The 56,871-nt window shown below is 59.2% G+C and carries 54 protein-coding genes and 3 pseudogenes (1 of these 57 only partly in view); 37 read left to right on the forward strand and 20 right to left on the reverse strand.

What is annotated here, in order from left to right; genetic code table 11:
* From ACQE3L_RS08715 to ACQE3L_RS08775, 13 genes and pseudogenes are all read left to right on the forward strand, one after another.
* Window positions 1–103, forward strand: a pseudogene (locus tag ACQE3L_RS08715) (RNA-guided endonuclease InsQ/TnpB family protein); the annotation flags it as partial.
* 95 nt (window positions 104–198) lie between these two features.
* A complete protein-coding gene (locus ACQE3L_RS08720; protein ID WP_426963393.1) occupies window positions 199–645 on the forward strand; it encodes an exodeoxyribonuclease VII large subunit in 447 nt (148 codons plus the stop codon).
* Window positions 646–995: 350 nt separating this feature from the next.
* Complete coding sequence (locus ACQE3L_RS08725; RefSeq protein ID WP_426963394.1) at window positions 996–1,274, forward strand: hypothetical protein; 279 nt, start codon at window positions 996–998, stop codon at window positions 1,272–1,274.
* Between the two features lie 6 nt (window positions 1,275–1,280).
* On the forward strand, window positions 1,281–1,700 hold the full coding sequence (locus tag ACQE3L_RS08730) for a DUF7985 family protein (protein ID WP_426963395.1): 420 nt from the start codon (window positions 1,281–1,283) through the stop codon (window positions 1,698–1,700).
* Between the two features lie 26 nt (window positions 1,701–1,726).
* Window positions 1,727–3,439 carry a DUF8186 domain-containing protein gene (locus tag ACQE3L_RS08735; protein ID WP_426963396.1) on the forward strand — a complete coding sequence of 571 codons (1,713 nt, stop codon included), beginning with the start codon at window positions 1,727–1,729 and terminating at the stop codon, window positions 3,437–3,439.
* 5 nt (window positions 3,440–3,444) lie between these two features.
* Complete coding sequence (locus tag ACQE3L_RS08740; protein WP_426963397.1) at window positions 3,445–4,278, forward strand: hypothetical protein; 834 nt, start codon at window positions 3,445–3,447, stop codon at window positions 4,276–4,278.
* Between the two features lie 2 nt (window positions 4,279–4,280).
* Window positions 4,281–5,399 carry a TrbL/VirB6 family protein gene (locus ACQE3L_RS08745; protein WP_426963398.1) on the forward strand — a complete coding sequence of 373 codons (1,119 nt, stop codon included), beginning with the start codon at window positions 4,281–4,283 and terminating at the stop codon, window positions 5,397–5,399.
* Entirely contained in the window at window positions 5,347–6,468 is a 1,122-nt protein-coding gene (locus tag ACQE3L_RS08750; protein ID WP_426963488.1) for a TraC-like domain-containing protein, read from the forward strand. The genes ACQE3L_RS08745 and ACQE3L_RS08750 overlap by 53 nt, the downstream gene beginning before the upstream one ends.
* A complete protein-coding gene (locus ACQE3L_RS08755; RefSeq protein ID WP_426963399.1) occupies window positions 6,461–8,683 on the forward strand; it encodes a VirB4 family type IV secretion system protein in 2,223 nt (740 codons plus the stop codon). The genes ACQE3L_RS08750 and ACQE3L_RS08755 overlap by 8 nt, the downstream gene beginning before the upstream one ends.
* Window positions 8,676–12,500 carry an ATP-binding protein gene (locus tag ACQE3L_RS08760; protein WP_426963400.1) on the forward strand — a complete coding sequence of 1,275 codons (3,825 nt, stop codon included), beginning with the start codon at window positions 8,676–8,678 and terminating at the stop codon, window positions 12,498–12,500. The genes ACQE3L_RS08755 and ACQE3L_RS08760 overlap by 8 nt, the downstream gene beginning before the upstream one ends.
* Window positions 12,497–13,381, forward strand: coding sequence for a bifunctional DNA primase/polymerase (locus ACQE3L_RS08765; RefSeq protein ID WP_426963401.1), 885 nt, complete (start codon window positions 12,497–12,499; stop codon window positions 13,379–13,381). The genes ACQE3L_RS08760 and ACQE3L_RS08765 overlap by 4 nt, the downstream gene beginning before the upstream one ends.
* Window positions 13,378–14,904 (forward strand): primase-associated protein, encoded by a 1,527-nt coding sequence (locus ACQE3L_RS08770; protein ID WP_426963402.1) that lies wholly within the window; start codon window positions 13,378–13,380, stop codon window positions 14,902–14,904. Before ACQE3L_RS08765 ends, ACQE3L_RS08770 begins: the two co-directional genes overlap by 4 nt.
* A 117-nt stretch (window positions 14,905–15,021) precedes the next feature.
* On the forward strand, window positions 15,022–16,230 hold the full coding sequence (locus tag ACQE3L_RS08775; protein ID WP_426963403.1) for a PD-(D/E)XK nuclease family protein: 1,209 nt from the start codon (window positions 15,022–15,024) through the stop codon (window positions 16,228–16,230).
* Between the two features lie 71 nt (window positions 16,231–16,301).
* Here ACQE3L_RS08775 and ACQE3L_RS08780 read toward each other — a convergent pair whose 3' ends face one another.
* The 10 genes from ACQE3L_RS08780 to ACQE3L_RS08825 form a co-directional block, all read right to left on the reverse strand.
* On the reverse strand, window positions 16,302–16,829 hold the full coding sequence (locus ACQE3L_RS08780) for an AsnC family transcriptional regulator (RefSeq protein WP_426963489.1): 528 nt from the start codon (window positions 16,827–16,829) through the stop codon (window positions 16,302–16,304).
* A gap of 108 nt (window positions 16,830–16,937) precedes the next feature.
* On the reverse strand, window positions 16,938–18,068 hold the full coding sequence (locus tag ACQE3L_RS08785) for an S-methyl thiohydantoin desulfurase family protein (RefSeq protein ID WP_426963404.1): 1,131 nt from the start codon (window positions 18,066–18,068) through the stop codon (window positions 16,938–16,940).
* A 4-nt stretch (window positions 18,069–18,072) separates the two neighbouring features.
* Window positions 18,073–19,149, reverse strand: coding sequence for an S-methyl thiohydantoin desulfurase family protein (locus ACQE3L_RS08790; RefSeq protein WP_426963405.1), 1,077 nt, complete (start codon window positions 19,147–19,149; stop codon window positions 18,073–18,075).
* Window positions 19,149–20,699, reverse strand: a complete 1,551-nt coding sequence (locus tag ACQE3L_RS08795) for a hydantoinase/oxoprolinase N-terminal domain-containing protein (RefSeq protein ID WP_426963406.1) — start codon at window positions 20,697–20,699, stop codon at window positions 19,149–19,151. Before ACQE3L_RS08795 ends, ACQE3L_RS08790 begins: the two co-directional genes overlap by 1 nt.
* Window positions 20,696–21,796 (reverse strand): S-methyl thiohydantoin desulfurase family protein, encoded by a 1,101-nt coding sequence (locus ACQE3L_RS08800; RefSeq protein WP_426963407.1) that lies wholly within the window; start codon window positions 21,794–21,796, stop codon window positions 20,696–20,698. Before ACQE3L_RS08800 ends, ACQE3L_RS08795 begins: the two co-directional genes overlap by 4 nt.
* Window positions 21,789–22,838: an ABC transporter ATP-binding protein gene (locus tag ACQE3L_RS08805; protein ID WP_426963408.1), complete on the reverse strand. Its 1,050-nt coding sequence runs from the start codon at window positions 22,836–22,838 to the stop codon at window positions 21,789–21,791. The genes ACQE3L_RS08800 and ACQE3L_RS08805 overlap by 8 nt, the downstream gene beginning before the upstream one ends.
* Window positions 22,835–23,992 carry an ABC transporter ATP-binding protein gene (locus ACQE3L_RS08810; protein WP_426963409.1) on the reverse strand — a complete coding sequence of 386 codons (1,158 nt, stop codon included), beginning with the start codon at window positions 23,990–23,992 and terminating at the stop codon, window positions 22,835–22,837. The genes ACQE3L_RS08805 and ACQE3L_RS08810 overlap by 4 nt, the downstream gene beginning before the upstream one ends.
* Window positions 23,989–24,924 (reverse strand): ABC transporter permease, encoded by a 936-nt coding sequence (locus ACQE3L_RS08815; RefSeq protein WP_426963410.1) that lies wholly within the window; start codon window positions 24,922–24,924, stop codon window positions 23,989–23,991. Before ACQE3L_RS08815 ends, ACQE3L_RS08810 begins: the two co-directional genes overlap by 4 nt.
* Entirely contained in the window at window positions 24,921–25,952 is a 1,032-nt protein-coding gene (locus ACQE3L_RS08820; protein ID WP_426963411.1) for an ABC transporter permease, read from the reverse strand. The genes ACQE3L_RS08815 and ACQE3L_RS08820 overlap by 4 nt, the downstream gene beginning before the upstream one ends.
* A 142-nt stretch (window positions 25,953–26,094) precedes the next feature.
* Window positions 26,095–27,762 carry an ABC transporter substrate-binding protein gene (locus ACQE3L_RS08825; protein ID WP_426963412.1) on the reverse strand — a complete coding sequence of 556 codons (1,668 nt, stop codon included), beginning with the start codon at window positions 27,760–27,762 and terminating at the stop codon, window positions 26,095–26,097.
* 959 nt (window positions 27,763–28,721) lie between these two features.
* On the opposite strand from ACQE3L_RS08825, the gene ACQE3L_RS08830 reads away from it, so the two are divergent.
* From ACQE3L_RS08830 to ACQE3L_RS08850, 5 genes are all read left to right on the forward strand, one after another.
* A complete protein-coding gene (locus ACQE3L_RS08830) occupies window positions 28,722–29,162 on the forward strand; it encodes a DUF8030 family protein (RefSeq protein ID WP_426963413.1) in 441 nt (146 codons plus the stop codon).
* 211 nt (window positions 29,163–29,373) lie between these two features.
* Window positions 29,374–29,664, forward strand: a complete 291-nt coding sequence (locus ACQE3L_RS08835) for a DUF8069 family protein (protein ID WP_426963414.1) — start codon at window positions 29,374–29,376, stop codon at window positions 29,662–29,664.
* Entirely contained in the window at window positions 29,664–29,990 is a 327-nt protein-coding gene (locus ACQE3L_RS08840) for a DUF7558 family protein (RefSeq protein WP_426963415.1), read from the forward strand. Before ACQE3L_RS08835 ends, ACQE3L_RS08840 begins: the two co-directional genes overlap by 1 nt.
* A gap of 272 nt (window positions 29,991–30,262) precedes the next feature.
* The gene (locus ACQE3L_RS08845; protein ID WP_426963416.1) at window positions 30,263–30,631 is read left to right on the forward strand and encodes a hypothetical protein; all 369 of its coding nucleotides are present in this window, start codon (window positions 30,263–30,265) and stop codon (window positions 30,629–30,631) included.
* Window positions 30,628–31,197, forward strand: a complete 570-nt coding sequence (locus ACQE3L_RS08850) for a hypothetical protein (protein WP_426963417.1) — start codon at window positions 30,628–30,630, stop codon at window positions 31,195–31,197. Before ACQE3L_RS08845 ends, ACQE3L_RS08850 begins: the two co-directional genes overlap by 4 nt.
* A 70-nt stretch (window positions 31,198–31,267) precedes the next feature.
* Here ACQE3L_RS08850 and ACQE3L_RS08855 read toward each other — a convergent pair whose 3' ends face one another.
* The gene (locus tag ACQE3L_RS08855; protein WP_426963418.1) at window positions 31,268–32,077 is read right to left on the reverse strand and encodes a transcriptional regulator TbsP domain-containing protein; all 810 of its coding nucleotides are present in this window, start codon (window positions 32,075–32,077) and stop codon (window positions 31,268–31,270) included.
* Between the two features lie 102 nt (window positions 32,078–32,179).
* Between ACQE3L_RS08855 and ACQE3L_RS08860 the strand changes: the two genes are divergently transcribed.
* Entirely contained in the window at window positions 32,180–32,695 is a 516-nt protein-coding gene (locus ACQE3L_RS08860; protein ID WP_426963419.1) for a hypothetical protein, read from the forward strand.
* A 37-nt stretch (window positions 32,696–32,732) separates the two neighbouring features.
* On the opposite strand, the gene ACQE3L_RS08865 is transcribed toward ACQE3L_RS08860, so the two are convergent.
* The gene (locus tag ACQE3L_RS08865) at window positions 32,733–33,041 is read right to left on the reverse strand and encodes a hypothetical protein (RefSeq protein ID WP_426963420.1); all 309 of its coding nucleotides are present in this window, start codon (window positions 33,039–33,041) and stop codon (window positions 32,733–32,735) included.
* 28 nt (window positions 33,042–33,069) lie between these two features.
* Window positions 33,070–33,420 carry an HNH endonuclease gene (locus tag ACQE3L_RS08870; RefSeq protein ID WP_426963421.1) on the reverse strand — a complete coding sequence of 117 codons (351 nt, stop codon included), beginning with the start codon at window positions 33,418–33,420 and terminating at the stop codon, window positions 33,070–33,072.
* Window positions 33,421–34,188: 768 nt separating this feature from the next.
* Between ACQE3L_RS08870 and ACQE3L_RS08875 the strand changes: the two genes are divergently transcribed.
* The 5 genes and pseudogenes from ACQE3L_RS08875 to ACQE3L_RS08895 all read left to right on the forward strand — a co-directional run.
* A complete protein-coding gene (locus tag ACQE3L_RS08875; protein WP_426963422.1) occupies window positions 34,189–35,037 on the forward strand; it encodes a DNA-binding protein in 849 nt (282 codons plus the stop codon).
* A gap of 375 nt (window positions 35,038–35,412) precedes the next feature.
* On the forward strand, window positions 35,413–36,075 hold the full coding sequence (locus ACQE3L_RS08880; RefSeq protein WP_426963423.1) for a hypothetical protein: 663 nt from the start codon (window positions 35,413–35,415) through the stop codon (window positions 36,073–36,075).
* A gap of 133 nt (window positions 36,076–36,208) precedes the next feature.
* A complete protein-coding gene (locus tag ACQE3L_RS08885; protein WP_426963424.1) occupies window positions 36,209–36,736 on the forward strand; it encodes a hypothetical protein in 528 nt (175 codons plus the stop codon).
* Between the two features lie 67 nt (window positions 36,737–36,803).
* A complete protein-coding gene (locus tag ACQE3L_RS08890; RefSeq protein WP_426963425.1) occupies window positions 36,804–37,733 on the forward strand; it encodes a transcription initiation factor IIB in 930 nt (309 codons plus the stop codon).
* A gap of 101 nt (window positions 37,734–37,834) precedes the next feature.
* Window positions 37,835–38,146 (forward strand): annotated as a pseudogene (locus ACQE3L_RS08895) (helix-turn-helix domain-containing protein); the annotation flags it as partial.
* Window positions 38,147–38,186: 40 nt separating this feature from the next.
* Here the strand turns inward: ACQE3L_RS08895 and ACQE3L_RS08900 are convergent.
* Window positions 38,187–39,197, reverse strand: a complete 1,011-nt coding sequence (locus ACQE3L_RS08900; RefSeq protein ID WP_426963426.1) for a restriction endonuclease — start codon at window positions 39,195–39,197, stop codon at window positions 38,187–38,189.
* A 683-nt stretch (window positions 39,198–39,880) separates the two neighbouring features.
* On the opposite strand from ACQE3L_RS08900, the gene ACQE3L_RS08905 reads away from it, so the two are divergent.
* Complete coding sequence (locus ACQE3L_RS08905) at window positions 39,881–40,393, forward strand: winged helix-turn-helix domain-containing protein (protein WP_426963427.1); 513 nt, start codon at window positions 39,881–39,883, stop codon at window positions 40,391–40,393.
* A gap of 96 nt (window positions 40,394–40,489) precedes the next feature.
* Here ACQE3L_RS08905 and ACQE3L_RS08910 read toward each other — a convergent pair whose 3' ends face one another.
* Entirely contained in the window at window positions 40,490–42,202 is a 1,713-nt protein-coding gene (locus ACQE3L_RS08910; protein ID WP_173231007.1) for an L-lactate permease, read from the reverse strand.
* A 167-nt stretch (window positions 42,203–42,369) separates the two neighbouring features.
* Here ACQE3L_RS08910 and ACQE3L_RS08915 point away from each other — a divergent pair, with 167 nt between their 5' ends.
* The 8 genes and pseudogenes from ACQE3L_RS08915 (at window position 42,370) to ACQE3L_RS08950 (ending at window position 48,844) form a co-directional block, all read left to right on the forward strand.
* Window positions 42,370–42,876 carry a LutC/YkgG family protein gene (locus tag ACQE3L_RS08915; protein ID WP_173231006.1) on the forward strand — a complete coding sequence of 169 codons (507 nt, stop codon included), beginning with the start codon at window positions 42,370–42,372 and terminating at the stop codon, window positions 42,874–42,876.
* Complete coding sequence (locus tag ACQE3L_RS08920) at window positions 42,877–45,060, forward strand: LUD domain-containing protein (protein ID WP_173231005.1); 2,184 nt, start codon at window positions 42,877–42,879, stop codon at window positions 45,058–45,060.
* 171 nt (window positions 45,061–45,231) lie between these two features.
* Window positions 45,232–45,590, forward strand: a pseudogene (locus ACQE3L_RS08925) (DUF7558 family protein).
* A gap of 79 nt (window positions 45,591–45,669) precedes the next feature.
* Complete coding sequence (locus ACQE3L_RS08930) at window positions 45,670–46,023, forward strand: DUF8105 family protein (protein WP_426963428.1); 354 nt, start codon at window positions 45,670–45,672, stop codon at window positions 46,021–46,023.
* Window positions 46,024–46,029: 6 nt separating this feature from the next.
* Window positions 46,030–46,359, forward strand: a complete 330-nt coding sequence (locus ACQE3L_RS08935; RefSeq protein ID WP_426963429.1) for a DUF8158 family protein — start codon at window positions 46,030–46,032, stop codon at window positions 46,357–46,359.
* Window positions 46,360–46,452: 93 nt separating this feature from the next.
* Entirely contained in the window at window positions 46,453–46,821 is a 369-nt protein-coding gene (locus tag ACQE3L_RS08940) for a ribbon-helix-helix domain-containing protein (RefSeq protein ID WP_092663537.1), read from the forward strand.
* Window positions 46,818–47,387 (forward strand): hypothetical protein, encoded by a 570-nt coding sequence (locus ACQE3L_RS08945; protein WP_426963430.1) that lies wholly within the window; start codon window positions 46,818–46,820, stop codon window positions 47,385–47,387. The genes ACQE3L_RS08940 and ACQE3L_RS08945 overlap by 4 nt, the downstream gene beginning before the upstream one ends.
* Window positions 47,388–47,983: 596 nt before the next feature.
* Window positions 47,984–48,844, forward strand: coding sequence for a DNA-binding protein (locus tag ACQE3L_RS08950; RefSeq protein ID WP_426963431.1), 861 nt, complete (start codon window positions 47,984–47,986; stop codon window positions 48,842–48,844).
* Window positions 48,845–49,009: 165 nt separating this feature from the next.
* On the opposite strand, the gene ACQE3L_RS08955 is transcribed toward ACQE3L_RS08950, so the two are convergent.
* Genes ACQE3L_RS08955 through ACQE3L_RS08970 form a run of 4 tightly spaced genes read right to left on the reverse strand, consistent with a single transcriptional unit; the run spans window position 49,010 to window position 51,755 of the window.
* Window positions 49,010–49,303, reverse strand: a complete 294-nt coding sequence (locus ACQE3L_RS08955; RefSeq protein ID WP_426963432.1) for a hypothetical protein — start codon at window positions 49,301–49,303, stop codon at window positions 49,010–49,012.
* Entirely contained in the window at window positions 49,300–50,913 is a 1,614-nt protein-coding gene (locus ACQE3L_RS08960) for a HesA/MoeB/ThiF family protein (protein ID WP_426963433.1), read from the reverse strand. The genes ACQE3L_RS08955 and ACQE3L_RS08960 overlap by 4 nt, the downstream gene beginning before the upstream one ends.
* Window positions 50,914–50,915: 2 nt before the next feature.
* Complete coding sequence (locus tag ACQE3L_RS08965) at window positions 50,916–51,452, reverse strand: hypothetical protein (RefSeq protein WP_426963434.1); 537 nt, start codon at window positions 51,450–51,452, stop codon at window positions 50,916–50,918.
* 3 nt (window positions 51,453–51,455) lie between these two features.
* Complete coding sequence (locus ACQE3L_RS08970; RefSeq protein ID WP_426963435.1) at window positions 51,456–51,755, reverse strand: multiubiquitin domain-containing protein; 300 nt, start codon at window positions 51,753–51,755, stop codon at window positions 51,456–51,458.
* A 353-nt stretch (window positions 51,756–52,108) separates the two neighbouring features.
* Between ACQE3L_RS08970 and ACQE3L_RS08975 the strand changes: the two genes are divergently transcribed.
* The 4 genes from ACQE3L_RS08975 (at window position 52,109) to ACQE3L_RS08990 (ending at window position 56,222) form a co-directional block, all read left to right on the forward strand.
* Window positions 52,109–52,663, forward strand: a complete 555-nt coding sequence (locus tag ACQE3L_RS08975) for a winged helix-turn-helix domain-containing protein (RefSeq protein WP_426963436.1) — start codon at window positions 52,109–52,111, stop codon at window positions 52,661–52,663.
* Window positions 52,663–54,066 carry a hypothetical protein gene (locus ACQE3L_RS08980; protein ID WP_426963437.1) on the forward strand — a complete coding sequence of 468 codons (1,404 nt, stop codon included), beginning with the start codon at window positions 52,663–52,665 and terminating at the stop codon, window positions 54,064–54,066. Before ACQE3L_RS08975 ends, ACQE3L_RS08980 begins: the two co-directional genes overlap by 1 nt.
* Window positions 54,067–54,168: 102 nt before the next feature.
* The gene (locus tag ACQE3L_RS08985; protein WP_426963438.1) at window positions 54,169–55,089 is read left to right on the forward strand and encodes a transcription initiation factor IIB; all 921 of its coding nucleotides are present in this window, start codon (window positions 54,169–54,171) and stop codon (window positions 55,087–55,089) included.
* Window positions 55,090–55,352: 263 nt separating this feature from the next.
* Window positions 55,353–56,222 carry a biosurfactant protein 1 gene (locus ACQE3L_RS08990; protein ID WP_426963439.1) on the forward strand — a complete coding sequence of 290 codons (870 nt, stop codon included), beginning with the start codon at window positions 55,353–55,355 and terminating at the stop codon, window positions 56,220–56,222.
* A 250-nt stretch (window positions 56,223–56,472) separates the two neighbouring features.
* On the opposite strand, the gene ACQE3L_RS08995 is transcribed toward ACQE3L_RS08990, so the two are convergent.
* On the reverse strand, window positions 56,473–56,871 hold the 3' portion of the coding sequence (locus tag ACQE3L_RS08995) for a hypothetical protein (RefSeq protein ID WP_426963440.1). Its footprint extends 90 nt past the window's final position; the window shows 399 of its 489 coding nt (coding positions 91–489); the start codon falls outside the window, past its right edge; its stop codon occupies window positions 56,473–56,475.

Consider the following 56,871-nt stretch of genomic DNA (forward strand, 5'->3'; position numbering starts at 1 on the left):
AAGTTCCTCGCCCACGTCGGGGGGCGGAGACGCACCAGTAGACGTGCGTATAAATGGTGGGACGTTGAACGGCGAGAGTCACCAGCCTGTTGCTGGGGACTGATTGCCGGGAGTCCACATCAAAGCCCTACCCTCAAGGACCGAGGCGCAGAGCGCCGAGGGAGTAGGGTAGGGCAGTTTACAAGTTAGGAAACGGAGATGGCGGACGCACCGGATACCGAACGGCAGGCGGTCGAACCCGATGCGAGAGAGGTCCTTAGCGTGTCCCAGCTGAACGACCGGATCGCGTCGGTCGTCCAGGACACGCCTGCCCTCAACGGCGTCCGCTGTATCGGCGAAGTCACCGACCTCCACAAGAACAGCACGGCGCTCTACTTCACGCTCACCGACGGTGAGGCCGAGCTCCCCTGTATGATCTGGGCGAACCGTTACCGGGAGATGGACGCCGACCTCGAGGACGGGACCGAAGTCATCCTCGAGGGCGATATCGACTACTGGGTCGAAGGTGGGAAAATCGACCTCAAACCGTGGGAGGTGATCGTCGTCGGCGACGGCGACCAGGCGGCTACCGTCGAGCGACTGCGAAGCGAACTCGAAGAGCGTGGCTGGTTCGAGGACGAGCAGAAAAGAGTTCCTTGTAAGTGAGATCGAGCTACTGGAGCAACAGCTCGACGCGGACGAGTGCGTCCTCGATGAAGGTACTGCACTCCACGAGGAAGGTGAGGGACTCTTGGCTGAAGTGCGAAATCCTCTACGAGGGAAACGGCGAAGTTGTGGGGATCGAGTAAGCGAGTTGATTCTTAGTCTTAACCAACAGATCCTCACAGAACTCGGTATGTGTTGGTTAATCTTTTTCTACGAGAATAACATGTAATTGAGTTATAATCTATTTAACAAATTTGTAGTTATTATTAGCCAGAAAGTATTTAGGCATCATCCAGCTAACGCGCCAATATGTACCGGGGCTCAGCCGGTGCATACCCATACCCGCATGTATGATCACGAGATCAGTCACCATCGAGGATATCGATGACCTGTACCTGATGTGGAACGACCACATCAACGCCTCCGCCCTCTATCGCCGTGCCCTCCGTGAGGAAATGGAAGTCCGCGGTGTCGACCCCAATGAACTCCGCGACCTCCTCGAACGGGCCCGCGAGCAGGGCTACACGCTCAAAAAGATCGCAGAAGACACTAACCGATTCGACGACCTCCAGTCGCTCGTCGAGGAGCAACAGAACCAGCCAACGGCTGGAGACGCCACTGACGACTAACCCGCTATGGCACAGGACCAGACTCCCTCCGACCCTGAGCGTAGCGTCGAAAATCAGTCACCGCTAATGGGGAAGGTCCCTCGGCAGGCAGCGCTCACCGTCGTCCTCCTGAGCCTGTTCGCTGTCCAGCCGGTCGCCGCCCAGAGTAACGCCGTCTGTAGCGCAGACAACCTCCCGGGCATGATTGAGGGGTTCTTCCAGCTGACCACAGCGCTGGGAATCGTCGGCCTCGCCATCGTCTGGCAGGCTGACTCCCTCATCGAGATGTTCACCCTCAATCCCGAGCAGAAGAAGGGCCTCAAGCGACACAAGCGCTCAGCGATGAAGTCCACGGTCGTCCTCGTGGTTCTTGGCCCACTGTATACGGTTGCTGGGTCGATGATGGGACTTCCGCTGGCACAGTGCGTCGATCTCGTCCCTTGGTAGTCCCACGAAGCTTCCCACATTAGCCCATGCCTCATCGAGAGCTCTCCATCTTCGTGGCCGTGCTGCTCGCGACGAGTTTAGTCACGGGTGTCGTCACGGCCGATCCGCCGCGACCGGGGACGGAGGAGAACGGGCTTTCAGAGAACGAATCGGCAACGCTGTGGTCGCGTGATGCGGACAACTACATGACGCAACAGGAGTACCGCCAACGGTACGGAGAAAATCGCTCCGCGATCCATGAACTCGCGAACGGCACGGACATCACGTTCAAGCGTCCACCGGCGACCGCCGCGACGTGGACGCGTAACGACTTCGACGATCTCGCGGCCGGCGATGCTGATACGTCCGTTCACCCCTCTCACGCGGACCTCGAGGACAGCGTCTTTATCGAGGACGCCCATGCGACAGTCTTTGCTGTCCATCCTTCTACGCGAGGGCATCTCGAAGCTGGCGAAACGCCGTTGTACATCGCTCCGAACGGAACGATGCGCGGCTTCGTCGACTATCGAGTGCGCGTCCCGAACGAGACTTCGTCCAGCAACACCACGGTTGAGTGGTCGCTTACGGAGCACGAGATCGATGAAGTTCGGCTGAAGAAGGGTGAAGAGGTCATCGCCGAGAGTGATGGGTCGCACACGCCAGCACTCGACTACCAGCTGGAGGATGATGGCAATACAACCCTTACACTGGAAGCGGAGATTAGCGTCCGGCTCAAGAAATCCACGCAGATGGGTGGTCGGACGAACGTCACCTACCAAACGGGGTCGCGCAACGTCTCCGACTCGATCGATGTCGAGATCTACGACCTTTCCGCGTCCTCCTACTATTCCGAGTATCCGAATGGTGACGTCGGTGTCGCGATCTTCCAGGCACGGCCGTGGCAGGGGTACACGCTGACGGCGGACGGTGAATCACGAGTTCGTGGCGTCTGGCGGTTCTATACCGCTCGTAACACCAACTGGGATACGCTCATTCGAACGGACCAGACAGGAAGTGCTACCGTCGAGTCCGATGCAATCCCGGTCTACGTCCACGCGTACCCCTCACGCATAGGCCCACGCGCAGAGCCTGTTCGAGATGGCCCGGAAATCATCGAGACGTGGGGGAGTGACCGCCCATCACCAGTCGAGACGCTCGGTGAGAACATCAACATCGACGTCGTCAACCGATCGTACACGACGACGTACGGCGTCGCCGTTCGAGCCGAAAACGTCGAGCGTGAGAACCTCCATGTTGCGGGGATCGTTCGCGGAGTGAATGCCTCGATCACCGAACCAGATGGTGGCTCCGAGCGGAAGCTCCATGGGAGTAATCTTACCGCGGAAATCATCCAGCAGAATCAGTCACAAGCAACTCTCAGAGTTGAGCTTCGCAACAACCAGTCCGGCGCACCAATCCTTCTCGACGAAAGCCGTCAGTATCCGATCGGTGGACCGTCCAGGGACGGATACATCACCGTTGCAGATCAGCGCATCGAGACCAATACATCAGGTGTCGCTACCGTAACGATCGACGAGCCGGGGATCTACACGGTTCGGTACCATCCCGGCTCGTGGATCGAGCACGACCCCGCCTATGTGAGTGACACTGCGACGGTTCGGTGGCATCCACTCAGGACGATTGAGGGCTGGTTTGCGCTGGTGTTTGAAGTTGGCTGGCAGCTCCTGCCGTTCTTCGTGATGTTCTACGCTGGGAAGCAACTCCTGCAGATGCTCAGTCCGGAGGACATCATTCGGTAAAACTCATGACCCGAGACAAATTCCCACTTAGCAGACGGACCGCCCTCCGAACAATCACCGGTACCGCTCTCGTGAGCGTGGCCGGATGTTTGAGTACAGATGGCGATCCCTCGCCTGAGAATACTTCAGCCTCTCCAAGTGGCAAGGATATCATTCACAGAATCGCTGTAGAGGGCACTACCCTCGTGATTGAATATTCATCAGAGGTGGGGTTGGATCGGATTAACCTTATCCAACCGAATGGTGAGTTATTCGCTCAACAAGAGACTGCTGCTGGCTCACAACAGTTATCTTTTGAGCTTGGTACTGCTTATGAGCCCGGTGAGTATACTGTCACGGCACTTAGCGGTGGAGAAACACTAGCTGAGAGCTCCAAACTGATTCGACCTGAACTCCATATTCGGGATGTGGGCCTTTATCGAAACAACCCAAACAAGCCTTGGGATGAGATCTACGGCGATACTGAGACAGATCGTCTGAAGAATGGAGAAGCCTATGTAACGGTCGAAAATACCGGGAGTGGACCGGATGCTATTGTAGAGCTGAGCTTTTCTGGAGATATTCCGAATCCTGTTGAAGACCCTCGCGGCAGTGGAATGTACGAAACTGAGAGGGTGATCCTTCCTCCCGGAGAAGAGACAGATCTGTTCAGTAATTCATTTCCATTCGGTTCTCAATCTGAGAGCGGTATGGGATGTTCTACCGACAGCAATAGTGGTGAATTCACTGTCACAATCCGAACCCAAGTCGGTGGAAACGAGATTTTGAACATCTTCGATGTTCAGTATTCCGGGTCTATGGATATGAGTGATTGTGAAGTTACAATCTCTGAGGACTAACCATGGTCGATCTCATCGATGTCGTACTCGAAGGTGCGAAAAAAGTCGTTGATTGGCTAACTAATGTGTTCTTGGACGGCCTTCGATCGGGATATCAAATGATAACAGAGGGGATGTTTGGGACCCCTGCCCCTCAGACTGATAGCGCGTTCATATTCGGGGAACCGAGTAACGCACCGTGGCTGGCGATCCATGAGGGTCTCATTGGTGGCGAGATTATGCTCATCTCTCTTTTGCTCCTCGTGATGGGAGTTCAAGGTCGCCACGCGATCCGTATATTCAATGTTGGAACTTCCTACGAGGCACGGAAGACCAAGAAAACCGCTTGGATCGGAGCATTTCTGATAGTCATATGGTACTGGATCGGAGCTCTCGCCCTCTACCTTGTTGACGGGTTTACAATCGCTCTGATGCCAGAATTGTCTTCACTCTCGTCTGCAATGTTACAATTTATTACGGAGTCAGTTTCCAACCCTGTCCTTGGTCTACTCTTTGCTTTCATCGGAGGAACCTCGATGTGGGCACTTGAAGCACTATTTTACCTTCGACGAGTGCTTCTCTATGTCTACCTGTATGGAATGCCCCTTGCGTTTGCCGTTGCGTATGGCAATGTCCCCGTCCTTTCTGACATTTCGATGGGGTTTAGCAAGCGTTTCGTTCCATTAGCTCTCTTACCTTTACCTGCTGCGGTAGTCCTCAAGGGATATGACTTACTCTACTCTGGAGGTTCCCTTACGCCAGAAACGACGTTCCTCAAATACCTTGTAGCCTGCTCTCTCCCACTCGTTGCGCTCTATGTCTCGTGGAAAACGTTCCAATACGCGACCCCGCTGACAGCAAAAGTACTCTCCAGCGCTACCCGCGGCGTTGCTCTCATTGGAGGTGTCGCTGCAGGGGCCTACTTCGGCGGAGCCAGCGTCGCAACGACTGCCGCCAGGTGGGGACCGAAAGCCGCTGCAGGCCATGCTGCTGCGCAAAAAGTCGCAGGGCCAGAGACGGGTGAAGACAACCCCGACCGCGAACCATCGTACCGGCGTACTGAGAACAATCCTAGTGGCTACCACAATCATGCCAGCAGATCAAGACGCAGCCGCACGACGAATGATGGAAGAGCTCGGTGAAGAGAGCCGTGTCCCCTACCTCAACATCGAGGAGGGGGATATGGGCGTCCTCATCGCGTTCCCGATTATCGGCCTCTTCGTTGCCGGGCTCACCGGCATCGACTCGCTCGCTCTGCCGTTTGTCGCGGGAGGCTTCGGGCTCGGGATCGCGGTCGTCTACGTCTCGCCGGACCACCTCAGCGCGTGGACGTGGACGAAAGACGTCTATCGATACGTCAAGCGACCGCGGGTTACGTTCAGCGCCCCGGAAGAGGCTGACAGTAGTACCAACGAGACAGCGCGGAATGAGGGTGGGCTCGCGAACTACACGCCGTTCAAACCGGACGAGCGAACGCAGGACCTCACCAACATCGAGCGTGCCTGGCCAGGGGCTGGCGCGATCCAGCGTGATGATGGAACGATGGAAGCGTTCATCGAGATCGATCCCGGGAACATGGACTTCGCAATGTCCGATGACTGGGCTCAACTGCAGGAAGCCGGCGAGGAGTTCGCGAACAAGGAACTGGACTCAAAGCTCAAGCTCCACGCAACAACCCGTTCATTTCCGGTGGAGCAGATCACCGAGAACATCGAAGATCGGCTGAACGATGAGGACGTTACGGAGAACCCGATTTTCCGGGAGCTCCTCGAGGAGTATCGGGAGACGCGACCGAAGGAGATGCGCAAACGGGGTATCCAGCAGGTGCGGTACTACATCGGCGTCGAGGTCACCCCGCTGGAAGTCTACGACCGGTTCCGTGACGAGGGGACGCCGGCCGAGAAGTTGACGCAGTTCCCCGTCATCGGGTTCCTGTTCAACCCGTTCGTGACCCGCCGCGAGAACCTCACTGATGTCGAGCGCCGCGCACAGATGTTCGAGAAGCTGGACAGCCGGGTCAACGACGTGCGGTCGGAGTTCATCCAGCAGGCCTCGGGCTGGTCCGCGCGCCGGATCAGCACGGTCGAACTCTTCGTGTTGAATATGGACTTCTGGAACGGCCGCGAAAACGACTACGACAACGCGGAGCGCGTCGTTCGCGAACAACCGATCGTCGGCCATTCGCGCCGGGAGGAGGCTCACGATGCGTAACCTCGTCCTTCAGACGGGCAGCGGAGCTATCGGCCAGCTCACGGAGTGGCTCACGAATCCGACCTCAGCAGAGGGGGCGACCCTCTACATTCTGCTCGCAGTACTGGTCGGGAGCGGCGGGAAGCTCCTCTGGGACTGGTACAGTGACGAGGAGGAGGAGGTCGAGTTTTCGGATCTCCTCGATGAGGAGACCATCGAACAAGGCGCGGCCGAACGCCAACTCCTCGACGACATCGTGGAGTCGCACAAAACGGTCACGGCACCGTCCGCCATTGAGTGGGAGACACGAGCTGCACGGGTTGGTGAACAGTGGACGACGACGCTGTACATCGCTGATTACCCGGACTACCCCAGTGATGGCTACCTCAGCGACCTCTTCGAGATGACGGACGTGCAGTTCGACCTGACGACCCACATCACGCCGAAGAACCAAGAACGGGCGCGGAACGAGCTACAGGACATCGCGGACGACCTGCAAGTCGACGCCGACCTCGAACAGAGCGCCCGGAGTGCCTACCTGCAGGAACGCGCCAACGAGGCCGCAGCGACGTACAAGGCCGTCGAGAACGGCGCGAACGTCTTCGACCAAGGGATGTTCATCACGGTCAGAGCCGACGAGAAGGACGACCTCCGGGACGCGGTCCAGACGGTCAAGAGTGCGCTCCGTGATGACCCCGCGAACCTCACGCCGAAGACGGCGATCTGTCGGCAGGATCTCGCGCTCCAGTCCGCCGCGCCAATCGGTGACAACGAGTTCGGGCGGACGTCGATCGCGCTCGGCGGCGCCGTCGGCGCGTTGCTCTCCTCGCCGCACAACGCGACGATCCTCGAGGAGGGCGGCGTCGAGTTCGGGATTCACAAGGACAACCAGAGCCCAGTGGTCATCGACCCGTTCGCCCGGGACAACGGCTACGCGATGTTCACCGTCGGCGACACCGGCTCGGGGAAGTCGTTCAGTTCGAAGCAGAACTTCATCCGGTCGATTGAGCAGAGCAAGGACCGTATCGGCATCATCCTTGAGCCGTTGAACAATTGGGCCGGCGTCGCCGAAGCACTCGACGCTAAACGCATCACGGTCGGCGGGACGCTCGGGCTGAATCCCTTGGAGATTCGGGAGACGCCCGAGCACGTCCAGCGGGCGATGGGCGAAGACGCCAGCCCGTTCAACGAGAAACTCGACGACGCGATGAGCTTCCTCTCGAACTTCTTCGCGCTGCGGGGCATCTCGCTGGGTGACCGCCGAACGACGCTCGAACTCGGGCTCAAGCGAGCGTACAAGGGCAACGGCATCACTGACGACATCTCGACGCACGACAACCCGAGCCCGACGATTCAGGATATGATGGACGTCTTCGAGGAGATGGTCAACGACCCCGAGGAGTTTGTCGTCCGGTCCGACGAGGAGGCGGGGAAGATCAAAGAGGACGCGACGTGGCTCCTCGACCAGCTCCGACCCTTCGAGGCGGACGGTCGCCACGCCAACCTCGGCCAAGAGTCCGGCTTCGACATCCGGGACGAGAAGGTCATCTACCTCGACCTCGCCCAGCAAGAGGGCAGCGTCGACAGTAGTACGGCGCTAACGATGCAGCTGCTCATCTCGCTCGTGTACGAGCGGGCGAAAGTCTCGGACAAGGAGGTCGTGTTCTACATCGACGAGGCACGGTACATCATGCAGGATGCCGCAAGCCTGGCGTTCCTCGAGACAGTGACCCGCCACCACCGGCATCACGACCTCTCGATCCGGCTGGTAACCCAGACCGTCGACGAGTTCTTCGAGCACGCCGAATCCGAGGCGATTCTGGATCAGTGTGCGGTCAAGCAGTTCCACCGCCTCGACGGGATGGACGAAGAGTGGGCCGACGAGTTCGGCTTGAACTACGCACAGATGCGGTTCGTTCAGGACGCCGTGCCCGGCAACGAGGACGCCGGCTTTTCGGAGGCACTCGTCGGCGTCGACGGCGAGTGGCGTGGGATCAAGGTCGAGGCGATGCCCAAAGAGAAGCAAGTTCTCGACTTCGACCCGACCGCACAGGTCCGATCCTCGCTTCCCGGCGCCGGCGACGAGAACGTGGATACCGAAATGGCGGAGTTCAGAGAGAAACTCGAGCAGCAGGAAACAGCCAAAACGAATGGAACGAACGAAACGAATGAAGAACCAGAAGTCGTCTCGACCGAACGAGGCGGCGGTTCTACGGAGGAACCCACCGATGGCTGACTACCTGCGCGTCACCCCGACATCCGAGCAACTCGATCCGGAGAGTATCCCCCGGGTTCTCGACAGCCTTCACAAACTGACTACGCCCGGCTCGTCAGATCTCAAGGCGAAGCTGAACCCGCTCCACAGTAAGACGCCACCGCGATTCGAGTTCTTGGCTTTGAGCGAAGGCCCGGATGAGCCGGTGGAGTTCTTCTACGGCGCCGATGCTCATCTCGACACACTCGAGAAACGCCTCCGTTCTATCTACCCGGCTACGTTCGACATCGAGCGCGTCGATATCGATATCGCCGATCGCCTCATTCAGCCGGTCGAGTTGACGCCGGAGCAGTTTGTCAGCCACTACGAGGATGGGCAACTCCAGTACGAGTTTGGGACAGACGAGCGGTACAAGATCACCGAGACGGAAGGAGAGCAAGGAGAAGTAACAGCTGCCGGGTCGGCGACCGGCGGTGGTGTCGCCGCGGATTCCGTCCCCGACCACCACGTAGTCGTCGGTGAGACCGCTCTCGAACTGGCCCCGCCAGCAGCGCTCGCTACGGACGACTCATCGAACGACATCGCGAAGCCAACGATGGACCCCAGCGGGACGATTCGGGCGCGGCCAGCACCCGACGCCGTCTCTCCGCTTGGTGTCCGATGGTGTGGCGCCGCGTCGCGAAAGCAGGACTGGATGACCTCGCTCACGCCGTTCACAACGGAGGACACGAATGACGACCTCTCGTCCGTCGACCAACCGGGCGCGGCCCTGGCGTCGCTGATCGACCACCTGATGGAGGCGACAGCGCCGACTGCGTTCCAGGTCGTCTTCCAGCGGCGTGCCAGGTGGCAGTCCGACGCGGAGGTACGGAAAGAGGATCTCGTTGACGGCCGCGACACGTTCTTCCAGGAGCTCGTCGGGCCGTTACTCGAAGTCGAGGATCAGCGGAGCGATCAGGACGACCGGCAGCTCAGCGAGTCCGTCGAGAAGCGGATCGAGTATATCGACGCGAAGAACGCCAAACGGTCGTTCACGGCCAACATTCGAGCCGTCGGCGTCCCCACTGACGGCACTCGCGACGATCTCGATGCCCGGATGGACTCACTCCTCCCCGTGTTCGACCCGCTTGATGGACCGTTCTACGAGGTTGAGGGGAAACGCCTCCGAGACACCGGTTTCCGGGAGAAAACGAAGGAGAGGAAGGCACGGGCCGCCCTTCAGCGCTTCCTCGACCGCGAGCTCACGACAGGACGGGGGAAAACCCGTCCCGAGCTGATCCTCGGTGGGGCGGAGCTCGCGAACTTCGTCCTCGTTCCCTCCTCCGAACAGTTGACCGTCGAAGGGACGCGTGGAACCAGAGCCGAACAGCAGAGCCGGAACCCGCTCCCGTGGCCAAATCCGGACCTGATTCAGCAGTTTCAGGAAGGGATGGCCATTGGGTATGCCCTCGACGAGAACGGTGAGCCGCGACCCGACCCGATCCGAATCCCGCCGGACCTGTTGCCGACGCATTACGGGCGATTCGCGTCGACAGGCGGCGGGAAGTCGAAGGCCATCATCAACGACGCCCTCTCGCTCCGTGAGACAACGGGTGGCCCCGTCGTCCTCGTCGACCCGAAGGGGGACGGGATGTGTGAGAACTACCTGCGCTGCCACTACGAGCGGTTCGAAGGCTTGGACGACGTCTACCACTTCCGCGTCCCGGAGACCATCCCTGCGTTCTCCTTCTTCGACATCCGCCCCGCGCTCGCGGCCGGCCGCAACCGGGCGGACGCGATTCAGGACAAGGTTGACCATTTCCACGACATCCTGCGAATGATCATGGGCCGCGAGCAGTACGGACAGGCGTTCGTCGCAAACGAGATCCTTAGCTACCTGATCAAGGCGCTGTTCGACGAGGAGTACGGGAGCGACGTGTTCGGGCTGGACGACCTCTTCGCTGCCGCCCTCCAGATGCAGCGCGACCAGACGATCCCTCCAGTCTCAGCGGATAACCAGAACATCGAGGAATCGCTAACACGCCACTTCGCAAAGGATAACCACCAGTTTCAGGTGTCGATGGACGCGGTCGGGAACCGCCTCGACAAGCTCAGGGAGGACGCGCATCTGCGACGGATCTTTAGCCACGTCCCCGAGCAGAATGACGCCGGCGAGTACGTCGACAATCGGTTCGACTTCCGAGACTTCCTCGATGAAGATGCCACCATCATCGTCGACTTGGGCGACCTCCGCCCGGAAGCACAGCGCGCGATCACTCTGCTACTGTTGAGTAACCTCTGGGACGCCGTACAGGTGCGCCGGCGCGACGGGCAGACAGACTACGAGCAGCTCACAAACCTCATCATCGAGGAGGCGGCCCCGGTCGCGTCGACGAAGCTCGTCTCCGAGCAGCTTCTGCCGCAGGGTCGGTCGTTCGGCCTGAGTATGGGGCTCGTGATGCAGTTCCCCGGACAGGTTCGAAACCGAAACGAGCGGGCCTATGACGAGGTGCTGAACAACATCAGGACGAAGCTCATCGGCAATATCTCGATCGAGCGCGACCTCGCGGAGTCGCTCGCGCACGAGGACCTCAGCCCGACCGAACTCCGCAACCGAATCAACACGCTCCCAAGTGGCGAGTGGATCGCCCAACTCCCGAGTCCGTCGTTCGGGGAGACTGGGCCGCCGCCGTTTTCGCTGAAGCCGCTGCCGATTGCGCCGGGGCATCCAGAAAGCGACCAGCCGCTCACAGAGCCTCAGGAAGACCATTTTGAGTCCGTGTCGCGACCGCGAATGGTAAAGCGAACACAGGTAGAGTATGGGCTCTCAGAACCAACTCCTGATGCCGAATCGGACGCAGATACGTGGGGAAGCTCGGCAGCTGAGACAGCGGCTCGACCACAGGATGACGACTCCCAAACGAATCCCACGCAATCCTCGTTTATCGCGGAAGTCACCTCTGAGACTGAGGCCCCCGCCTCGACATCCACCAAGTCAACTGACGAGGGTGGGGTTGCAGGACGATCTGAGGAGACATGCGTATCCATCGGCAGGCCGGACGAAGGTAGCGATGCTACCCCAGATGAAGGGGCCGAGGAACCGGAGATCACAGCGACGCCCATCCGCGAAAGCAAAGTCGCCGTTCCGGATGACGAACTCCACAAACGAGGTCTCTCCCGTGATGATGTCCATTTCCTAAGTCGGGTTCTCGATGTGATGAACAGAGAGGATACCGAGTACACCCTTCTCGACTCAATGCGTCCACTGCGGGATGAGTTCGAGGAGCTCAATCTCCAACGCCTTATCGATCAGAATCTCGTCGAAGATGCCTCGGCCTGTAGTCGCAAATACTACACCGTTCTTCCAGCAGGACGCGAACTCCTCGGCGAAAAGCTGCAGATAGGCCCCGGATTGGGGGATGTTGGAGAGAAAACACCTCACAAGGTTGGTGTTCGACTGCTCGAGCTGTGGCTTCAACAGCAGGACGAGGTCGCCCGCATCGAGCCATACTACGAACACAATGGCGACACCGTGTTCGATGTCGCAGGGTTCGACGAAAACGATGAGCTCGTCTGGGTCGGGGAAGCCGAACTCCCGAGTAACAACATCCACGCACCCAGTGACGATTACGATAAGCTGTGTTCAGTAGACGCAGACGCGATTTGGGCATTCAACAACCGCGAAACGGCCGTCGAAGTTCTGGATAGGCTAGCCGACGCGGACCGGATCGAAGAGAGTGTCAGCGGACGAGACGCACGTTCCTTCTCGACGATTCGAGACGCTATAGCGGACTTCGATGCCGCGGGGATGACCACTGTTCGGGGATTCAAGAATCTCGATCAGGAGGTCAATCAATGACGTGGCGACAGGCTACTCGCGAGGAGATCGTTGCCTACTACGCCGAAGAGTTCCCGGGCTACATCGATGATATCCCCGAGTTCATCACGGCGACCGGCCCGAAACAGTACGCCGTCGCCTTCCGAGATTCCCACCCCGTTCGTAAAGACGACATTCCTGACAAGGACTTCATCCGTCGGGATACGTGGCAGACAGATGCGTCGGGAGAACGAACAACACCCGAATTCGACGACTTCGAGGACGTTGTAGAATTCATACGGCATCCGGCTCGCAACGATCCCCTCAGCCGGAGCACGTTCGCGCTTGCAGACCCGGAAGTACTGAAGCAACCGGGACCGTGCCCCGACGCTGTCTACTATGCGCTGGACCACTGGAAACGCCCGTGGGTCCTCCTCGTCGACATCGACGCGAAAGATATCGCCCGAGACCGAGCGGACGAGATGGTCTTAGCGGATGTCGACGATCGGGACGACGATGTGCTCCTCGACGACGCGGAAATCCTCGACGCCGCTCCCAAAGGATATCCGTACGCTTTCGAAGACCTCGACCGCGCCATCGAGTACGGGTTCGAAGTCCGCGACATCTTAGAGGACGAGTTCAACGCCGAGGAGACGATGGTCGTGTACACCGGGCAGGGTGTCCACGTCTACCTGCTGGATACCGACCCGGCGCACCGATACGACGAGCAGAGTCGCGAGGTGTTGAACGACCTCCTCCTCGAGACGTACGACATCCCGATCGACCCCGTCGTGACGGCCGACCGCCGGCGTGTCGCCCGGCTACCCTACTCACTCCACGCTGATGTCTGCAGCATCGTCCAACCGATCGAGAGCCCGGCGTTCGACGTTCTGTCGGCGACGCCGAAGGTGATCGACGAATGAGTCCGAGCACGCCCACCGACGACGAGGACATGGCGTATCGAGTTGCGGCACTCCCGCTGGAGTACAGTGAGACCCGCATCAACCAGCTGTTTACGCGTGGGTACAACCGATACGTCGTCGACGGCGAGGACCAGCCCAAGGACCTCGTGAACGACGTCGAGCGGTTCGGGACGGCCGCGTTCAAAGAACAGGTTCGTGCCGACGCCGCCGAGGAGCCGTTCGTCGACGAGCCGGGGATACTCGCCGTGCTCGCGACATTGAGTGCGATCTGTGTGAAAGCACACCCGAAGTTCGAGCACGCGTCGCCCCGGAACATCCAGGTACTCTACGACATCCGAGAGTTGTACGTCAACAATCTCGCCTCTCTCATCCGCGCCCACGGCGATGGGTCACTCCAGCAGGACATCGCCGACGTGCTGTACAGCAAGGAGCCCAGTGAGGATGGCCCACATCCTGGGCGGGTCTGTACGGGCATTACAGAAATACCGGAGTTCGGGGAGGGTCTCTACCTCGAAATTCCGATGGCGGCGGCGTCACGCAAGTGTCTCGTTCGAGCGGAGGACAAGTCATCGACGGGGAGTGACGAGGGGAGAGAGATATTGACGCGAGTGAAAGACAACAAGCTGTACGTCCCGGTCGGTGATTTCGACAGCAAGTATCGCGACTACGCTGGGCGGGCGTTCAAGAACCTCCTGCGAGTTCAGGAGGACGGCCTCTCCGACGACCAGCTAACGTGGCTGACTACGAACGAGTCAGCGATCACGGAGCGGATCAACCGGTTCCTCGAGACCGGCCATCACGAGCGGCTCTGGCGGAACTGGGACCGTGGGGAGCGGACGATCCGCGTCCTTCGGCGGGCCCTGAGTGATGCACCTGACGACGGTGCTCAAACGGGTGAGTTCCACACGGCAAAGGAACTCTATCGGGCGGTCGCCGCGTACGACGCCGATGACGACTGGGCATCCTCTGTGACGGACTGGATCTCGAGTCCGAGCAGTCTCGCGAAGACGCTGGCTGACCACGAGTCCCACTCGGCCGTTACGATCGACCGCGACGGGCGCGTCAATACGTACCGAATTGGGCGGGCCGGGACCGGCGCCGAACAGATCGAGGTGCGGGAGATCGAGGGCCTCTTCGAGCTCCCTTGTATGGCGAATATGGAGGAGCGGCTACACGAGAAGAAGCCCGTCCGGAAGGACCTCTACAACTTCGCGCGGATGGTGATGTGGCTCCCGCAGTATCAGGACAGCAGCCTCGACGAGATCGTCGTGGACCTCAAGGACGTCTTCTCCCGGTGGCCGTGGTACGACGAGCAGGAGACCGAATACCAGGTTCGCTACGAATTCTCGAACACGATCGACGGCGACACGCCGTTGCCAATGAACTGCGACAACGACGATCTGCAGCGCTACTGCATCGGCCAGGACCAGTGTCCCTACTCGATCTGGGGGAGTCTCCCATTCCCGGATGGGATGTACGAGCAGGTTGAGGAGGAATCAGCTGGGCCCACTGAGCAATTCTAAACTTCGGGCTTCTTTCTTTTCAGGACAGAGAGGAGAGCCCTTATTGTAACCCTCTGAGAGAGGCACAACCAACTGCAGAAATAGGTATGCGAATCGAAATCCCCGTAGTGTGAAAATGTGGAAGCAGCCAAAGCTACTTCTGATATTACAGATACTGTAGTGCTAGTGGATGAAACAGATCACCGAGCGCAACTAGAGGACCTCCAGCGGGGGCTCGATAACATTGAAAGACCACCCGAAACGACGTTAGAAATTTTGGGCCAATCGAGGGTCGAACAACGGTGGGAAGAACTACTCGTCTATTTCCTTGACCCCACCAACCCACATGGGTTTGACACAGACGCGCTCCGAGCTTTCCTGAGATCCCTCTACTCACACGGTGAAACTTCCATGTCCGGCCCTCCACGGAACTTAGGAGATGTCGAAGTTTCATCGCAGGTGTCTACGGGGAACGGCATATTCGATATCCTTCTTCGACAACCAGACGAATGGTTCGTCTGTATTGAGTTGAAGGTAGATTCGCCAGAGACCAACGCACAAACGAACCGATACGCCGAGGCGACGAGGCTTGGTGATCTCAACACGCGCCAACACAGCGGGACTGACGAGTACGTCTACATTGCTCCCAAAGATGCCCCTACCTCAGTTTCAGAGGACTTCGTCGATATCTCGTGGGAGCATATAGTTGCGGAACTAGAGACTGTTTTGACTAAGGGATTCGGAAAATACCCCTCGAAGAGCAGCGCACAGCTGGCGGATTTCATCGATACGATTCAACTCGAACTGAACATGGGCGACATCAACCAGATTTCCGAGGAGACCGTACTGTACACTGAATACGCCGAGACAATCAATCGAGTGCAAGACGCATTCGAACGTGACAAAGAGCGACTCTACAATTCGCTTGAGGAGACGTTCTTTGCGGATTTCGGCCATGATGAATGGACCTCGAACACCCGACCGAATACGTATATTCAACTCTACAAGCCGGAGTGGCGAGATATCGGGCCCGGAACGAACATCGAATACGAACCGCACCTCTCACTGAATCAGAAACAGCCTACAATCAGGCTCCGGTTGGACATCGAGCATACGGGCAAAGACGAACTCCGGGAGAAACTGTCTTCGAGAGTGACTCAAGAGGCATTCGAGGACGCGGGTTGGGAGTACGTCAACGGTGCATACGCGCTCGTCGCGAAGTCGGTCCTACTCAATATCGAAAATCCACAAGCATCGGTTCACGAAGCGATTGAGGAGCTCCAACAGCTCCATAATCTGGTGGGTGAACCGATTGAAGAGATCGTGACCGAATATACAGAACCGTAGCTCTGATCGACAGGGTCGTGTGACTCTATTAAGATTCTAATATTCTCTACTCCTTTCAGGACGAGAAAATGCTACGAGTCCTGTGTTGGACGGTCCAGTTCCTTGTCCCAAGCTTTCCACGTATGAACCATCGGAATGAGTTCGTACTCCTCGATGACTGCTCTATCTTCAAATAGGTCCCATGTGTAATCCTTCAGGTCATTCAATGTCTCGTGCCAGAGCCGTACGAACAGATCATAGCTACCCATGCATGAATCGAGAGAATAGACCAGCTCTTCATCAATCAGTGACTCAATTAGCGCGTCACGATCCCCTGCAGGTGCAGTTTTGTCGAGTTTGACGAGTACATCCGCGTACGCGAGGTCGAGTTCTTGCAACACGATCACGGCGTGAACGTCGACAGCTCCCCGCTCCAGTAGGTTCTCCCGACGCCGTCGGACTGCGGTTCGTGATAACCCGACTTGTTCGGCGAGTTCTGTGTCCGAAACCCGCCCATCCTCGTTGAGGGCTTTGAAGATATCGTAGTCGTGATCATCGAGATATCCTTCGAGAAGCTCACGATGAAGCGACTCCGACGTTGACTGTTGCTCTTCTTCCATTCTCTCTTCTGGCGGGTTAGCTGGACTTTCGGACATTATTTTCTTGTTTGGAGTTCTTTCTGAATTTGTTTAATACCCAAGGACAGGCCTTCGCTCGGAACCTGTCCGCTACCGTCCGATGGCCGAGTTTTCAGACAGTTGCTGATACTCGATGTCGTAGCCGAATGCGCCGGGCCCGATCACATCGAGTGCTGCATCGGTTTTCAGGAGCTTTGGTGCTGGGACCCCCATAACCTTGACTCGCTGTCCGTAGCGGAGTGAGCCGGTTGTAATGGGGGCACCAGTATCCTTATCCACAATGCAGATGAGGTCGGGTACCGATGCGAGCACAGCGTCATCTTCCCCACGAGCAATGAGGAACTCGTTTTGGAACTCGATCGTCAAGGAGGCATCTCCATCGAGTGCGGCAAGTGACACCTCCCCGAATGCGAACCCTTCTCGATTCCTTCGGAAGACATCGACAATCTTCCCTGTGAAGAGTGCGTTCGCGTCGAGAGTCTCCTCAATCGCCGTAATCGGATTTCCACCACCGTCACGTCCCTCATGAACGCGGCGTCCAAGTTCACGTGCAAGCGAGACGGTATCAGCGATCGCATACTCGCTGACGAATGACCCCTCCATAAGCGGGAACGCATACCCGGATCGGCCACCCATATCCACCGTGATCGAGCGGGCGAATTTCTCAAGCTGCGCGGCAGACTGGATATCCTGGTAGACAACTTGATTTCCGTGCTCGTCCGTGTTTGCAGCAAAGTTGACGGGCGCCCCGTAGATGAAGAACGTATCCATCTGCAGTTCGGGAAACGCTCGCCCCATGCCGTCACCGTCGATGACAGGGAGACCAGTGAGTGCAGCGACACACAGCGGCGCCATACTGTTTGCACCCCCGATCTCACCGGGGATGATGGCGTCCACCTTGTCCCCGGATGCCGTTTCAATCGCCCGGAGTGATTTCAGATCCTCATCCCCTTTCGGGAACTTCTCACGGCTGATCGTCGGCGCACCCATACCACCAACACTTGCGACCGTCGCGTCGGGACTGAGTTCCTCAGGACTAATGATTTCGACATGGTTTGGGTAGTCCTCATTCTCGAAGATGGTCTCGAGACGGAGCCGGCCCAATCGTGGGTCGCCACCGCCGCCGGTTCCAAGGATTCCGGCCCCAGTTGCGAGCCAGTCGAGGTCTTCTGTGCGAATTTCTGAGACGGTTTCAACCGTCCTGTTTTGGATTGATGACATGCTCTTACGGGGAAATCGGACTGTAGTCGGTTTCGAGGCCAAACGTTCGCGGCCCCCAGACGTCAAGCGCAGCATCGGATCGCATGATCGGTGGCGTCGGAATCGCAAGCACACGGGCACGAGCTCCATACCGGAGTTTTTCAGTCGGGATCGGGTCCCCGGATTCACGGTCAAGGACGGTGATCAGATCCGGAACGGTTGCTACGTACTCGCCATCGAGCGTAGCCCCGAGATTCTCGTTTTGGAACTCGATATGCATTGTCGATCCATGGTCCGGCCCGAGACCGTCGAGTTCGACGTGGCCGAGGACGAATCCGCCCTCGTTCCGTCGTTTGACATCGACGATCTTCCCTTCAAACAGCGAGACCGCTTCGCCATAGATCGATTCCGAGGTGACCTCACGGATCGCCTCAACTACGTTTTCACCGGCTGATCGAACCGCCGCTCCAAGCTCTGCTGCAAGCGACATCGTGCCGGGGATCGCCGTTTCTGTGACTTCCTCACCGGACATCGGGTAATCCGCAATATACCCGACACCGCCCATGCGTACGGTAATGCCACGAGCGATCCACTCCAACTCTTCATTGCTATCTGTCTCCAGGAGGCAGGTGTTCCCCCGTTCGTCACTCACCACGGCTGGCGTGCCGTCCACACCGTAAATGTTGAACGTCTCGTGTTGTAGCTCCGGGAAGGCCCGGCCCATCCCGTCAGCATCGACGAGCGGGATGTCCTTGCGGGCAGCGACCGCGAACGGGAATGTGGAGTTAATCCCGCCACACTCGATCGGCATCGTCGCCGTCGCTTCCCGACCAAGCTCTTTTTCGAGTCGCTCGAGAGAGGCCGTCGGTTCCCCGCCCCCCGGCACTTTTTCGACCGCAACCGTGGGCGCGCCCATCTGGGCTGTCGGGATGACGAGTGCGTCATCGTCGAGATCATCTGGCGGGATTACCTCCACTGGACCGTGGTCTCGAATCGCCTGCTTGGCGACGAGCTTCCCGACGTGGGGATCGCCCCCACCACCTGTACCGAGGACAGTCGCCCCGAGGGCAATATCCTCAATATCGTGTTCGTCGACCTGCATTATTCCTCGCCGAGTGTCCCGGCGGCCTTGACCTTGATTCGCACCGCGTTGCCCGGGAGGTACGAAAGCGGAACTTCCTCGATATCGACGATGTCGACTGTTTCCTCAGCCGCACCGGCACCGACCGCGTTCTCGATAGCCTCGTATTTTGCCGTTTCGAGGGCCTCATCACGAGTCTGGTCATCCAGGCTGAAGATGCGGTCAACCTGCCCTGAGACTTGTGCGATGGCCACACCGACCGCGTTGGCCACTTCATAGTGGTCGGGCATGTGAACTTCACTTGCACCCGATAGGTCGGACGGCACGAGAATACTCCCTCCACCGACCACGACTACTGGGACGGGTTCGGGGCTCGTCTTCATCCGGTCGATCGCCTGTTCAACGCGGTCGCGGATATACTGTCGTGCGCCCGCGATTGTGTCCGCGGGTACGTCGGGCGACTCCGGGCCGATATCGACTGAGCCGCTCGCGACTTCGACGTCGGTCGCGGTCAGCCTCTCACCGCCGAAACACAGGCTCTCCTCAGTCAGGCGGTAGCCCACACTTTGCGGTCCAACCGTCACGTCATCCCCATCGACATCGACGTGTGACCCACCGCCGATTCCGATACTGATCAGGTCGGGCATCCGGAAGTTCGTCTTGACGTCGCCGATCTCGACCGCGACACTACTCTCGCGCGGGAAGCCATCAGTGACGGCCCCGACGTCAGTCGTGGTCCCACCGACGTCAACGATGATCCCGTTTTCAACACCCGAGAGGTAGGCGGCACCGCGAACGGAGTTCGACGGTCCACTCGCGACAGTGAAAATCGGGTACTCCAGGGCGTATTCGACACTCATCAGTGTCCCGTCGTTCTGCCCGAAGTACAGCTGGGCGTCGATCCCACGTTCAGCCATCGCGTCGAGGAACGCTGAGGCTGCCTCATCAGCGACACTCGTCAGTGCTGCGTTGAGTGTCGTTGCATTTTCACGCTCAAGGAGGCCGACACTCCCGATTTCGTTCGACAGTGAGACGGGGATATCGTCGCCAAGCTCGTCGTGAATCAACTCCTCGACGAGTTCTTCGTGGTCCTCACGGACGGGAGAGAACACGCTCGTGACCGCGAATGCCTCCGCATCGCTGAATTCGCGGATAGTCTCGCGAACTTGCTCTTCATCAACGTCGTTGAGCGTTCGCCCATCAAACTCGTGACCACCATCGAGGATCGCGGCTTGTTCACCGATCGCCGCTTCGAGATCGTCCGGCCACTCCATCAGCGGTCGGATACTCTCTGTCGCGGGGGCGCCGAGTCGAATCACGCCGACATCGTTCAGCCCCTTGCGTTCAGTGATCGCGTTTGTCGCATGAGTCGTCCCGAGCATGACGTAGTCGAGTTCCGATGCGGTGAACTCCACGTCATCAAGGACGTCATCGAGGGCGTTGACGATCCCTGTGGTGATATCCTCTGTCGTAGGTCGCTTTGTTTGTGCGATCGGGGTATCGTCTTCGTCCAGGATCACTGCGTCCGTGTTTGTGCCACCAACGTCAATGCCGAGTCTGTATCCGTTCATTTGTTGAGTTCCGTGTAGATGTCTTCAATCGGTTCGTAGTCGATGTCGTAGTCGAAGTACTGCGGCCCAACCAGCTCGAGGCCGGCTGGTGTCCGCCACTTTTCGGAGCACTCCATGCCGACAACAGTCACGCGGTGCCCGTAGCGGAGCCCTTCCGTCGTGATGGGATCGCCCGTCTCCGAGTCAAGGACCGTAATGAGGTCTGGGACACTCGCCACGACGCCGTGTTCGCTGTCACGTGCGACGAGATGCTCGTTCTGGAAGTCGAGCGAAAGCGTCCGCCCATCGTACTCTGAGAGGCCATCGATCGTCGCCTCGCCAACAGCGAACCCGCCTTCGGTCCGGCGAGCAACGTCCATGACCTTCCCTTCGAAGAGCTTGAACCCGTCAACGTACTCGACGAGTGCGTCGATCGGATTCGCGGAGTCCTCTTGGGCTTCGCGGATCGTTCGCCCGATGTCGCGTGCGTACGACATCGACCGGAGAATACCGTGTTCGCGAAGTTCGGCCCCTGTGTGCGGGTATGTCGCGATCATGCAGGAGCCGCCCATGTCGATACTGGTCGTTCTCGCGAATTGCTCCGCCTTTTCGTTTGTCTGGGTATTGACGAACACCGAGTTCCCTTTCTCGTCCGCGATGGACATCGGGGTCGCGTCAATACCACCCAGCGTGAGCGTCACCATCTGGACCTCCGGGAACGCACGGCCCATGGCGTCCGCGTCCACGAGCGGAATGTCCAGCGCTGCGGCGACCGCGATTGGGATCGTGCTGTTGAGGCCTCCTGCTTCGATACTCATCGTCGCGAAGGCTTCCTGTCCCATTGAGCGTTCGAGCGTTTCGAACGCTGCGACCGCCTCATCACCGCGAGGAATTTTCTCGACCATGACCGTAGGGGCCCCGAGCATTGCGCTCGGAACGACGAGTTCGTCGTCAGGGACCTCCGACGGGTCAATAAGGTCGACTGGGCCGTGCTCTTCAATCGCCTGTTCGGCCATCAGCTTGCCGATGTAGGGGTCCCCGCCGCCACCGGTTCCAAGCACTGTGGCCCCGGTTGCGAGGTCGTCTAGATCGGCGCGCGTAATTGTGTCGTTACTCATGTGGTGTGCTCCGTACTGCTGCCGCGGTTTTCACGTCTGGAACGTTTTCGAACGCATCCGCATGCTCGGGGTCATAGATATGACACCGTGCTTCGCCATGGTCATCCACGGCATGCAGTGGGACCTGGTCTGTTTCACAGACATCGGTCGCGTACGGACACCGCGTATGGAACCGGCACCCGGTCGGCACGTTTTCCGGGCTCGGAATTTCACCTTCCAGGCGGTCTTGCTGCGGTTTGTACGCTTCTTCGTCATCACTGGTAACCGGGATCGCGGATAGCAATGCCTGCGTGTACGGATGATGCGGCTGTTCGAACAGCTGTTCCGTCTGGGCGCGTTCCTGAATCTGGCCAAGATACATGACCGCCGTCCGCTCGGCAACGTTGCGAACCAGCGATAGGTCATGCGTGATGAACAGGTACGTGAGATCGAATTCCTCCTGAAGATCATCCAGTAGGCGGACGATCTTCGCCTGCACGCTCACGTCGAGTGCACTCGTTGGCTCGTCCAAGATCAGGAGTTCCGGCTCGATCGAGATCGCCCGGGCAATGTTGATCCGCTGCTTCTGGCCACCGCTGAGCTCGTGCGGGTAGCGGTGCCGGTGTTCCGGATTCAGCTCCACCCGCTCGAGTAGATCGACGATTCTCGATACCCGCTCTCCGCGCGGTACGCCACGGGCTTTCAACGGAACCTCGAGCGTTTGCTCGACCGTTCGACGTGGGTTCAAGCTGGATGTCGGATCCTGGAACACCATTTGGACTTTCGTCCGTAGGTCTTCGAGCTCCGATTCCGAGAGGTCCGTAATGTCCTCTCCGTCGAACGTGATCGATCCACCAGTCGCACTCTTGAGACCGATAATGGTCTCTGCGATCGTGCTTTTTCCACTGCCAGACTCGCCGATCAGAGCGAGCGTTTCGCCCCGGTTGATGTCGAACGACACGCCGTCGACTGCTTTGACATGGCCAGTCGTCCGCTGGAAAAGCCCCGACTTAATCGGGAAGTACTTTTCCAGGTTACGGACCTCGAGAAGTGACTCGCTCATTCGAGATCACCCACGGACTGTTCGACGGCCGCGTCTCCGGTGGCTGACGGGGCTGGTTCTGCCGGCTTGTCACGCATCTGTTCGCGCGTCTCGTCCAGCGTCGGTGGGTCATACGGAGCCGGCTCTACGTCGTCATAGAGGAAGCACGCGACTCCCTGCTCCTCTGCATCGTACTGGAGCTCTGGCCGCTCCGTCTCACACCGCTCGTGTGCGTACGGACACCGGCTTGCGAATCGACAGCCTTCCGGGGGGTCGATATATTCGGGAATCGACCCATCGATCCCGTCGGCCATCTCTTCGCCGGTCAACTTCGGAATCGAGGCAATCAGCCCCTGCGTGTACGGGTGCTGAGGATTCCGGAAGATCTCTTCAGTCGGTGCGGTCTCGACGATCCGACCGGCGTACATGATGTACACGCGGTCGCTAAGCTGTCGCGCCACCCCCAGGTTGTGGGTGATCATCAGTAACGACAGGTTGCGCTCATCGATCAGTTCGTTGAGTAGCTCCAACACCTGGTCGTGGATGGTCACGTCGAGGGCTGTTCCGATCTCGTCGGCGATGAGCAGATCTGGCTCGTTTAGCAGCGCCTGCGCGATCAGAACCCGCTGCGACATGCCGCCCGACAGTTGGGACGGATAGTTGTCCAGAATACGCTCTGCGTCCGGCATCTGGACCTCTTCAAGCAGGTCGATGACTCGCTGCCGGGCTGCCTCGCGGTCGCCATCAAGATGCTTCCGGCGGAAATACTCGAGGACACCGACGTCCTGATTCCCGCCGAATTGGGCAGTATCGGTGAGTTGTTCTCCCACCGTGAACACCGGATTGAGCGACGACATGGGATCTTGGAAGATCATCCCGATGTCGCGGCCCTTGATCCGGTCAACCTCCGACCGCGACGCATCGAGAAGATTCTGACCCCGGAACCTGATCTCCCCTGTCGGGATTCGGGCTGGTGGTTGCTGTAGCGTGCCGAGGATCGACCGCATGGTAACGGACTTGCCACAGCCAGTTTCACCGACGACCGCGACAACTTCACCCTCGTTGACGGTGAGGTCAATCCCGTCGATTACCTCTGCAGTGCCGTCGAACGAGTCGAAGTGCACTCGGAGGTCCTCGACATCGAGGATCGGCTCCGAATCATTCGCGCTTGTCATTGCTGTACCTCCACGTCGAACAGGTCACGGAGTCCGTCACCGATCATGTTGAATCCCATCACGACTACCAGAATCGCGAGTCCGGGGAAGATGCTCACCCACCAGCCGTCTGGGAGGTAAGTTGTCCCGTCGCTCACCATCGTCCCCAGCCCTGGCTGGGGCGGCTGCACGCCGACTCCGATGAACGACAGCCCCGCACCGATCAGGATGACGAACCCGGCGTCGAGGGTAACCTTCACCAGGATCGGGGAGAGGCAATTTGGCAGTATCTCACGGAACAGAATGTGCGGCGTAGATGCCCCCGCGAGTTCTGCGGCGGCGACATACTCTTCGTTCCGTTCGCTCGCGACGAGGTTCTGAACGAGGCGTGCGTACCACGTCCACCAGAGCGAGGCAATCGCCAGCATCGCGTTCGTAATCGTCGGCTCCAGAGCGGAGGTAATCGCGAGCGCCATCACGAGGGGTGGCAGTGCGAGGAACGCGTCCGTTGCCCGCATGATGACGGTCTCGGTAGTGCCTCCGTAGTACCCAGCCACGAGGCCAAAGAGGACTCCGGACGGAACACCGATCCCGAGAACCACTGCGACCATGATGAGCGAGAGTCTGTAGCCGAATAGAACACGACTGAAGACGTCGCGCCCACTCTGATCGGTCCCAAAGGGATGCTCAAGACTCGGTGGCTGCATTGAGTTCGCGAAGTCCGTAAACGCGCCCGCATGTTCTGGGTGAGGCGCAACGACGGGTGCGAAAGCAGCCATGAAGATGACGATCCCGACGATCGCGAGTCCGACTGCACTAATCGGTCGGCTTAGGAACCGTCTCGCAGCTCGGGCCAGCGACTCCCGGCGTGACGGCGGGAACCGCTTTTCTAACCAACTTAGGCTGTCCCCCTCGTGAGATTGGGTGTCTGACTGTGCCGTTTCACCGCTCATGTTGCTTCCTCCATCGAGATCCGAATCCGCGGATCAACACGACCTAGCAGCAGGTCGATCACCAGATTGGAAAGCACGAAGGCAAGTCCAATCGTCATCGTCACGCCGACGATCGCGTTGAAGTCGTTCGTCAAGACCGCATTGACGCCGTACGAGGCTATCCCAGGGAAGTTGAATACGAGTTCAATCAGGAACGCGTTCCCTAGAAGCGATGCGTAGAGCAGTCCGAGGATCGTCAGGGTGGGAATGAAGGCATTCTTGAGCGTGTACTTGTAGACGACCAACCAATCTGGAAGACCAAGGCCGCGTTCAGCCTCGATGTAGTCCTTCCGCTGGACGTCGATCATACTCGATCGGGTTATCCGCATGATCTGTCCGATTCCGGCCATCGAGAGAGCGAACGCTGGGAGGATGAGGTGCATCCAGGCGTCAACGTGCGCTGCCCAATGCCCGCTTAGCAGCGTATCGATGAGCATGAACCCTGTTTGGCGTGTCACCTCTTCTTCAAACCCGCGTGAGATGCGGCCCGTGATCGGGAACCATTGCAGGAGGTAACCAAACACGAGTTGCAGGATGATGCCGATGAAGAATCCCGGCACACTCACTCCAACGAAGGAGATGAGCCGTGAGGCGTTGTCGATGTATCCATCCTTGTTGTTTGCGGCGACAACTCCCAGGAAGATCCCGATGATAATCGTGAACACCATCGCGAGTGTGATCAACTCTAACGTTGCTGGGAGGTACCACAGGATGTCATTGGCGACGGGACTGCGAGTCTGCAGACTCATCCCCAAATCACCAACTAAGAGTCCTTGTATGTAATCGAGGTACTGAATCGGTAGAGGCTGATTCAGTCCTAGCTCTGCAGCAAACTCCTCGACTTGCTCTTCGGAGGCAGTTGGCCCCAGTGCCATCCGGGCTGGGTTTCCAGGCAGGACTCGCGACACCGTGAAAATGATGACCGAAAGGCCGGCCAAACTCACGATCATCCCGGTAAACCGGCGGATGAGGTATTGGTAGTACTTCATACCAATCTCCGTATCCGGAAGGCGAGCCTCCAGTCGTTCACGCAGGTGATGATCTGGTTGTAGGCTTCGCGACAGAGGTCCGAGATGGCGAATCCTCTCGCCGGGGTCGGCTGATCAGGACAGTGCCGATCAGACGTCGTACTCATTCTTGCGTGAGGTCACGGAACCAGTAGTCGAAGCTCATCGACGGACGGTACGTGTAGCCCTGCACCTCTTCGTTCATTGCGTGTTTCTTGGTGTCGACAAACACGAACACGTCCGTGTACTGCTCCGCGATCCGTTGTTGAGCCTCTCTGTACAGATCTGCCCGTGCCTCTGGATCGACGGTGGACCGCGACTCCTCAATTATCGAGTCCAACTCGTCATCCTCGAGATGCGACATGCTCATCCATGTCGATGCCGACTCCGAGTAGTACTCGTTGACAAGGTAGGCGTCGACCGACGGGTACACTGGCCCATAGAACACGTTGTTCGAATGTGATGTCTGCTCGGGATCAGTCGCCATGTCGGTCATCGTTCCCCACGTCTGGGGATTCAGCTCGACTTCAATCCCAACTTCGTTGAGATTCTGTTGGTAGAGGAGTGCAAGCTGTTCTTGGAGGTCTGTCTCACGCACGAAGGTGTGCTCAATCTGGATGTCACCCTCACTGTATCCAGCATTCTCGAGAATTTCACGTGCACGTTCCGGGTCGTACGTTGGTTGCGGAACATCCGAGTTATGTGCACCAAACACCGGTGCAACAGGTCCAACAGCTTTCTCTGAGCCCGGTGCGACTTCGGTTCGCGCGGTCTCGTAGTCGAACGCGTGCGCGATTGCCTTCCGAACCTCGACATCGTCCGTTGGTGCCCGCTGCGTGTTGAGTTTAAAGTGAAGCAGCGTGGCCGTCGGAGTACTGTTCACCCGGATATGATCCTCCTCAGCCAGGGTGCTGTACGTTTCTTCACTCTGGTACTGACTCGTCATGTGCAGCTCCTCGTTCCGCATGAGGGTTCGAACCGTCGAGTCAGTCTCAATGATGTCTACGTAGACCCGTTCGTAGGCATTCTCGGGAATATCGGCCCAGTAGTCCTCGAAGAGATTGAACGAGATCCCGGAGCCCCGTTCAAAGTCGTTCAGCGAGTAGGGACCGGAGCCTGCATCGTCGTTGTTGAGGTACTCCATTCCATAGTCGCCGTTATCACCGAAGTCTCCGTCTGCAGCATTTTCTTGTGCCAGCTGACTGTCGACAATAAACAGCAGCACCAAGACGTCCATGAACGGCGCATGGACCTCGGTAAGGGGAATCTCGATTTCGTACTCGCCGGTGACAGCAACATTATCGATATCGACGACAGAGAACTGCGATGCGTATCCCTCGTTTATCGCGAGTAGTCGTTCCAGCGAGTACTGTACGTCTTCTGCGGTGAGCTGGTTCCCGCTGTGGAACTGGATATCATCGCGGAGCGTGAAGGTGTACGTCTGATTATCGTCAGAGACTGACCAGTCTTCAGCGACGTGCGGCTCTATTTCCCCATCCTCGTTCGGGAACACCAGGGGATCGTACAGGTTGACCATCGCCATGACCTGCGTATAGTCGGTACCGCGAGCAGGGTCGATAGTCCCGAACCGCTGGACTGCGTTCATCGCGAGATCCCGCCGGTCCTCACTACCATCGTCACTACCTCCGTCACTACTGCCCCCACCGCCGTCATTTGACGTTCCGCCACCTGACGACTCTGGGTCTTCCGCACTACAGCCCGCTAGCCCGGCGACACCAGCGGTTCCAATCCCCTGCAGAACCCGGCGCCGTGTCTTCTCATTCTCGAACATCTCTGAAACAGTGCCATTTGGTTGGTCACTGTTTTGTGAGTGGTTTCCACGCATGTCATTCGGTAGCAACACATACTGTACAATAAAACTACCTATCCGGAACCTATATCGATTTGGCCAAACAATATGTGGTGTTTAAGGTTCCAATATGTGGTATACGCGAGGGAGAGATTCCTTACGAGTTTCACAAGTACCCAATATTATATCTCATTCAACACTCCACATAGTGAAATTTGGCTGGAATCACACGATGAATCAGCTGTTAGTAGTCTCTCGACTAGTCAAAACTGCTATAGCCGATCTGTCTTTCGGTAATCCAATCTGCTGCTCTGTTGAATCCGCAGGACGAGGCCGAATCGGCAGCCTAGCGTCCAGAAATTCTGTGCAAGAAACGCGTCTGTGATCAACATGTCAGATTGCCTTATTAAACTTGGCTGATTATAAGACCCCATCAAGTAGTGGAACACAGCCCACGGAATCCCCGTCGAGCCTTTTCTAGCGGCCAACACCACCAGAGTCCAGGGAATGAGGGTGCTTCACGGCTCGGACTACTGCACTAGGGACACCTCGAGAGACTCAGATCAGGGAGAACAGTGACGGCAAGAATTCCAGATCCGACCGAGATCGCCTCCGTTACCCCGCCGTCGGACAGCTTTTGAAATTATAGCACAATCTGAGTGGCCCGTCAAAGTACTTTCTACGACCTCAAATCTGCCCGACGAGACTCTACTGTGATTTAAACCGGTCAATTTACTTTGAATATCGCGGGTTTTGTCCAAAGAAAGAGGCAATATGCAGTGTGCGAAGGCCGCCGGCTCTCTCAGGCCGAGGGGCCGGCACAGGGAGAGTGGATTCAAGAACGTATCAAATGTGGCGCATAGGTTGACAGGGTACGTTTCGGTGGTGTCTGTTGCCCCCACAGGGGGTGGCGGGGCACATCACGTGCCCCCCGATAGACGATGGCTTCGGAACGACCCAGCGAAACACGAGCAGCGCATCAAGCAGCAACCACCCCCGACGGTGAGGCACCGTGGGCGGACCTCGATATGACGGTTCCGACCGACCGGGATCACGCGTCGGTCGTCGCCCTCGTGGAGTGTGCTCTCGTCGAGGTTACGCACGAGGCCGTGGGCGCCGTCTTCGTCTCCCGGCAGGTTGGACGGTCGACGCGGACGCAGTACGTCGCGGTCGAGGAAGTCGGCGAGCAGTTTCAGAAACGGCACTTCCACGACCGACTGGGCTGGCACGAGACCACCGTCCCTCGACGAACCGTTCGCAACGAACTCATCACCCAACTCACGCGGTCGACCTCGATGTCGAGGGAGCAGCCAGGTGAAGAAGCAGCCAGCAAGTCTGACACCTTCGTCGTGAAGCCAGTTCGAGAGCTCCGAACGCCGTAGCGGCTAGACTTAACCAACATTCTCGGCCGATACCGGCACAGTGTTGGTTAACGCTGGGGCTGGATACACTTTCGTCCTCACCCACCGCACTGTACCTCGAATGAGTGTATCCTGGCGGCCGGGTGATCCGAGGAAGTACTGAATCTGCACGTCTGGAGTCGTTTATTAGCGCTGCGAGGCGTGCAGCGCGTGATGTGCGGTGTGACTCACCATGTCTCGTCTGGATCTGCACAACGACACGAGTGCCGACTACGAACAGTTTGAGCGAACGCAACTTGCCAAGGACCGCGACACCGCTGGCGGCGACACGGCAGACATCGACGACGCGACGGCTCAACGCTTGGTTAGCGACCTCGCCGACGCGGATGTCGTCACGCCGGTACCGGAGAACCGCGCTCTGGTCCACGAACCGAGCGGCGCCACGTTCGACTCGGTGACGCAGCTGGCCGTCTTCCACCGTGGTTGGACGGCCGGCCGCGACGCCGACAGGGAGGGTGAGTGATGCAGCAAACGCTCATCGGCTGTGCGTTCTGCGACGCGCCGCCCGGTACCGAGACTGGCGAGGCGCACACCTGGGGGCAGGGCGAACGGGTCACCCACCCGATCTGCGTGGACTGCGCGATTCAGACAGAGCCGGATCCCGACGAGCGCGATCACGTCGCCTGTGATGGCTGTGGGCTGGTCGTCGATACGCTCGCAGCGCTGACGCAGTTCCGCGTGGAACTTGGGCATCTGGAAGGCTCGTTGCAGCTGTGCGCCCGCTGTAGTCCAGGCGGGCTCGCGACGTACTGGACGCACGATCTCGAAGAGCATCTCGTCGCGGACTGATCCGGGGAGCGGTTGTCGACACGAGTGGTACAGCGACGGCGGCAGTAGTGTCGCAGCTAGTTGTAGTTGACCACCCTGTAACCTCTGTCGCACTGTTTGTGTTACTGCCCCGTCGCTCCACTATCGGGCTAGCAGCCAGCTGATTCTTCGAAGAGTTGAACGCATAGACCGACGGCAGAGACTGGCGGGGCGGTCCCGTCAGGGCACCGATGTGCAAGATCTGTGCAAACACCGAAACCGTTATGGATCTATGTGCAAAACTTGCACACAGAATGAGCGCAAGCGACGATCCCCGACGGGTACACTTTCAGTCGCCGGAGTATCTCGTCGACCGCTTGGACGCGATCGCGGAGCTCTTCGATACGGATCGGACCGATTTGCTCGTTGAGGCGATGCGTGAGTACATCGAGGAAACAGCCGAGAGTGAGACGTTCCAGGAACTCGTCGCGACGAAGTACTACGACGGGCAGCTTGAGTTCGAGACGGTCAGGCAGTTAGTCGGCGCTGAGACCGCCCAGCGACTCCGCCTCCTCAAGGCGGACCTCGAGGGCGAACCGTTCGATATCGCTGCTCCCGACGATATCGACGTCTACGATGGCGACGCGACTGCGGTCGAGACCGGTGCCGACGACGATCGATGAGCCGTCAGCAGCTGCGAACGGTCGTCGCCGACACCAGTGCGCTGGTCAGTCTCGCCGTTCCCCGAGCCGACGCGGCCGTCAACACCGAGATTCCGGACCCGTTTCAGTACCTCCTCACCTCGTGTGAGGTGTTCGTGCCGCCAGAAGTGGTCGCGGAGCTCCACGACATCGCGCAGTATCAGGACCTCCACGCTGCGGCTGCGAACAACGTCCTCGCCGCCCGCGGCCACTACACGGTCGAGGATCCCTACGACCGCGACGAGACGCCCGAGTCGCGGCCGACGTTCGGTCTCGATGAGGGAGAAACGGACGGCATCGTCCTCGCGAACGCGCTTACCGTCGACGGGTTTCTGACCGACGAGTTCGGTGGGACGAACTTCCCCCTGATTCACGCCGTGTTGGAAGGGCCGCGGATCGTCCCAACCCCGCGGCTCATCGTCGACTATGCTCGGAACGGGCATCTGAGCCACGAGACAGCTCGAATCCTGATCACGACGATCAGCCCGCACCGGAGCTGGCAGAATAGCCCCTACGTCACGCAATTACTCCAACGCTTGAACTCGTAACGTACCTCCAAGTGGTGATGTCGAACACCCAGCGACGGTACTGGTGGGATTGAGACCGGCCCAGAGCTGCTCAATCGAGGGCGGCGGCCGCCTGCTCGACGAGTGGCTCCATATCGGCATCCGTGACTGACTCGTCCAGGTGGAGTCGTTGTCGAGGGCGACCGACCTCGATCTGTACCTTCGTTGTCCGCACGAGGTCAGCCTCTACAAGATCTTGCTTCGCCCGAGTGAGACTCGCTTTACTACGAATCTGGTGGTAGTCTGCCCACTTGCCAAGATCGTAGTGGAGCGCCTCCGAACGTGCCCCCGCGAGTATCGCCACCACAGCAACTGTGAGCGGGCCACCGATTTCCTGATTTGCCTCGATACCGGCCGCAAACGCCTCCGCGGCCGCGTCGTCACACTCTGCAGCCAGGGTCTCCAGTACACGTTCCCGTCCCGGATACGGAAGCACGTACGCGCTCGTGTCGAGATCTTCCCAGTAGGTCGTGTGAACGGCGCTTGCGAGCTCTTCGTCTTCGGCCACCGTACTGGCAACGCGGTCGTCCAGTGGGAGCGGATTGTCTACTCGCGTTTCGGTAACGAACACAGAAGTCGGGAGGTCCGCGGTCGCTTCGTGCAGCGAGAGTCGATCGGCTGCGATCAGTTCGCCAGCGAGCCATCCGATCCCGAAATCTCGTTTGAGATCCCGAAGAACTGACTTTGGTGCTACGACTCGCAGAGTCAGATCAGTCGCAACGTCAGTATCGTACACCGTCGAAATTACGTCTCGAAGAAGCTCATACTGCCGACAGACCGTTAGTAATCTGTCCGTCCCTCGAGCAGCCTCTAGGGTGCCTTCGAACGTGAGCGTGGCGTGCGATGAATCTCCAGTGACCATATGATGCGTATTCACAGCGCCTTTTTTGTAGTGTCGATCGCCAGTAAAATGGTCAGAGAATTTTCTGTAACTTTTATGCACTTGACGCATGAGACAATTCGCATGCCCGACCGACACCTTACTCGTCGGAAATTTGGAGCGCTGTTAGGATTTGTAGTCCCCTCAATTTCTGGGTGTTTATCCAATGTTCCTGGGTCGAATCCCACACCTACACCCGAGCCAACGGAAGAGGGGGACTACCCCAACAATGTGCTGCTTGATGATCGCGTGATGCATCGAAACGAGACAATAACGATCCCGGCTGGGGAGTATGAACCGTACCGAGTTGACGCGTCTGGCGGAGCTCACTGGTTGCTCTATGATTTCATCGTGAAGAGCGGCGGCCCGATCGACGTGTTCCTCTTCGACGAAGACGCCTATTCCGGCTACACACAGGGCGAAAATGTCGAGTTTTACAGCGTCTACAGTCACGTTGAGGCTGCGTCTGAAGAAACAGAGTTCCCACTTGAGGACGCCGAGCGCGTCCTTGTGTTCGACAATACACCATGGCGTACCGAACCGCAAGGCGAGGTAACGGTTGAGTTAGAGATCGAACTTGCGACTTCCGAAGAGAGCTGACGTAAGTGGTACGACCACGAGTGTCTGTGCAGCTCGTTTAGATCCCCAGTAGGCCGCCAGCCGAGTGTTCACGACCGCACTCGGGACAGGACGCTCCGTCCATCAACTCCGCTCCGAAGGAACCGATGCGGTAGCCAGCATAAAGTCCGATCGGGACAGTAAAGATCCACGCCACGAACCCGACGCCCGCGGTCGCAACGCCGACGACGCTCCCAATTGCGAAGCCTATCCCCGCGAAGATGATCGCCATCCCCGCGATCCACAGCAGTTTCCGATTGGGTGGATCGGGCGTAGCCACCGTACCGCACTCCTCGCATTGCACTTGTAGGTCGTAGACTGACACCATGCAGTTATTACAGCCAAAATATAAATAATTAAAACTTTCTTTTCCGGGCATTGGAAACGAACGTGCCTACGCTACACTCCGTAAACTCTCCTTCAAACTGGCCGTGACACTCCGGACAGAGTGTTACCAGATTTTCCAGCGCGTTCATCTCCTGCGGTGTGCCGTCAAACTGCGATCGCGGACGAATATGGTGAACAGCCGGCTCCCGGCCGATCGTATCCTCTGCATCACCACAGACACGGCAGGCGTAGCCGTCTCGTTCCAGACATCTCTTGCGTTGTTTCGACCAGTTAACACCATATTCAGTCGCGGAGTACGGTGAGTCTAGCCCTGCCGACTTGTAGACACCCCGGACGAGTGTCTTCCACAGCAGCCCCATATGCCGCCGATTGGAGGCCGGTTGGGTAGTAATTTCACCTTTCAACGCCAGTCTTCAAGCGGCTCACTTATCGAATATATGTATTTAAGCACAGGTCAAAATCCATCCGGTGGTCGGCAGAACGCTCGCGCGCTGCGATGGTGACTCACTCTTCCAACGATGTTCAGAGCCACAGCGGCACGAGAGATTCACCGTCCTATGGAACGCGGAGTAAAACAAGTGCGACGACATCCTCCCATCGCGTAGATGCCAACGATCCGGCACAGTATATTTCTCACTCTAGCGATCGGAATCTCGAAGGCACGCACAGAGCGTTGTCAGATGCGAGAGTCGAGATACTCATCTATGGTGGGTACGCACCGGCACGCCCCGCGCGCCGCGTGCCGCCCTCCGCGTCGCTCGCGACCGACCATTCCGGGCGTGCGGGCGCTCTCCGCACCGCCCGCGCCCGTTCCGGGCTAAAGTGGATGTGCCCTCGGCGCCAGCGCTTCACCCGTTCGGGTCCAAGGGACCTCGGCAAAGCCGACCGCGACGGACGTGGTTGCGTCGCGGCGAACGGGGAATGCGCTGGCCGCTCGCTCCGGGCGGGTCGGCGCGCGGTGCTGGTTGGGACTCTCCTCTGAGGCGCGCGCCGCTCGCGCCCCGATGAGGCGCGAGGCGAAGGCGCGAGCGGCGCGCGCAGCTGGTTCCGTCGGTGAGTCGGAGAAAATCCCGCGATGAAGCGCGGGAGGTGGCGCGTCGTGAGCGCCTTCAGGTGCTAGAACACCAATGAGTAGTAAACGCGTTATCGGTCAAGAAGTTTCGGTCGATGAACAGGGTTTGGAAGCAGCGGAGGAAGACGACGATGCGGAGCCGTTGCGGCCGACGGTGGACATGCAGGTGCGCGCGAAGGTGGACGCGAACCATCCGGATGCGGGCGTTCACGGACTGACGCTGGAAGCCGAGGAGAAGGCGCTGGCACGCGAGCTCGAGAAGGAGCGGACGCGCGAGCGGTGGGACCGGCGGCAGTCGTCGGACCGGGAAGCCCGGGCACGGCGCCAAGCGGCGGCCGAGAGTCGGGCACGGCAAGAGGCGTTCGCGGAACGGCGCGCGAGCGTGGACGAATGGGCCGGGCCGGAGCAGCCGGATCCCCGGGAGACGCTGAGCCGGGACGAGCTGGCAGCCGTGAACGAGCAGGCGCGGACGATCGCGGACGTGAAAGGCGGCTGGACGGCGGCGGCCGTGAGCCGGCAGCTGGCGCGGCGAGTCGCGGACGGGGCGGACATCCCAACGGCCGTGATGCGGACGAGCGAGGCGCTCGATCGTGATCCCGGGCGGCTCACCCCGATCGACGCGGTCGCGGACGTCGGTCGCGGCGAGGTGTCCATCGAAGGGCGCGTCGTGGAGTTGTGGGAGCCGACCAGCGCGGCCATCCAACAGGTCGGACTCCTGGAGGACGAGACGGGGCGCATCAAGGTCACCAGCTGGGTCAAAAGCGACCAACCCCGAATCGAGGAAGGCGAGCGCGTGCGGCTGTACGACGCAGCGACGAGCTGGTACCAGGGGCGCGTCTCGGTGGCACTGACGGGGCGGTCGCGGGTCACCTTCCCCGAACGCGACGACTGGCTGACCCCGTAGGCCATCGCAGCCCCCTTTTTGCCGTGTGGATCCGCAGGCGGCTGATCGGCGTCGGTGCGGACCCGGAAGACGGAGAGAATGCACCATCCAGCCCACACCCACCGCCCCACCCTCCGCTCCGTGCTCGCTCCGTTCGTCGCTGCGCGCGCAGCCACGACCTCGGGGACGAAAGGGACAGAAACCCTGACGATGAGACAGAGAGTCACCCCACACAGCAAGCAACGTGACCCCAGCCAAGGCGTACTCCAGGGAGGGTCGCCGACAAGGTGGGACCACCGTCAGTTACAGATCCGACAGCAACAACACCCAGCATGTTGTTCGAGATTTCTGACACTGCCGGCACCTTCATGCAGAATAACCGGCAACGACCCAGCCATGACGCAGGAGTTCGAGGTACTCACCGAGGGGCCACAAACAGGGGTCAAGCTCGGGAACCTCGGCCCGGACGAGCGCCAACGCGTCCGAAAGATCGACGTGTCGCGGTCGCCAGGTGGGCCGCCATCAACACCAACTGGGGCGTTCACGACTATCTACTACGTCGCCGGTGAGGAGCGTGCGGCCGCGGCCGAATTCGTCGCCAAGAACCGTGACGCACTCGAGGCAGTCAACCTGACTGGCTGTGGATCGAACGTCGTCTCGACGAGCGTACCACGCGAGATCTACGACTGGATCCTCCACGAGCTCGGCGAGCGTCGACTTACGAAGTACGAGACGGTCGTGGTGGAGTACCGACCGACTGTAGACGCAACGTGGTGTATCGGCCGACGGCGGTTCGAAACGGGGTATAGCCAGCGCTATAGTCAGAGAGGAAGCGGCTCGGCTCGCGTCACGGGCTCGCTCGAGAGCCTCTTCGACTCGCTCTGTCCTGTCGACACGGACTACGTCATCGCGGAGCGTACCCTCCGCGATCATGATGACGTAGTGGGCGATGTCCGAGAGGTTCTCGATGCGCTTCGCCAGATACCGCAACTGCCGGTCACACCGGTGACGGACAATGGCGAGCTTGCCGTTCGCGTTCAACCGTCGGCGAATCTGTAGAAGGTAACTCCCTCAACAACCGAGATAGTCAGACGCCAGCCACCGCTTCCAAACCACAGGTCGCACCGTTGTACGGAGGGATTGTCACGCCCCGAGGGCTGCGGGCGCGCGACTGCGGGCCTGCACCGATCCCATGGCGACAGACTCTCCCGACCGCGAGCGACAGCAAACGGTTGCGACGGCCGATCCGTGCATCGAGAACGATCACGAGCTCCTCCGCGTCAGGGAGCAGGTCCCCGGCCGCGAACCAACGGCCTACGACATCGAGCTGACCGAGGGGCCACCATACTCGTACACGACGACGTACTGGCGGTGCCGACGATGTGGCCAGGAGCGGAACCATCGTGACGAGTTCCGGGAACCATGCACGGTTGAGCGGCGGCCACATCCCGTAACGGATGGCGGCTACTCGATCGAAGCGCCACGGACGCGTCGTGCTCTGTCGGAGGCGATGGAGGTTCGGTTCGGCGAGCAGGGCGCTCGCTACATCGTCGAGAGCGCGACCGGCAGCACCTACGAGGTCGATCTCGCGGCCGAGCAATGTACGTGCCCGGATGCACGCCACCGCGATCCCCAAGGTGGCTGCAAACACCTCCGACGCGTCGACATCGAGGTTCGAACGGGGACCGTGCCGGCACCGGACGGGCGGTTCCTCCGCTAACCCGTGGGGGTTTGTCGGCCCCTGAGAGGGTGCGGGGCGATCCCACGCGGGTCGCCGCGAATACCCAATGCAGACGAGAACCATCTACGACCGAACGTTCGACGAAGAAGCACAGGAGCCCGAACAAGCGGACTGTCCGGATTGCGGCGGCCGCGTTACGACGACGGGACACGAAACCGTGTGCGACGACTGCAGGCTTGTGCTCGATGCGTCGCCGATCGACCACGGCCCGGACTGGCGAAACTTCGAGGACGGAACGGAGAACAAGTCCCGAACCGGCGCCCCGGTCACGCAGACGCGACACGACCGCGGGCTCTCGACCGAGATCGGTAGCAGACGGGACGCGAACGGCAACACCCTCTCCGGACGGAAGCAACGGCAGATGTCCCGGCTCCGGATGCGGCACAGTCGGGCACAGTTCAGTTCAAAGTGCGAGCGAAACCTCGCGACCGCCTGTACGGAGATCGCCCGCCTCGTGAGCGCGCTCGACCTTACACAGGGGCTTCGTGAACGCGCAAGCACCCTTTTCCGGAAGGCACAGAAGGCAGACCTCCTCAAGGGTCGTTCGATCGAAGCGCTTGCAGCTGGCAGTGTGTATGGGGCGTGTCGGACCGACGGCCTCCTCCGCACCATCGAGGAAGTCGCGGACGTGGCCCGCTGTGACCGCGGGAAGGTCCTCCTTGGCTATCGCGTCCTCAACACGGAACTCGGAATTGCGAGTCGCCCCATCTCGCCGGGCGACATCCTGCCGCGGCTGTTCACAGAACTCGACGTATCACCGGCGATCCGCTCGCGGGCAGCCGACCTCGCACAGTGCGCCCGTGAGGAAGGGTTGATCAGCGGGCGATCCCCATCCGGTGTCGCGGCCGGGTGCCTCTATCTCGCGAGCGAAGAGCACGGTGGCGGACTGATCCAGGAAGAGATCGCGGCGGTGGCCGACGTGACGCCTGTGACGCTTCGTGAGCGGTACCAAGAATTGCAGAAACAGTCCGGTTAATCGCTGTGTGGATGTCACCTAACCGAATCCCGTTGGCCAACTTTTCAAGTGAAGAGCCCCGGCGTTCACGGCGGGTGTGACACCACCGCGCCGACAGCGACATCGTCCACGACTTCCTCTCGCTCGCGGACCTCCTCGAGGAGCCACAGCTCGCCCAGCTGTACGCGTACCTCGCTCGGAAGGGGGAGGCGGCCGTCCAAGACGTAATGAACGACCTCAAACTCGCTCAGGGGACGGCTTACAGCTACGTCAACCGGCTCGTTGACGCCGGTGTCGTCGACATCACCGACGACGAGCAGCCACGCCAGTACGTCGCCCGGGAGATCGACCTGACTGTAACGACGACCGCGGGCGACCGCGAGTACACGATCACGCCGGTGCTCATCGACGCCGTTGGGTGGCTCGAACCGGAGCGCCACTAGAACCACTACCAGACTTCCGCAGGAGATCATTTTAGCTCGTGTGTACCGAGACTCCCCTAACTGAGTCCAGACTAGTTTTGAGGTCGTCAGGCAAGCTCGGAATGTCGGCAAGATCCACTTCGGTAAAGTCAATCTCGATTCCGTAACGATCGATTTTGATTCGGGTGAGGTCGCATATTGAACTCAGATCGACTGCCAGAAGATACCTCGTAGTCTCCTGTATTCGGATATCAATATCAAGATTCCGTGGGCCGGTTTGCGTTCTCACCTCCGGATCGTGTGTTTGCCAGCCGTTTCGAAGTGGTTTCTCGGAGAGGGAGATCGGATTGTGCTTTGAGCCAGTGCTATCAACGACATCAACCTCCTGTTTGTCCCCAATAGCCAGCCAGACACTATCTTGGAGACTACGAGTACGGAGAGTAAGGGCTACGAAGAGCCCATCAAAATCCATTTTGTTTGGAGAAACATCACTCTCGGAGGAGAAATTAACGCGTGCAATTCCGAGTAATTCTGCGATGACATCATCACCAATTCCCCGGGGCAATTCAGCTGTTTCACGAGTGCTCTTCCCCGATTTTGTATCTGTCTCTCGTGGGGTGGAACTCGATGGTTGAAGGCCCCCAGTCGTAGTTTCCACCAGATCCATCGCGTCGTTCTCCTCTACCAGCTGTGCAAGCTGCTCTCCATCGATGCATTTCACATTCAGCTCTGAGGCGATTGCACTCGCCTCCGATGTGAATGCACTCGTGGTTACGACAAGGACCTGATCAACGTTCTCCTCTTGCTGTCGAAGAGAACTATACTCTCTAATCTGTGGGCTCCCAACTCGGTTGTCAGACTGGTATCGCTTAGCCTGAATCAGGGTTTTTTGCTGATACGGATGAAACCGCTTAGCGATGACATCAATTCCACGATCGCTCGACCTAGTGGTAACTTCTGTCTCCCAACCAAGTCGTTCCCAGAGATCACCGATGAAGTGCTCAAATTCGTCCGGGTCTATATTCTGTAGATGTTGGATGATTTCAGCACTGGATAGTGACATCTACGCACACGAAGTACCGCGTGGCTCTTATTAATGGAGGATACTACTGACTGTCCGGTTTTGGAACTAGCCTATCGAGAGTATACCTGTGATACCAAGTTTGGAATAGATGGACCGAAGGCAAGAAAGAATCCATTCAGTAGATGAGGCCACTCATTCGAGAGGTTTCAATTTTCGATCAGTAAGTGGAGAGGTCACATACCGGTCAGCAAAAAGCCCAGTAGTTTGAACAACAACGAACGGTAAAGGGTTCGACCATACGAGGGATAATGACATTCACCAAAAGACCGGCACCGACACCAACCACAAGAAGGATTAGCAGCGCACGTTTCTTACTCTGGAACATCTGTCCGCTTCGAAACGGAGATCTCGCTTGTACTGTAGGCAACATGGGCAATCATCCCCGCGCCAAGTCCTTTCAACGCCATTACCACCAGCTGCCGCAACTGTGTAATTCCCATCAAGCGGCGCTGGGAGATGCTCAGAGCACGAACATCGGCGAACGCCAGAGAGAAGCTGACGCAGAGTGACATGGCGGAGACTGGGGGCGGCATGCCAACGACGATCCAGACGCACCACGAGACGCTAGAGAAGCAGGTAGCCTGACAACGTCCCTGCACGGCCACGATCGTCAGATGGTTTTCTCAGAAAACTATTTGTTTCTAGCTCGCGTAGCACTCAGTATGACCGAGACGTGGGATGATGTCAACGAGCAGGTCAAAGCGGACTGGAAAGCGGAGACCACACCGTTCGAGCGGGTGTACGAAGTCGTTGAACAGACCCACGACGGGCAATCGGCAGCCGAGATCGGCGATCGGGCCCTCGTAAGCGAGCCGACGGCACGTCGGCACTGCAAGACGCTGGTGAACACAGGGTTCGCCGAGACGGAACAGGACGGCCAAACGACGCTGTACAAGCGCAACAGCGACCGTATCTTGATGTCCCGGATCCGCGAACTGCGTGAGGAGGTCACTCGACCGGAGTTGCTCGACAGTATCAAAGACATGAAGGACGAGATCCGACACTACGAGGACCGCTACGACGTGGTGTCACCGGAGGAACTTGCCCAGCAACTCGACGCCGACGAGACGGAGGGCTGGGACGATCTCACGGCATGGCGCACGACGCGGCAGAATCTCGCCGTCGCGCAAGCCGCACTCGCCTACGATGAGGCCAGCCACCAGCTCGTCGTATGAACGACGACGACCGCGCCGGCGAGTACGGGCCGATCTATTCGTATATCTCGCTTCTATACCGGAAGCAGCGGAGCCCCGGTACGTTGTCGACCGGGGTCAGAACAGGCCGGGGACCAGAACGTACGTCAGTAGCATCCCGAACAGGCCGGCGAATACGGCGAACAGCGCCATTGGGATGATCGCTTTCCGCAGGAGGTCGCCTTCACGCCCAGTGATTCCAACGACACCACAGATAGCGGCCACATTCAACACCGAGACCATGTTTCCGAGGCCGCCGCCGACGTTCTGCAGGCTGACGGCGATCACCCGGGAGACGCCGACCGTCTCGGCGGCGTTGTACTGGAGTACGCTGAAGAGGATGTTCGAGGACGTGTTGCTCCCCGTCATAAACGAGCCGATAGCGCCGATCCACGGCGAGATGAGCGGGAGTAGACCGCCGGCGCCCATCGCGAGCGCGCGGCTGAGGGCCTCCATCATGCCGAGGAGATCGGCGGTGTTCGTCTGCGACTGAATCATTATCTGCGTCATCGAGACGGCGATAATGAGCGTGAGGGCGGCCGGAGCGATCTGCTGGATCGACCGTCGCCACGCTGCCCCCATCTGTGTGGTGTCCATCTTGTGAAGGAAGCCAGTGAGAATCGCGATGGGGATGAACGGCATCGTTCCGGGAAGATAGAGGTACTGAAGGGTGTATCCAAGTTCAGTACCGAGGATCGAATCGAGACCGACGGAGAAACTCTGGATCCAGTCAAGGACAGCGACGCCGGCGACGGTGAGGTCCGGCCACCGCGTGACGAGCAGTGCGAGCGCAACGAGCAGATACGGTGTCCACGCCAACAGCACGGACATCTCCTGTTTGGGTTGATCACGGGACACCTCGTCAAGATCGAGGCCGCCGAGCCACGTGTCGCTCCATGTCGATTCCTCGGGGAAATCCCACTGGTCATCAGGGATGAGGATATCGTTGTTTGCGAGCAGGAGACCGATGCCGAGCACCACGAACCCCGCGGCGATATCGGGGAGTGCAGGCCCGACGAACCACGCGATTACCAGCTGTGTGCCACCAGTGACGACGCCGAGTACGAGCGCGAACGGCGCGATGGGGAGAGTACTACGCATGGCGGCTCCAATGCTGCGTTCACCGTCACCGCTCCCGAACCAGTACGTCAGGAAGAACACGCCGAGCAGTCCCCAGAACACGTACGTCAGTCCCGTGATGACGCCAGTCCACGCAGAGACCATCGAGAGGAACTCGGATACACTCACCGACCCGGACAGCGCTGGGTTGATGACGGCACCGGTGCCGCCGATGACAGGCGTGCCGGCGGCACCGAACGGCGGGTTCGGGGCGTTGAAGTAGAGCCCGAACACCGCAGCGGCCAATGGGGGGAATCCGAGGCCGATGAACAGTGGTGCGGCGAGTGCTCCCGGTGTCCCGAACCCGGCTGCACCTTCGATGATGGTCATGAATCCGAGACCGATGAGCAGCACCTGGATGCGCCGGTCTCCTTCGATCTGCCCGAAGTACCACCTGATCGTAGCAATAGCGCCACTGCCCTCCAAGTAGTTCATCAGGAGGATCGCACCGAAGACGATGAGGATGATGTCGACGGCCTGCAGCGCGCCGTAGACGGCCGACGCTACCAACCAGGTGGGCTCCATGCTCCAGTACGTGAGTCCGATTCCGGCCGCGAGCAGCCACCCGACACCCATTGCGCGAGCGGCGGACCACCGGAACCCAGCGAGCAGTACGAACGCGACGCCGATCGGGACGACGCCGACGAGAGCTAGTGTGAGAACATCAGGCATGGTTGGATCTCTCCACTATTGGTCCATCGAACAACCAGCCATATGTGATTTACTTTCTATATGAGATATACCTGCAGATACGGCCGGCGGATATTCATAACGAAAGAGAGGAGATGTTTAGGCCGGAGAGGAAACATCCATTAACTGTTGGTTCAATATTGGGGAACATGTCAGCTGAGGCAATTGCGACCTTCGAGTCGTCGCTCGACGAGATCGGCGTCGAACTCGTGCGAACCACGGCCGACGAGTTCGCGTCGACGCTTTCACCCCTGCTCGACGCACCTACGGTCGGCACCTCACTCCCCTTCGAGACCGTCTCGCTGCCGGACAGCGTCGATACCGATCCGTCGATCGCGGACCTCGAGGCCGCGGCGACCGGCGTCACTGCTGCCGGCTACGGTATCGCCGACTACGGCTCGGTGATCATCCAGGGCGGTACCGACGGCGAGGAGCCGGTGAGTCTCTATGCGGACGAACACGTCGCCGTCGTCGCCGCCAGCGACGTGCTGCCGGACATGGACGCGACGTTCGACCAGCTCGCCGAGGATATCCGGAACGGCGTCGGACAGTCCATCATCGCGACGGGGCCGAGCGCAACCGCGGACATGGGCTCGCTCGTGACGGGCGCTCACGGCCCGATGGATGTGACGGTCGTACTCCTGGAGGACAAGTAGATGAGCGCCGACACCCGCCGGCAGAAGGCCGAGCGCATCCGCCATCTCCTCGACACCGAGGGCGACGCCGTTCACGAGAACACCCAGGTCTTCAACGAGGGCCGGTACGAGTCCACCGCGAATCTCGATGACTACGACGAGTTGAAAAACGAGGCTCGTGCCATCAAGGAAGACGCTATCGAACGCCTCCCTGAACTGGTCGACCAAGTCACCGAGGCCGTCGAAGCCAACGGCGGCAGCGTCTACGTCGCCGACGACGCCGCCGACGCGAACCGATACATCGAGGAGGTCGTCGACGGCCGCGACGTGGTGAAGTCGAAGTCGATGACGAGCGAGGAGATCGAGGTCAACGAGTCGCTCGAGGCACGCGACGGGGACGTCTGGGAGACCGACCTCGCAGAGTTCGTCCTCCAAGTCGCCGACGAGGCTCCCTCACACATCGTCGCCCCGGCGATCCACAAGTCCCGCGAGGAGATCGCAGCCCTGTTCAACGAGGTGTTCGATCCCGAAGAGCCCTTGGAGACTGCCGAGGAGCTGACGCGATTCGCTCGCGAGTACCTCGGCGAGAAGATCTTGGACGCCGAGGTCGGGATGACGGGCGCGAACTTCGTCACCGCGGACACCGGCACGCTCGCGCTGGTCACGAGTGAGGGGAATGCCCGCAAGTGCGTGCAGGCGACGGACACCCACGTCGCAGTCGCGGGTGTCGAGAAACTCGTCCCGAGTGTCGAGGATCTCCAACCGTTCGTCGAACTGATCGGGCGATCCGGGACCGGCCAGGACATTACCTCCTACATCTCGCTGTTCACCCCGCCTAGTGACTCCCCCACCTTCGGCGGGAACGAACTCGAATCCGGCGACGACCGCGAGTTCCACCTCGTGCTCATCGACAACGGGCGGATGGAGATGCGCGAGGACGATCAGCTCCGCGAGACGCTGTACTGCATCCGGTGTTCGGCGTGTGCGAACTCCTGTGCGAACTTCCAGCACGTCGGCGGCCACGCCTTCGGTGGCGAGACGTACTCCGGCGGCATCGCCACCGGCTGGGAGGCCGGCGTCCACGGCGAGGACAGTGCCGCCGAGTTCAACGACCTCTGTACGGGTTGTAGTCGGTGTGTGAACCAGTGTCCGGTGAACATCGACATCCCGTGGATCAACACGGTCGTCCGAGACCGCATCAATCGCGGGGAGGACGGCGACTTCGACTTCCTCGTGGAGGGGCTCACCCCGGACGAGGAGCCCGGTGGGGTCGACCTCCAGAAACGGCTGTTCGGGAACTTCGACACCCTGGCGAAACTCGGGTCGGCGTTCGCACCGCTCTCGAACTGGGCCGCACGGACCGGTCCCGCGCGCTCGCTGCTGGAGCGAACTCTCGGCGTCGACAGCCGCCGTGAACTCCCGGAGTTCGAACGTGAATCACTCGTGGAGTGGTTCGAGAAGCGGGGGCCACACGTCGGTCGCGACGAGGCACGCCGACAGGTCGCACTCTACCCCGACGCGTACACGAACTACGTGCGCACGGAGCGCGGGAAGGCGGCCGTCCGCGTCCTCGAAGCGCTCGACATCCGCGTCGACGTTCCGCCCGCAGGCGAGAGCGGGCGCGCCCCGCTCTCACAGGGGATGGTGTCGACGGCCCAGTCCAACGCCGATGCCGTCTACGACGCGCTCGCGCCCGCCATCGCGGCAGGTCACGATGTCGTCGTCATCGAGCCGTCAGATCTTGCGATGTTCCACCGCGAGTACGAACGGCTCCTTCCGGAAGACGACTACGCCGCGCTGCACGAGCAGAGCTACGAACTCATGGAGTACGTCTACGGCCTGCTGGAGAACGGGGGGGATATCGATGTACTCCCTGGCGGCGACGACGAGCGGATCGCCTACCACAGCCACTGCCAGCAGCGGACGCTCGATCTCGAACCGTACACGGTGGCGGTGCTCGAAGACTGCGGGTTCGACGTGACGACCTCGGACGTGGAGTGTTGCGGGATGGCTGGAAGCTTCGGCTACAAGTCCGAGTACTACGAGCTCAGCGTGGACGTCGGCGAGACGCTCGTCGATGAATTCACAACAGAAGACACCGCGGACCGTACTGTCGTCGCCAGCGGGACGTCGTGTCTCGAGCAACTCGACGCACTCCTCACGCGCCGGCCCGCACATCCGGTACGGCTACTCGATACACAGTAGTCCGGCCCGGATGTGGGGTCGCATAGGGTTGTTCCGCCGGCAGTAGTCTTCCCTTCCAGAGCTGTTCGGTCGGGGGAGAGCGGGATAATTAGTGTGCTGTCACACTGAATCGGTTCGCGCGGGAGACGTCATTTCTGGCAGGAGTAGGAACTGGAGCGACGCTGAGAGCAGATGTCGGGGAAGCAAGCGAACATTCCTGCATGGACCTGCCGGGAACTCAACGGATGTGCGTTCTGCGACGCCCCGCCAGGTACCGAGGCTGGCGAGGCCCACACCGGGGGCCAGGACGAGCGGGTCACCTACCCGATCTGCGTCGACTGCGCGATTCAGACGGAGCCGGACCCGATAAGCGCGATCACAACGACTGTGACGGCTGTGGACTGGTCGTCCACACGCTCGGGGCTCTCACCCGGTTCCGGGTCGAACTGGGACATTTGGAAGGCCCATTGCAACTGTGCGCTCGCTGTAGTCCCGGCGGGCTCGCAACATACTGGACGCGCGACCTCGGGGCGCACGTCGTCACAGACTGACGCACCGAGCAGTCGTCGACACGGGTGACACGGCGGTAGATCCACTATCTTCAACTGGTGAGGGCTCCTCAGGATGCCTATGGATTGCCCCGCATGCGGCTCTCCAGTCACCCTCGAGGTCGGACCGGACCGGCCGCTTTCGACATCGCTGTCCGACGCCGTCCTCGCAGCGGAAGAGAACGAGCAGATCGAGGTGATCCGAGACTGTTGGGACTGCGGCTGGCACGAAACGCGGGCGCTTCGCGTCGCATCGATCGACACGACCGCCAGCGACGAGACTGCCGTCGAGCGAGCCGCACTCATCGACGAGATCACCGATGAGCTCGCGGAGATCGATCAGGTCGCAACGCTCGAGGAGCTCCTTACAGAGGCCCGCCGGCAACGAAGAGCCGACCCAGTGACGAGTGATACGGACGGCAATGCCACTGAGTGACTGGATATGTCTGATACAGAGCCCCGCTATGACGTTCGTGAGCAAACCGGGGATCCTGACCACGCATCGGTCGACGATGTGATCGACCTCGTGGTCCACCGGGCGCAGAACCCGCGAACGGAGCACGCGGATACCCATTTCGACAGGACGATGGCGACCGTTATCGATACCTACGGGACCGATCCCGTCCGCACAGTCATCCACCGTATCCTCGTCGACAACGAACCGTTCCGAACCGCCACGAACGGTCTTGAGATGCGTAATGTCGACGGCGTTCGGATTGGGACGGTAGCCAGCTGGTTCCTCGAGGAGCTGAACGCACAGGACGACGGCTGAGACTGGCGGGACGGTCCCATCAGGGCTCCGATGTGTAAGCTCTGTGCAAACGTCGAAACGGTTATCACTCTATGTGCAGAACGTGCACATAGAATGAGCGCAAGTGATGATCCGCGACGGGTCCATTTCCAGTCGCCAGAGTATCTCGTCGACCGGCTGGATGCGATCGCGGAGCTCTTCGACAAGGATCGGACGGATCTGCTTGTCGAGGCGATTCGGGAGTACATCGAAGACACGGCCGACAGCGAGACATTCCAGGAACTTGTCGCCACGAAGTACTACGACGACCAGCTTGAGTTCGAGACGGTCAAGCAGTTGGTCGGCGCCGAGACTGCCCAGCGCCTCCGGCTTCTCAAAGCGGATCTCGAGGATGAACCACTCGATCTCGCTGCTCCCGACGACGTGGACGTCTACGATGGCGACGCGACGGCGGTCGAGACCGCAGCCGACGACGAGCAATGAGCGGCCGGCGACTGCGAACGGTCGTCGCCGACACTAGCGCGCTCGTCAGTCTCGCCGTACCTCGTTCGGATGCAACTGTCGGTACCGATGCCCCCGACCCGTTTCAGTATCTGCTCACGTCGTGTGACGTGTTCGTGCCGTCGGAAGTCGTTTCAGAGCTCCGTGACGTCACGCAGTATCAAGATATCCACGGGGCAGCCGCGAGTAACGTCCTCGCAGCCCGCAGCTACTGCACGGTCACGGACCCGTACGAGCGCGAGGATACACCAGACTCGCGGCCGACGTTCGGGATCGACGACGGCGAAACCGACGGTATCGTCCTCGCGAACGCGCTCGACGTCGATGGGTTTCTCACCGACGAGTTCGGCGGAACGAACTTCCCGCTCATCCACGCCGTGCTGCAAGGGCCACGGATCGTCCCGACACCACGGCTCATCGTCGACTACGCTCGGAACGGACATCTGAGCCCCAAAGAGGCTCGGACGCTAATCACGACGATTAGCCCGCATCGGAGCTGGGAGAACAGTCCGTACGTCACACAATTGCTCCGCCGTCTCGAAGAGTAACCGGTCTCCGAGTAGCGATGCCGAACACCCAGCGCCGGCGACGACACCCGAAAGCCCTCGGCTGCTCGGCATCCCGCGACCACCGCTGCGCTCCTCGTCCCTGCGGTGCTTGCGGGGTCGGGGGACGACCGAGGCGGCCTCGCCCTTTCTGAGTCCGCCAGGACGGTGAATGGCCGGCCGAGCGGCGCGGCCGGGTGAACAGGTGTGTACGTCACGGCCCGCCCCGCTCGCCGCTGCCGCCCTCCGCGTCGCTCGCGACCGACCATTCCGGGCTGCCTGCCTGCGGTAGCGGGCGGGCTGCCGGGCTAAAGTGAATGTGCCCTCGGCGCCAGCGGGAAAGCGCGGGGGGTTGCGCGGCGTGGCTGCTCACCCCCCACGCTTTCTCCGCTGGCCGCTCGCTCCGGGCGGGTCGGCGCGCGGTGCTGGTTGGGGTCGCCGCACTTGGGCGCGCTCTCGCTCGCGCCCGGCAGGGCGCTCGCGAAGGCGCGAGCGAGAGCGCGCAGTCGGTGCTATCGGACGTCGACATCGTCGGAAAACCGCGATGCTAGGACATCGCGGTGGCGGCGCGTGAGCGCCTTCGGAGCACTGAGACTCCAATGTCTAGTAACAACTCGAGTCGCAAGGTCGTTACGGTGGATGAACAGGCATTCGAACGAACCGAAGACGCCGGCGTCGACGAGGACGGCTTCGAGGTCGTCGACGACGAGCCGGAGTTCCGGGCGACGGTTCAGCAGGAAAAGCAGGCGAAGGTGGATTCCAACCACCCGGACGGCATCGTCCAGGACTTCTCGCACCTGCCCCTCGCACAGGAAGAGAAGATTCGTGCCCGGGAGGCCGAACTGGACCATATCAGCGCCCAGGCGGAACTCGGCACCCAGGAGGGCCGGGCGAAGCGAACGCGGGAGGTCGTCACCGAACGGCGGCAGCGCATTCGGAAGGAACGCACCCCTGAGCGGACGGATCCGCGCGAACGCCTCTCCCGGATGGAGCTGGCGAAGGTGAACCAGGAAGCAGACCGGATGGCACAGCGGCTTCGCACCGGTCATAGTCGGGCGGCCGTTTCGCGGGCACTCGCAAAGCGGGTCGCCAAGGGGCAAGACATCACCAAAGCAGTGTTCGACACGATGGACGCACTCAAGGCGGCCCCCGGGGCCATCTGCCCGATCGAGGACGTCCCGGACGTGCAGACCGACGAGGTGAGCATCGAAGGAGAAGTCGTCCAGCTCTGGGATGCTTCCAGCCCGAAGATCGCTCAAGTGGGCTTGGTCGCGGACGATACCGGGAAAATCAAGTTCACCTCGTGGAAGGCCAGCGAGCCCGCCTTCGTCCAGGAAGGTGACACCGTGCGAATGCGGGCGGTCAAGAAGAACTGGTACGAGGGACGGTGCTCACTCGCCGTGACCTACGACAGTATGATCGTCTTCCCAGAGCGCGACCGCCGTTGGTGGGAAGAATAGGAGGGTTGAGTAACCTCTTTTTTGATGTGTGCCGGACCGGCCCAAGCCCCGCCGCCCCGCCCACCGCTCCGTGCTCACTCCCTTCGGTCGTTGCGCGCGCAGCCACGACCTAGTTATTGAATTTTGTACAAGAGAATCAGTTTAGCAGGAAGTCCACGATAATACCTATCTCGAATAACTCACTATTGTCAGAAAGAATGCAACTCCACCACAAGCTAATACGAAACCGCCGAGTCCTGAGAATGCTTCAGAGAGAAATTCTGAGACAGCTGTTGTTGTAAACGCCGCTACGATCGTAACCATAGAGAAGAATACAAACCCCGGCCAGAATGGTAACAGTCGCCCGTCTCGACGATGAACCCCTATCGAACTGCGTCTCCCTCCGAATATCTCATTAATCCCATATCCGATGAGTACCCCAATCATAGCCGAAATTCCAACCGTCGTGATCGTTGTCACTGCTCATCACCTCCGTTCAGGTCTCGACGAATTTTCGCATACTTTGGATCATTAGAGAGGGTCAGTTGGTGAGTATCGCCGTCAGCTAAGAGTGATTTCATCGGGCAACCCGGTTTACAGCTACTAATGCCCTCCTCCATCGACCATGTGCCGGGCATAAACCGCCGAATCCCGCGCTGGCCGCCGGCGACACCGAGTACGTAATCCTGTAGCCGGAGCGTTACCATCCCAGCGACGATGAGATTTACTGAATTTGTACTAGGCTCCCGATCCTCGCCAGTGGTCTCATCAGCACCCTCTGCGCCTTCATCCAACCCATAGTCCCCGGGCCCCGTCGCGTCGGGATTGTTCATTTCGTCATTAGCAGCCGTCTCACGCCAGTGACGGGCACAGTTCTGGCATGGTTGCCCTGGACCTGCGATAGTTGCCTGTGCATAGGCGTTCTCGTCTAGTACCCCACCTGTGTTGTGAAGGTGCGATCCGCCGCTAATTACCGGCACAAGGTGAGCGTGAGCCATTTCGTCAAGAACTCGGGTGGGCCACTCACCTTCGGCAGCATGAATAACAACATCGCAATCAAGCAGCCGGTCAATAGCGCCGTACTGTGGTCGGGCTTCAACAACGCTTGCTTCGTAGACGTCCACGGAAAATCCGGGTGCAGTCCCACCAAGTTGGGCGAGGCGCTCGGCTATATCGACCTTGGGACGTCGCGCATCTGCGTCTGCCCGACTCGCACCCTGGGCACGATTAAGATTCGCTGGCTCAACTCTGTCGAAATCAATGACGACGAGTTCACCGATACCCATCCGAGCCAGGTGCTCAGCGAGAATTGAGCCACCCCCACCAGCGCCGACAAGACCAACACGAAGTGAATTCAGCTGTCGCTGTCCATCCTCACCCCACAGTTCGATGGTGCTATCTTGTGTATCCGGTGAGATAGCTGCTGCCGCACCTGCAGCGCCATCGGTTTTCTTAGACGTCGGGTATTCACGCAGTGATTTGCCCACGACACGAACACAATCCGCGTCGAAAGTACGGGCTGATGACGGTGAATAAGCTGCCTTCCCGACGTCATCAGCCGTATCTGGAGTATCGAACTCGTAGCCGATGACTCGCCACTGACGTGAGGTGTCTTTCACGATAGCAATTCCGAGCGGTGCCTCATCTCCAAGACGATTGGCGTCTTCAAAGAGGTCTTTCTCAGCTGTGTTCAGATCACCTACAGACGGGTTTGGAAAAGCCGTCTCGTCCCCTGTCAGATTCGGATGGGTGTGAATATATAAAAGTCCAGCTGCGTCGCCAACTTCCCGGGCGCGAGCGACTGCCTCGTACCGGTAGTCAGCATCGAATTGAACACTCCCACCGTAATTGATGTCGCCATCAGCCGGATCGAGGATGTCGTGTACTAGAAAAGACACCCGGTTTTGGCCGCTACTGCGTGTGATGACACAGATAACGCCTCGTTCCCATTCGTGCTCGGTTCGAGCATCTTCAAAGAGGATACGCTCAAGTTCGGTCTGCTGCTCTTCAGTTAAAGCCAAATGGAACTCGTCCGCAGATTGTAGCGAATAGTTACGGTCCGTAAGCCGGTCTGGACGGTTGGTGGACATCGTTACTGCCCCTCCACTGGCGTACGCAGCACTTGCTTCATCCACGGAACTGCGGCCTGCATCTGGTCGGGACTCCCCTGCTCGTTGATATCCATATAGTCCCACCGTCGACTCCAATACAGAACCTGATCGACATCGAGAGTACGACAAAGTGGTTCCGCGTGATCTCGATCGGTCTGTGTGTTAGTCGGGAGCTGACCATCGATGCGTAGAACTGGATCAGTGGCGAATCCGTACTTTTGACCCGCCGGGAACGTGTCGGGTACTCGGATGAACACCTCGGCCCTATCGTGGTTGTAGTTGGCAAATCGACCAACGTTGACAATGCCCAAGCTAATGAATACAAAGTTACCCCCGCCTGGGTCATCGTCATCGGTGACCGTCACCAACTTCGGAGTTACTTCTGGGTGGGCCTGAAGCGCCTCAAATCCGTTCTGGAACCGATCTGAACGGTCGCGTAGAAGCTCATCGTGCTGGGAATAGGTCCGACTGGTAGGAACCGTGTCGGCGCTCCCAGTAGCAGAGTCGTCCGTCGCCATATCTTATACGTAGTTCCGTCCGTCGCCCTTCGTATCGAAGTGCTTGCGGTGTTGTTCGTCAAGGGTGACCGTGTCGCCGGGTGCGAACACTGCTTCTTCCGGGCCGCCTTCGCCGCGTAGCGCCACGAGGTCGTACGCGTCAGCATCATCGGGGAAGACGACCGCGATCAAATCGCGGGCTTCCACGGTCGAATCCTCGAATTTGGCCTTCGTCCCGTCAACGAAGACCACGTACTGCTTGTTGTTTCGGGGAGCGTTACCGTCGTCGTTCCGGCTTTCGCCGGGGTTGGAATCCTCACTCATGTAGGTGGGACGCCACACGGAGGAGCGGAGCAACGCTTAACACCCGGCCAGACAGATATTAGTCTAGTCCGGGTGACCCCAGCACCTCGGGGAGCCTAATCCCCGGTGGCTTCGCTGGCTGGTCATCGGGGCGATGCATCGACCTGCGCCGTGCGCCAACACCATCGCAGGTCGAGCGCGTCTTTCGTGGCGGCATGTACCAAGTCGGGAGGACCGACAGGTTACTGGCCAATCGTTACTGGCGGATAATAAAACTAGGGGTCAGATACCGCGGTCGTGATCTGAAATTCGTCGCTCTTTTGCCAAACCTTTTTATAGAGGTTGCACGAAACCGTGTGATATGGTGTGGTCCAATGTCTGAAAAAGACCGTCGTGATGATGAGGATGGAGAAATATCGGCGTTGGAGCTTGGTTCGGAATTGCAGGACCCACTTGAGGATTTATCGGACGATGACCCAACCATAGAGGGATTCGGCGATGATGAAAGTGACACGTTAGCACAGGACAAAGTTCGGCGTGCAGTCCGAAAATTTGGCGAGGACGGGATCACGGTGAGCGAGATTATGGAGGTTACTGGGCTCGCGCGCAATACTGTTGATAAACATCTGACTCGGTTGCGACAGCTCCGTGAAGTGTACCGGCAAAAGCGTGACAAGCAGACCTACTTCTACTATCCAAACGGAAAACCCCTACATTCGTTTGGGAAAAAACGGATTGAGGACGGGGACACTATTTTGGATATTCAGCTGGCAAAAGGGAAGAATGACGACTTGTACTTCCACTTGACAGAGAAGCGCTTCTCGTTGATGGAAGGCGAAACCACAGAAGGAGCGGTCATCTTTCCGATGTCGTCACTTGATGAAGTCTTCCAAAAGATGCAAGAATTTGCTGAGGAGGCTGAAGAATAATGCAAGATGTTAAATTCATTCAAAAGAACGAACAAGGCCTCGATGAGGTCCGGATCAGTGAAGTCACAGGGATTGAAGCACCGTTCTACACCCCAGAAGTAAGCGGTCCAGAGGGGCTGCAATCATTACTTTTCGCACATGACGCTCTGGAGTCCCACAGTCCAGTGATGGTAGCGGGACACAGGTGGCAAGACATCCGATCAAAGCCACGCTTCAAACAGGTTCGAGAGGACATTCGAGAACTAGTAACCGAGCACCCGTTCTTCTATTACGAACCTGTTGAACTATTCCGTTATACTCGCCCTCAGAATTTGGTTACTTACGCGTTCCGCGGCGATCAAGCTCGTTCACGCGATTTCTACAGTGAACTACGGGATGGCAACTACAAAGACGCGATTGAGAAACTGCCCCGCTTTTTCCAGCCGTTCATAGAAGCTCAAATGAAAGCCTTGCTGAAGAGCAAGGACCTCGCTGTCCCGATGAAATATCAGTCCCAAAATAGTGGCAAAGTCCACGAAGCCTGGCGGGACAAGCGAGCGGATTCAGGGTTTACAGAGTACTTCGAGACGCTCGCTCAGGACGCAGGGAACGCACCTAATACTGCCCTCATTCCACCTGTACCCCCAGTGATGAAATCGACCGGGAAAGACGTCATCAGCCGCACACTGGGACTTAATAGCTATATGAGACAGCTGGCTGAAACAAAATGGAATGAACCCTCAAGTGGGTCAGTAACGGCATATCTCCACTTCTACATCGATCAGGGGGTTTTCGAGCCAAGTGATAATGGCAACGCCCAGCGGATCAAACAAGCCATTAAATCAGAAATACAGAGCGCATCCTACGCCGGCGTGGCCCTCACCATCTCAAATCTAGATCGGGTATGGGACAAAGGGAATGAAAAAGCACTCGAGAGCTTCGTTACGGAAGTCGTCAATCTGGCACGTCAAGAGCATCTTCCGGTCATTCTCCCGCGGTCGGGATATTACGGAATGTATCTAACTGATCACGGTGTTCAGACATTCTCCAGCCTGATGAATGGCAATCTTGAATATAATCGCCGAGGCGGAGGCATTGACGAGCGTTCAAAGTACGGCACTATTCCAATATATGGTGCTGCACGGGAAGTTAATGCAGAAGAGTTAGACCAAGTGCTGGCACGTAACGGGGGCGAACTTCATGATATCCCGGGTATCCCGAGCTCGCCGCCAACTTATAATCACTCTGCTGGGTCATACAAAGCAAAGTACGGAAAAGCAATCCAGTTCCGAACTAGATTCGGGAAAGCCCGGCGGATGGTCCATATTAAAGAAGCTCAAGAACTACGCGATGGGCTCCGACGGGGGACAGCGCGACCCGCTCAGCGTTACTTTGAGCGTTCAGATCACCCGGATCTCAGTTAGACATCTGAGTCTACGGCAGTCTCATCGGATTTCGTTTTTTTATCCCCCAGTGATAGGTGAGGGGCTCCCGGTGACAGCGAGTTCCTGAATACGGTGAGAACGATGGCAACGAGAGACATCTACGAAACCGGCTTCGACGAAGACGTCCAAACGGAGTCAAGCGCAAACCGATGTCCCGAGTGCGACGGACACGTCACTACCAACGTGAAGGAAACGGTCTGCGAGGACTGTGGGCTCGTTATCGATGAACAACGTATCGATCACGGGCCAGAGTGGCGATCGTACGATGAGGACAAACGCGAGCGAACAGGCGCACCCCTGACTGCGGCCCGTCACGATCGAGGCCTCTCGACCGAGATCGGCCACGGAACTGATGCGCACGGGAACGAACTCTCAGGGCAGAAACGTCGGCGGCTGGCCCGGATGCGACGTGAGCAGACCCGTGGTCGCTGGCGGTCCAAAGCGGAACGGAATCTCGCACACGGGTTGGGCGAGGTGCGCCGGCTGGCGAGTGCGCTCGAACTCTCCGAGTCGATTCGTGACCAGGCGTGCCAGCTCTTCCGGAGGGCTCAGAGCGAGGATCTGCTTCGTGGCAGATCCATCGAAGCCATCGGTGCAGCGAGTATCTACGGTACCGGCCGATGTAACCAACACCCGCTTCTCCTCGAGGATGTCGTCGACGCCGCCCGAGTCGAGTCCACTCGTGTGACCAACGCCTACCGAACACTGAATCGCGAATTAGAGCTCCCGGCACCACCAATGCGCCCGACGTCGTTCGTTCCGCGGCTGATCTCGGAGTTGGGGTTAGACCACGACATTCGCCGCCGCGCGAACGAACTCGCAGAACACGCCGAAGGGACAGCCCTCACGAACGGCTGTCAGCCATCGGGCGTCGCGGCCGCCTGTGTCTATCTGGCCGCCCAAGAACAGGGCGCGTTGATTACCCAATCCACCGTCGCGTCGGCAGCAGAAGTGTCAGTCGTGACGCTCCGAAGCCGGCGGGACGAACTCCAAGCGATCTGAGACGCCTCCAGTAGAGGAGCACCTACATACAGGCAGAGAGTCTACCAAGGAGTATGGATCTGGAAGAGACTGTCGAGTATCTGTCGACAGAGCTCGATATCGAGGGGAGTGAGCACGTTCGCGAGGTTGGTCGAGCGGTCGCCGAGCTCCGAGACTGACTCCGTCTCAGGCGATCAGATTTATTTCGTCGTCGCCGAATCCGTTCCCGCGTTTTCTCACCCTTGAGTTTAAATACCAAACCGGGGGAAACGCGGACCGAATCGATGACTGACCACAACTCAGACCGAGACGCGTTCCAACCTGTCGGGGAAGGCGCTCTGGTGCCGGACCCAGCACTGGATCAGCCAGCGGACGGCCAGCCAACCCGCCAGCGTGAAGCCGCGCATTCGGGTGGGTATCCGGATGGAACAACCGACACAGACCGAGCCTGTGTCTCCTGTGGCGCATCGATCCCGGCGTCGCAACGAAAATGCCGGTTCTGTCTCGAACACGAACTCGACGCCGCCTCAGCGTCGGATGCTGCGAGTTCCGAGCAATCACTCCGTGGCGTGATCCACTTCCTCGTCGAATCCGGGACGTTCTATGGTGCTGTCGCGAAAGGGACAGCTGCAGCGACACTTCTCACGTCAGGTCACGACGAGCCCATTGACGACTGTACGCTCATCTACGATCTCGACGACGAGCCCGCACCCCAGTTAACCGAGCGCTGGCCTACGCTCCCCGCTGCTACTGAGGTGACCACAGCGGCTGGCGACGCGTTACTAACAGCGGCCCGTGAGCGGAAAGCGTGGAACGAGAGGAGCGATCGTTCTCAGACGGAGATTCCACGCGTCTATGACGAGCGTGGCCAGGGAATTCGTGATGAGTCGTCCCTCGAGCACACGCTCGACGACAGCGATCAGCTGTGGATCGTCCCAGCAATCGCTGTTGAAACAGTACCCCACGAAACGGAATCCAGCAGTGCCGGAGCCGAAATTCCGACCGTGACAGCCCTCGAGTGCCAGCACTGTACGAGAGAAACAGAACATCGGTTCAGGACACGCGAGTCGCTCCCTGACGAGACTTGGACGGGCCAACCAATCTGGGAGTGCCAGGTGTGTGGCACAGGTCGCTACGGGCCTGCTCCCAAATAGGGCAGGAGGAATCTCGTAGATTAACCAACAGTCTCCGATAGAGATGACTTCTGTTGGTTAATACGGTGAGTACCCTCAAGTCCGACGTCAGTCACGGCGGGCGTTCATTCGGCAGGGTTCGCAGCGGCTTGCCTCCACAAATTGGGCGGGAACAGGGGTAGTGGGTGACGCAACGTGACATCGCCGAGTCCGGAAACGTCACGCCGACCACGACACGGACGCATCACCAAACGCTCGATGAACTCGCTGTCTAGACGGGCCAGGTAGGGAGCGAGGGCGCTCCATTCTTCCAGTGAATCGCATCTAGCGCGGGCGGGAACTGCTGTAGTCGGTCATCGAGGATGGCGAGCGGATGGGCATCGAGAAACGTCGCCTCATGCCGATCAACCGGCGTGTCTTCGTGATTGAGCTGGATATGACAGGGCCCAAGGTTCGGATGGTCGGCGTCTTGGTGGAATCCGAGCATCAGATTTCGGTCCGGTTCGATCCAGTTTATGCGGTAGTATTCGTGGTCGACGCCGGCGGGGTACCAGAAACGAATCTCCAGTCGTGCTGTCGCCGCGTCGTAAGAGTCACTCAGGAACGTCGTCGGATCGACATCCGCGATGACGTACCGGGGTCGGCGTCGAGACGGGCGATAGCGGACCTC

It is taken from the genome of Haloparvum alkalitolerans (assembly GCF_050122995.1).
GTDB lineage: Archaea > Halobacteriota > Halobacteria > Halobacteriales > Haloferacaceae > Haloparvum > Haloparvum alkalitolerans.

Bases quoted from the DNA above. Each gene is read 5' to 3' on its own strand.
- ACQE3L_RS08720 (WP_426963393.1), top strand. From the start codon at position 199: ATGGCGGACGCACCGGATACCGAACGGCAGGCGGTCGAACCCGATGCG.
- ACQE3L_RS08725 (WP_426963394.1), top strand. From the start codon at position 996: ATGATCACGAGATCAGTCACCATCGAGGATATCGATGACCTGTACCTG.
- ACQE3L_RS08730 (WP_426963395.1), top strand. From the start codon at position 1,281: ATGGCACAGGACCAGACTCCCTCCGACCCTGAGCGTAGCGTCGAAAAT.
- ACQE3L_RS08735 (WP_426963396.1), top strand. From the start codon at position 1,727: ATGCCTCATCGAGAGCTCTCCATCTTCGTGGCCGTGCTGCTCGCGACG.
- ACQE3L_RS08740 (WP_426963397.1), top strand. From the start codon at position 3,445: ATGACCCGAGACAAATTCCCACTTAGCAGACGGACCGCCCTCCGAACA.
- ACQE3L_RS08745 (WP_426963398.1), top strand. From the start codon at position 4,281: ATGGTCGATCTCATCGATGTCGTACTCGAAGGTGCGAAAAAAGTCGTT.
- ACQE3L_RS08750 (WP_426963488.1), top strand. From the start codon at position 5,347: ATGCCAGCAGATCAAGACGCAGCCGCACGACGAATGATGGAAGAGCTC.
- ACQE3L_RS08755 (WP_426963399.1), top strand. From the start codon at position 6,461: ATGCGTAACCTCGTCCTTCAGACGGGCAGCGGAGCTATCGGCCAGCTC.
- ACQE3L_RS08760 (WP_426963400.1), top strand. From the start codon at position 8,676: ATGGCTGACTACCTGCGCGTCACCCCGACATCCGAGCAACTCGATCCG.
- ACQE3L_RS08765 (WP_426963401.1), top strand. From the start codon at position 12,497: ATGACGTGGCGACAGGCTACTCGCGAGGAGATCGTTGCCTACTACGCC.
- ACQE3L_RS08770 (WP_426963402.1), top strand. From the start codon at position 13,378: ATGAGTCCGAGCACGCCCACCGACGACGAGGACATGGCGTATCGAGTT.
- ACQE3L_RS08780 (WP_426963489.1), bottom strand. From the start codon at position 16,829: ATGGAAGAAGAGCAACAGTCAACGTCGGAGTCGCTTCATCGTGAGCTT.
- ACQE3L_RS08785 (WP_426963404.1), bottom strand. From the start codon at position 18,068: ATGTCATCAATCCAAAACAGGACGGTTGAAACCGTCTCAGAAATTCGC.
- ACQE3L_RS08790 (WP_426963405.1), bottom strand. From the start codon at position 19,149: ATGCAGGTCGACGAACACGATATTGAGGATATTGCCCTCGGGGCGACT.
- ACQE3L_RS08795 (WP_426963406.1), bottom strand. From the start codon at position 20,699: ATGAACGGATACAGACTCGGCATTGACGTTGGTGGCACAAACACGGAC.
- ACQE3L_RS08800 (WP_426963407.1), bottom strand. From the start codon at position 21,796: ATGAGTAACGACACAATTACGCGCGCCGATCTAGACGACCTCGCAACC.
- ACQE3L_RS08805 (WP_426963408.1), bottom strand. From the start codon at position 22,838: ATGAGCGAGTCACTTCTCGAGGTCCGTAACCTGGAAAAGTACTTCCCG.
- ACQE3L_RS08810 (WP_426963409.1), bottom strand. From the start codon at position 23,992: ATGACAAGCGCGAATGATTCGGAGCCGATCCTCGATGTCGAGGACCTC.
- ACQE3L_RS08815 (WP_426963410.1), bottom strand. From the start codon at position 24,924: ATGAGCGGTGAAACGGCACAGTCAGACACCCAATCTCACGAGGGGGAC.
- ACQE3L_RS08820 (WP_426963411.1), bottom strand. From the start codon at position 25,952: ATGAAGTACTACCAATACCTCATCCGCCGGTTTACCGGGATGATCGTG.
- ACQE3L_RS08825 (WP_426963412.1), bottom strand. From the start codon at position 27,762: ATGTTCGAGAATGAGAAGACACGGCGCCGGGTTCTGCAGGGGATTGGA.
- ACQE3L_RS08830 (WP_426963413.1), top strand. From the start codon at position 28,722: ATGGCTTCGGAACGACCCAGCGAAACACGAGCAGCGCATCAAGCAGCA.
- ACQE3L_RS08835 (WP_426963414.1), top strand. From the start codon at position 29,374: ATGTCTCGTCTGGATCTGCACAACGACACGAGTGCCGACTACGAACAG.
- ACQE3L_RS08840 (WP_426963415.1), top strand. From the start codon at position 29,664: ATGCAGCAAACGCTCATCGGCTGTGCGTTCTGCGACGCGCCGCCCGGT.
- ACQE3L_RS08845 (WP_426963416.1), top strand. From the start codon at position 30,263: ATGAGCGCAAGCGACGATCCCCGACGGGTACACTTTCAGTCGCCGGAG.
- ACQE3L_RS08850 (WP_426963417.1), top strand. From the start codon at position 30,628: ATGAGCCGTCAGCAGCTGCGAACGGTCGTCGCCGACACCAGTGCGCTG.
- ACQE3L_RS08855 (WP_426963418.1), bottom strand. From the start codon at position 32,077: ATGGTCACTGGAGATTCATCGCACGCCACGCTCACGTTCGAAGGCACC.
- ACQE3L_RS08860 (WP_426963419.1), top strand. From the start codon at position 32,180: ATGCCCGACCGACACCTTACTCGTCGGAAATTTGGAGCGCTGTTAGGA.
- ACQE3L_RS08865 (WP_426963420.1), bottom strand. From the start codon at position 33,041: ATGGTGTCAGTCTACGACCTACAAGTGCAATGCGAGGAGTGCGGTACG.
- ACQE3L_RS08870 (WP_426963421.1), bottom strand. From the start codon at position 33,420: ATGGGGCTGCTGTGGAAGACACTCGTCCGGGGTGTCTACAAGTCGGCA.
- ACQE3L_RS08875 (WP_426963422.1), top strand. From the start codon at position 34,189: ATGAGTAGTAAACGCGTTATCGGTCAAGAAGTTTCGGTCGATGAACAG.
- ACQE3L_RS08880 (WP_426963423.1), top strand. From the start codon at position 35,413: ATGACGCAGGAGTTCGAGGTACTCACCGAGGGGCCACAAACAGGGGTC.
- ACQE3L_RS08885 (WP_426963424.1), top strand. From the start codon at position 36,209: ATGGCGACAGACTCTCCCGACCGCGAGCGACAGCAAACGGTTGCGACG.
- ACQE3L_RS08890 (WP_426963425.1), top strand. From the start codon at position 36,804: ATGCAGACGAGAACCATCTACGACCGAACGTTCGACGAAGAAGCACAG.
- ACQE3L_RS08900 (WP_426963426.1), bottom strand. From the start codon at position 39,197: ATGTCACTATCCAGTGCTGAAATCATCCAACATCTACAGAATATAGAC.
- ACQE3L_RS08905 (WP_426963427.1), top strand. From the start codon at position 39,881: ATGACCGAGACGTGGGATGATGTCAACGAGCAGGTCAAAGCGGACTGG.
- ACQE3L_RS08910 (WP_173231007.1), bottom strand. From the start codon at position 42,202: ATGCCTGATGTTCTCACACTAGCTCTCGTCGGCGTCGTCCCGATCGGC.
- ACQE3L_RS08915 (WP_173231006.1), top strand. From the start codon at position 42,370: ATGTCAGCTGAGGCAATTGCGACCTTCGAGTCGTCGCTCGACGAGATC.
- ACQE3L_RS08920 (WP_173231005.1), top strand. From the start codon at position 42,877: ATGAGCGCCGACACCCGCCGGCAGAAGGCCGAGCGCATCCGCCATCTC.
- ACQE3L_RS08930 (WP_426963428.1), top strand. From the start codon at position 45,670: ATGGATTGCCCCGCATGCGGCTCTCCAGTCACCCTCGAGGTCGGACCG.
- ACQE3L_RS08935 (WP_426963429.1), top strand. From the start codon at position 46,030: ATGTCTGATACAGAGCCCCGCTATGACGTTCGTGAGCAAACCGGGGAT.
- ACQE3L_RS08940 (WP_092663537.1), top strand. From the start codon at position 46,453: ATGAGCGCAAGTGATGATCCGCGACGGGTCCATTTCCAGTCGCCAGAG.
- ACQE3L_RS08945 (WP_426963430.1), top strand. From the start codon at position 46,818: ATGAGCGGCCGGCGACTGCGAACGGTCGTCGCCGACACTAGCGCGCTC.
- ACQE3L_RS08950 (WP_426963431.1), top strand. From the start codon at position 47,984: ATGTCTAGTAACAACTCGAGTCGCAAGGTCGTTACGGTGGATGAACAG.
- ACQE3L_RS08960 (WP_426963433.1), bottom strand. From the start codon at position 50,913: ATGTCCACCAACCGTCCAGACCGGCTTACGGACCGTAACTATTCGCTA.
- ACQE3L_RS08965 (WP_426963434.1), bottom strand. From the start codon at position 51,452: ATGGCGACGGACGACTCTGCTACTGGGAGCGCCGACACGGTTCCTACC.
- ACQE3L_RS08970 (WP_426963435.1), bottom strand. From the start codon at position 51,755: ATGAGTGAGGATTCCAACCCCGGCGAAAGCCGGAACGACGACGGTAAC.
- ACQE3L_RS08975 (WP_426963436.1), top strand. From the start codon at position 52,109: ATGTCTGAAAAAGACCGTCGTGATGATGAGGATGGAGAAATATCGGCG.
- ACQE3L_RS08980 (WP_426963437.1), top strand. From the start codon at position 52,663: ATGCAAGATGTTAAATTCATTCAAAAGAACGAACAAGGCCTCGATGAG.
- ACQE3L_RS08985 (WP_426963438.1), top strand. From the start codon at position 54,169: ATGGCAACGAGAGACATCTACGAAACCGGCTTCGACGAAGACGTCCAA.
- ACQE3L_RS08990 (WP_426963439.1), top strand. From the start codon at position 55,353: ATGACTGACCACAACTCAGACCGAGACGCGTTCCAACCTGTCGGGGAA.